The organism is Ferrimonas sp. SCSIO 43195, from assembly GCF_023716685.1.
Lineage (GTDB): Bacteria > Pseudomonadota > Gammaproteobacteria > Enterobacterales > Shewanellaceae > Ferrimonas > Ferrimonas kyonanensis.
The window spans coordinates 4,704,692-4,762,362 of sequence record NZ_CP072679.1; the positions used below are offsets into that span (position 1 = coordinate 4,704,692).

Annotated in this window: 45 protein-coding genes, 3 tRNA genes and 6 rRNA genes (2 of these 54 running past the window's edge); 20 read left to right on the forward strand and 34 right to left on the reverse strand. The window is 55.6% G+C overall.

The window, feature by feature from the left end:
- Positions 1-844: the 5' portion of a MipA/OmpV family protein gene (locus J8Z22_RS21720; RefSeq protein ID WP_028111192.1), read on the reverse strand. Its footprint begins 8 nt before the window's first position; 844 of the gene's 852 nt are visible here — the first part of the coding sequence; it begins with the start codon at positions 842-844; the stop codon falls past the left edge of the window.
- 232 nt (positions 845-1,076) lie between these two features.
- Here J8Z22_RS21720 and ompV point away from each other — a divergent pair, with 232 nt between their 5' ends.
- The 3 genes from ompV (at position 1,077) to J8Z22_RS21735 (ending at position 3,315) form a co-directional block, all read left to right on the forward strand.
- Positions 1,077-1,853 carry an outer membrane protein OmpV gene (gene ompV, locus J8Z22_RS21725; RefSeq protein WP_028111191.1) on the forward strand — a complete coding sequence of 259 codons (777 nt, stop codon included), beginning with the start codon at positions 1,077-1,079 and terminating at the stop codon, positions 1,851-1,853.
- A 22-nt stretch (positions 1,854-1,875) separates the two neighbouring features.
- Positions 1,876-2,334 carry a hypothetical protein gene (locus J8Z22_RS21730; protein ID WP_252008177.1) on the forward strand — a complete coding sequence of 153 codons (459 nt, stop codon included), beginning with the start codon at positions 1,876-1,878 and terminating at the stop codon, positions 2,332-2,334.
- Positions 2,335-2,499: 165 nt separating this feature from the next.
- Positions 2,500-3,315: an SDR family NAD(P)-dependent oxidoreductase gene (locus J8Z22_RS21735; protein ID WP_252008179.1), complete on the forward strand. Its 816-nt coding sequence runs from the start codon at positions 2,500-2,502 to the stop codon at positions 3,313-3,315.
- Between the two features lie 353 nt (positions 3,316-3,668).
- Here the strand turns inward: J8Z22_RS21735 and J8Z22_RS21740 are convergent, their stop codons facing one another.
- Positions 3,669-4,394 (reverse strand): HEAT repeat domain-containing protein, encoded by a 726-nt coding sequence (locus J8Z22_RS21740; protein ID WP_252008181.1) that lies wholly within the window; start codon positions 4,392-4,394, stop codon positions 3,669-3,671.
- Between the two features lie 168 nt (positions 4,395-4,562).
- Between J8Z22_RS21740 and J8Z22_RS21745 the strand changes: the two genes are divergently transcribed.
- A complete protein-coding gene (locus J8Z22_RS21745) occupies positions 4,563-5,543 on the forward strand; it encodes a transposase (protein ID WP_252008182.1) in 981 nt (326 codons plus the stop codon).
- Positions 5,544-6,689: 1,146 nt separating this feature from the next.
- Here J8Z22_RS21745 and J8Z22_RS21750 read toward each other — a convergent pair.
- The 4 genes from J8Z22_RS21750 to J8Z22_RS21765 form a co-directional block, all read right to left on the reverse strand.
- Positions 6,690-7,877, reverse strand: coding sequence for an NAD(P)/FAD-dependent oxidoreductase (locus J8Z22_RS21750; RefSeq protein WP_252008184.1), 1,188 nt, complete (start codon positions 7,875-7,877; stop codon positions 6,690-6,692).
- 74 nt (positions 7,878-7,951) lie between these two features.
- Positions 7,952-8,956: an NAD(P)H-dependent glycerol-3-phosphate dehydrogenase gene (gpsA, locus tag J8Z22_RS21755; RefSeq protein WP_090359828.1), complete on the reverse strand. Its 1,005-nt coding sequence runs from the start codon at positions 8,954-8,956 to the stop codon at positions 7,952-7,954.
- Positions 8,957-8,970: 14 nt separating this feature from the next.
- Positions 8,971-9,459 (reverse strand): protein-export chaperone SecB, encoded by a 489-nt coding sequence (gene secB / locus J8Z22_RS21760; protein ID WP_028111177.1) that lies wholly within the window; start codon positions 9,457-9,459, stop codon positions 8,971-8,973.
- Positions 9,460-9,598: 139 nt separating this feature from the next.
- On the reverse strand, positions 9,599-10,033 hold the full coding sequence (locus J8Z22_RS21765) for a rhodanese-like domain-containing protein (RefSeq protein ID WP_028111176.1): 435 nt from the start codon (positions 10,031-10,033) through the stop codon (positions 9,599-9,601).
- Positions 10,034-10,268: 235 nt separating this feature from the next.
- Between J8Z22_RS21765 and gpmM the strand changes: the two genes are divergently transcribed.
- The 4 genes from gpmM to J8Z22_RS21785 are packed head-to-tail and all read left to right on the forward strand — an operon-like array spanning position 10,269 to position 14,969.
- Positions 10,269-11,804 carry a 2,3-bisphosphoglycerate-independent phosphoglycerate mutase gene (gene gpmM / locus J8Z22_RS21770; protein ID WP_252008186.1) on the forward strand — a complete coding sequence of 512 codons (1,536 nt, stop codon included), beginning with the start codon at positions 10,269-10,271 and terminating at the stop codon, positions 11,802-11,804.
- Positions 11,804-12,949, forward strand: a complete 1,146-nt coding sequence (locus J8Z22_RS21775; protein ID WP_252008187.1) for a murein hydrolase activator EnvC — start codon at positions 11,804-11,806, stop codon at positions 12,947-12,949. Before gpmM ends, J8Z22_RS21775 begins: the two co-directional genes overlap by 1 nt.
- Before the next feature lie 35 nt (positions 12,950-12,984).
- Positions 12,985-14,181, forward strand: a complete 1,197-nt coding sequence (locus tag J8Z22_RS21780) for a S41 family peptidase (RefSeq protein ID WP_051252187.1) — start codon at positions 12,985-12,987, stop codon at positions 14,179-14,181.
- Positions 14,148-14,969, forward strand: a complete 822-nt coding sequence (locus J8Z22_RS21785; protein WP_252008188.1) for a divergent polysaccharide deacetylase family protein — start codon at positions 14,148-14,150, stop codon at positions 14,967-14,969. Before J8Z22_RS21780 ends, J8Z22_RS21785 begins: the two co-directional genes overlap by 34 nt.
- Here J8Z22_RS21785 and J8Z22_RS21790 read toward each other — a convergent pair.
- The 5 genes from J8Z22_RS21790 to ftsY all read right to left on the reverse strand — a co-directional run bounded on the left by J8Z22_RS21790 (position 14,875) and on the right by ftsY (position 19,138).
- Positions 14,875-15,180, reverse strand: coding sequence for a YkgJ family cysteine cluster protein (locus tag J8Z22_RS21790; protein ID WP_084144258.1), 306 nt, complete (start codon positions 15,178-15,180; stop codon positions 14,875-14,877). The two genes, J8Z22_RS21785 and J8Z22_RS21790, sit on opposite strands and share 95 nt — an antisense overlap.
- Before the next feature lie 66 nt (positions 15,181-15,246).
- A complete protein-coding gene (rpoH, locus tag J8Z22_RS21795; RefSeq protein ID WP_028111173.1) occupies positions 15,247-16,110 on the reverse strand; it encodes an RNA polymerase sigma factor RpoH in 864 nt (287 codons plus the stop codon).
- Positions 16,111-16,193: 83 nt separating this feature from the next.
- Entirely contained in the window at positions 16,194-17,147 is a 954-nt protein-coding gene (ftsX, locus tag J8Z22_RS21800) for a permease-like cell division protein FtsX (RefSeq protein WP_028111172.1), read from the reverse strand.
- Entirely contained in the window at positions 17,144-17,821 is a 678-nt protein-coding gene (gene ftsE, locus J8Z22_RS21805; RefSeq protein ID WP_028111171.1) for a cell division ATP-binding protein FtsE, read from the reverse strand. Before ftsE ends, ftsX begins: the two co-directional genes overlap by 4 nt.
- Positions 17,822-17,824: 3 nt before the next feature.
- Positions 17,825-19,138 (reverse strand): signal recognition particle-docking protein FtsY, encoded by a 1,314-nt coding sequence (gene ftsY, locus J8Z22_RS21810; RefSeq protein WP_252008189.1) that lies wholly within the window; start codon positions 19,136-19,138, stop codon positions 17,825-17,827.
- A 122-nt stretch (positions 19,139-19,260) separates the two neighbouring features.
- Between ftsY and rsmD the strand changes: the two genes are divergently transcribed.
- Together rsmD and J8Z22_RS21820 are read left to right on the forward strand one after the other, a co-directional pair.
- Positions 19,261-19,869: a 16S rRNA (guanine(966)-N(2))-methyltransferase RsmD gene (gene rsmD, locus J8Z22_RS21815; protein WP_252008190.1), complete on the forward strand. Its 609-nt coding sequence runs from the start codon at positions 19,261-19,263 to the stop codon at positions 19,867-19,869.
- Positions 19,869-20,120: a DUF1145 domain-containing protein gene (locus J8Z22_RS21820; RefSeq protein WP_028111168.1), complete on the forward strand. Its 252-nt coding sequence runs from the start codon at positions 19,869-19,871 to the stop codon at positions 20,118-20,120. The genes rsmD and J8Z22_RS21820 overlap by 1 nt, the downstream gene beginning before the upstream one ends.
- On the opposite strand, the gene J8Z22_RS21825 is transcribed toward J8Z22_RS21820, so the two are convergent.
- Positions 20,096-21,100, reverse strand: a complete 1,005-nt coding sequence (locus J8Z22_RS21825; protein ID WP_252008191.1) for a sensor domain-containing diguanylate cyclase — start codon at positions 21,098-21,100, stop codon at positions 20,096-20,098. The two genes, J8Z22_RS21820 and J8Z22_RS21825, sit on opposite strands and share 25 nt — an antisense overlap.
- A gap of 359 nt (positions 21,101-21,459) precedes the next feature.
- Here J8Z22_RS21825 and J8Z22_RS21830 point away from each other — a divergent pair, with 359 nt between their 5' ends.
- Together J8Z22_RS21830 and J8Z22_RS21835 are read left to right on the forward strand one after the other, a co-directional pair.
- The gene (locus J8Z22_RS21830) at positions 21,460-22,608 is read left to right on the forward strand and encodes an HD-GYP domain-containing protein (protein ID WP_252008192.1); all 1,149 of its coding nucleotides are present in this window, start codon (positions 21,460-21,462) and stop codon (positions 22,606-22,608) included.
- A 138-nt stretch (positions 22,609-22,746) separates the two neighbouring features.
- On the forward strand, positions 22,747-23,568 hold the full coding sequence (locus tag J8Z22_RS21835) for a hypothetical protein (protein WP_051252185.1): 822 nt from the start codon (positions 22,747-22,749) through the stop codon (positions 23,566-23,568).
- Here the strand turns inward: J8Z22_RS21835 and J8Z22_RS21840 are convergent.
- Complete coding sequence (locus J8Z22_RS21840) at positions 23,565-23,978, reverse strand: DUF4440 domain-containing protein (protein WP_252008193.1); 414 nt, start codon at positions 23,976-23,978, stop codon at positions 23,565-23,567. The two genes, J8Z22_RS21835 and J8Z22_RS21840, sit on opposite strands and share 4 nt — an antisense overlap.
- A gap of 129 nt (positions 23,979-24,107) precedes the next feature.
- Here J8Z22_RS21840 and J8Z22_RS21845 point away from each other — a divergent pair, with 129 nt between their 5' ends.
- On the forward strand, positions 24,108-24,659 hold the full coding sequence (locus tag J8Z22_RS21845) for a lysophospholipid acyltransferase family protein (protein ID WP_028111164.1): 552 nt from the start codon (positions 24,108-24,110) through the stop codon (positions 24,657-24,659).
- Here J8Z22_RS21845 and J8Z22_RS21850 read toward each other — a convergent pair.
- From J8Z22_RS21850 to hutC, 4 genes are all read right to left on the reverse strand, one after another.
- On the reverse strand, positions 24,647-25,924 hold the full coding sequence (locus J8Z22_RS21850; RefSeq protein ID WP_252008194.1) for a mechanosensitive ion channel family protein: 1,278 nt from the start codon (positions 25,922-25,924) through the stop codon (positions 24,647-24,649). The genes J8Z22_RS21845 and J8Z22_RS21850 overlap by 13 nt on opposite strands.
- A gap of 124 nt (positions 25,925-26,048) precedes the next feature.
- The gene (hutH, locus tag J8Z22_RS21855) at positions 26,049-27,581 is read right to left on the reverse strand and encodes a histidine ammonia-lyase (RefSeq protein ID WP_252008196.1); all 1,533 of its coding nucleotides are present in this window, start codon (positions 27,579-27,581) and stop codon (positions 26,049-26,051) included.
- Entirely contained in the window at positions 27,581-29,272 is a 1,692-nt protein-coding gene (hutU, locus tag J8Z22_RS21860) for a urocanate hydratase (protein ID WP_252008198.1), read from the reverse strand. Before hutU ends, hutH begins: the two co-directional genes overlap by 1 nt.
- A gap of 57 nt (positions 29,273-29,329) precedes the next feature.
- The gene (gene hutC, locus J8Z22_RS21865; RefSeq protein WP_252008200.1) at positions 29,330-30,034 is read right to left on the reverse strand and encodes a histidine utilization repressor; all 705 of its coding nucleotides are present in this window, start codon (positions 30,032-30,034) and stop codon (positions 29,330-29,332) included.
- Between the two features lie 109 nt (positions 30,035-30,143).
- On the opposite strand from hutC, the gene hutI reads away from it, so the two are divergent.
- Complete coding sequence (hutI, locus tag J8Z22_RS21870; RefSeq protein ID WP_028111159.1) at positions 30,144-31,373, forward strand: imidazolonepropionase; 1,230 nt, start codon at positions 30,144-30,146, stop codon at positions 31,371-31,373.
- A gap of 70 nt (positions 31,374-31,443) precedes the next feature.
- Positions 31,444-32,130, forward strand: coding sequence for an acireductone synthase (mtnC, locus tag J8Z22_RS21875; RefSeq protein ID WP_028111158.1), 687 nt, complete (start codon positions 31,444-31,446; stop codon positions 32,128-32,130).
- Between the two features lie 40 nt (positions 32,131-32,170).
- On the opposite strand, the gene J8Z22_RS21880 is transcribed toward mtnC, so the two are convergent.
- The 5 genes from J8Z22_RS21880 to J8Z22_RS21900 all read right to left on the reverse strand — a co-directional run bounded on the left by J8Z22_RS21880 (position 32,171) and on the right by J8Z22_RS21900 (position 40,855).
- A complete protein-coding gene (locus J8Z22_RS21880; RefSeq protein ID WP_252008202.1) occupies positions 32,171-32,572 on the reverse strand; it encodes a thioesterase family protein in 402 nt (133 codons plus the stop codon).
- Between the two features lie 67 nt (positions 32,573-32,639).
- Positions 32,640-34,418, reverse strand: coding sequence for a long-chain fatty acid--CoA ligase (locus tag J8Z22_RS21885; RefSeq protein ID WP_051252290.1), 1,779 nt, complete (start codon positions 34,416-34,418; stop codon positions 32,640-32,642).
- Between the two features lie 1,420 nt (positions 34,419-35,838).
- A 5S ribosomal RNA gene (gene rrf, locus J8Z22_RS21890) occupies positions 35,839-35,953 on the reverse strand.
- A gap of 92 nt (positions 35,954-36,045) precedes the next feature.
- A 23S ribosomal RNA gene (locus tag J8Z22_RS21895) occupies positions 36,046-38,938 on the reverse strand.
- Between the two features lie 360 nt (positions 38,939-39,298).
- A 16S ribosomal RNA gene (locus J8Z22_RS21900) occupies positions 39,299-40,855 on the reverse strand.
- Together the 16S, 23S and 5S rRNA genes form the textbook arrangement of a ribosomal RNA operon.
- A 606-nt stretch (positions 40,856-41,461) precedes the next feature.
- Here J8Z22_RS21900 and J8Z22_RS21905 point away from each other — a divergent pair.
- The 3 genes from J8Z22_RS21905 to J8Z22_RS21915 all read left to right on the forward strand — a co-directional run bounded on the left by J8Z22_RS21905 (position 41,462) and on the right by J8Z22_RS21915 (position 46,012).
- Entirely contained in the window at positions 41,462-43,057 is a 1,596-nt protein-coding gene (locus J8Z22_RS21905) for a cation:proton antiporter family protein (RefSeq protein WP_035415916.1), read from the forward strand.
- Positions 43,058-43,293: 236 nt separating this feature from the next.
- Positions 43,294-45,564, forward strand: coding sequence for a nitric-oxide reductase large subunit (locus J8Z22_RS21910; RefSeq protein WP_252008205.1), 2,271 nt, complete (start codon positions 43,294-43,296; stop codon positions 45,562-45,564).
- Between the two features lie 46 nt (positions 45,565-45,610).
- Positions 45,611-46,012 carry a nitrous oxide-stimulated promoter family protein gene (locus J8Z22_RS21915; RefSeq protein ID WP_252008207.1) on the forward strand — a complete coding sequence of 134 codons (402 nt, stop codon included), beginning with the start codon at positions 45,611-45,613 and terminating at the stop codon, positions 46,010-46,012.
- Positions 46,013-46,800: 788 nt separating this feature from the next.
- Here the strand turns inward: J8Z22_RS21915 and J8Z22_RS21920 are convergent.
- The 7 genes from J8Z22_RS21920 to J8Z22_RS21950 all read right to left on the reverse strand — a co-directional run bounded on the left by J8Z22_RS21920 (position 46,801) and on the right by J8Z22_RS21950 (position 53,566).
- Positions 46,801-47,838 (reverse strand): IS110 family transposase, encoded by a 1,038-nt coding sequence (locus tag J8Z22_RS21920; protein WP_252008209.1) that lies wholly within the window; start codon positions 47,836-47,838, stop codon positions 46,801-46,803.
- Positions 47,839-48,172: 334 nt separating this feature from the next.
- Positions 48,173-48,249: transfer RNA gene (locus J8Z22_RS21925), tRNA-Asp, on the reverse strand.
- Between the two features lie 45 nt (positions 48,250-48,294).
- Positions 48,295-48,409: ribosomal RNA gene (gene rrf / locus J8Z22_RS21930) — 5S ribosomal RNA — on the reverse strand.
- A 92-nt stretch (positions 48,410-48,501) separates the two neighbouring features.
- Positions 48,502-51,390: ribosomal RNA gene (locus tag J8Z22_RS21935) — 23S ribosomal RNA — on the reverse strand.
- Positions 51,391-51,757: 367 nt separating this feature from the next.
- Positions 51,758-51,833: transfer RNA gene (locus J8Z22_RS21940), tRNA-Ala, on the reverse strand.
- A 35-nt stretch (positions 51,834-51,868) separates the two neighbouring features.
- Positions 51,869-51,945 (reverse strand) — tRNA-Ile (locus tag J8Z22_RS21945).
- Positions 51,946-52,009: 64 nt separating this feature from the next.
- Positions 52,010-53,566, reverse strand: a 16S ribosomal RNA gene (locus J8Z22_RS21950).
- A 414-nt stretch (positions 53,567-53,980) separates the two neighbouring features.
- Between J8Z22_RS21950 and J8Z22_RS21955 the strand changes: the two genes are divergently transcribed.
- Positions 53,981-54,514 (forward strand): gamma carbonic anhydrase family protein, encoded by a 534-nt coding sequence (locus J8Z22_RS21955; RefSeq protein WP_028113158.1) that lies wholly within the window; start codon positions 53,981-53,983, stop codon positions 54,512-54,514.
- Positions 54,515-54,540: 26 nt separating this feature from the next.
- Here J8Z22_RS21955 and J8Z22_RS21960 read toward each other — a convergent pair whose 3' ends face one another.
- Together J8Z22_RS21960 and aroE are read right to left on the reverse strand one after the other, a co-directional pair.
- Entirely contained in the window at positions 54,541-54,816 is a 276-nt protein-coding gene (locus tag J8Z22_RS21960) for a DUF1488 domain-containing protein (RefSeq protein WP_028113159.1), read from the reverse strand.
- Entirely contained in the window at positions 54,813-55,634 is an 822-nt protein-coding gene (gene aroE, locus J8Z22_RS21965; protein WP_028113160.1) for a shikimate dehydrogenase, read from the reverse strand. The genes J8Z22_RS21960 and aroE overlap by 4 nt, the downstream gene beginning before the upstream one ends.
- Positions 55,635-55,662: 28 nt before the next feature.
- Here aroE and J8Z22_RS21970 point away from each other — a divergent pair, with 28 nt between their 5' ends.
- Positions 55,663-56,097, forward strand: coding sequence for a group II truncated hemoglobin (locus tag J8Z22_RS21970; RefSeq protein WP_028113161.1), 435 nt, complete (start codon positions 55,663-55,665; stop codon positions 56,095-56,097).
- Here J8Z22_RS21970 and hemF read toward each other — a convergent pair.
- The 3 genes in view from hemF to purE are tightly spaced (at most 18 nt apart) and all read right to left on the reverse strand, a layout consistent with a single transcriptional unit that may run on beyond the window.
- Positions 56,094-57,011, reverse strand: a complete 918-nt coding sequence (gene hemF, locus J8Z22_RS21975; protein ID WP_028113162.1) for an oxygen-dependent coproporphyrinogen oxidase — start codon at positions 57,009-57,011, stop codon at positions 56,094-56,096. The genes J8Z22_RS21970 and hemF overlap by 4 nt on opposite strands.
- An 18-nt stretch (positions 57,012-57,029) precedes the next feature.
- Positions 57,030-57,596, reverse strand: coding sequence for an L-threonylcarbamoyladenylate synthase (locus J8Z22_RS21980; protein WP_028113163.1), 567 nt, complete (start codon positions 57,594-57,596; stop codon positions 57,030-57,032).
- Positions 57,597-57,601: 5 nt separating this feature from the next.
- A protein-coding gene (gene purE / locus J8Z22_RS21985) for a 5-(carboxyamino)imidazole ribonucleotide mutase (RefSeq protein WP_028113164.1) crosses the window boundary here: on the reverse strand, positions 57,602-57,671 show its 3' end. The gene runs 437 nt beyond the window's last position; 70 of the gene's 507 nt are visible here — the last part of the coding sequence; its start codon lies beyond the right edge, outside the window — the gene reads right to left on this strand; it ends in the stop codon at positions 57,602-57,604.

Genomic DNA, 57,671 nt, shown 5'->3' on the forward strand with positions numbered 1-57,671 from the left:
CATAGCTGACGGACGCGTTGAAAAACGACACGTGATCCGCCCGGTTAAAGGGGCTGTTGGTCACTTCGTCCGACAGCATATTGAGGCGATACATGGCCCGGAATACGCAGTTTTCGCTCAGCGGGTAGGCCACGCCCAGCTCGACCCCATAGTTAAAAGAGTCGTCCGGCGTGTACTCCGGAAACAGCTCGGTGGCCTCGTTGGCCTTGACCCCAAACAGGTGGCGGTTCAGCTTAGACGAGACATACTCGATGCTGCCGAGCATATGGAAGTTCCAGTTGCGCACCTGCCAGGATTTGCCCAGACGGGCGGTACTGAGCACCCCCTGGTCGTCGTAATAATCGGCCATCAACCGGTACTGAAACACGTAATGATCGCCCCAGTAACGGGTGGCTCGAAAGCCGGCGCCAATGTAGAGCGACTCTTCCGACATCAGGTAGGCATTACGGCCGGCTTCATCCAGTTCAGAAGGGTCAATCCCCTCCGGGCGGGCCCAGGAGCTTTGCAGGTTGGCCACCAACAGATCCAGTGACCAGTTTTCCGAGTTCCAGAAATTGACCCCCAGATTAATGCCATCCTGAGACTGATGGATCATCTCCACAAACAGCCCTTTGTACTGATAGGTGCCGCTGATCAGCAACGATGCCTGCACCGGCTCGTAGTCGGTCTGCCTGACATCCACTTTATTCACCGAGAACACACTGCCGCCCAGCTCAAAATAACCGCCATCGGCGAAGCGATTATCGACACCGGAGGAGACACTGCTGGCAATGTCCGAGGCCGTCGCCATGCCAGGCAGACAGGCCAGCAACCACAGCCAGGGACCGAATTGACGCACCTTCATTGTTTTCACTTTATTCATCATCGCGTTGCGCTACATAGTACCGAAATTTACCGGCAATTCCGTTAGCCACCACCAAACTCCAGTCATTGGCGTAACCGTTGCCTGCCTCTATCCTAATCGCCGCCCGTGCCAAGCCCAACTTCCCCCAGGATACATTCAGATACAGAGTCCCATCCACGAGCGGAATATAGTAGCCCCACAGTCATTCGACAGACGTTAAAGGATCAAAAAGATGAAAAAACTGTGCTTCGTTATCTCCGCCGCCCTGCTGTCCAGCCACGCGTTCGCAGACGCCGGCAACACCTACATTCGTAACGGTAATGTCTACAGCCACCAGGGCCAGTACTTTGCCGGCGCCGGCGTCATCACCGGCAGCAAGTTCTACAAGGGGCAGGATCATCAGACCGGTGCCTACCTCAACGGCGGTTACCACGGTGAAGACTTCAACGCCGACCTGGCCGGCATCAACTACCGTTTTTTCGGCGACAACGACAGCGCAGTCAACTTCAGCGCCTTTTTGGTCGCCAATCCTGGCTTCGATTCGGACGATGCCGACATTCTGTCCGGCATGAAAGATCGCGACATCAGTGGTGACCTGGGCCTGAACGCCGACCTGCACCTGGGTCAGGGCACACTGTCCAGCAAATTCCAACACGACGTCACCGGCGTCTACAAGGGCTACCAGGCCGACCTGACTTACTACCACCCAATGAACCTGGGCTTTGCGGATTTCGTTCCCTACGCCGGAGTGCACTACTTCAGCAAAGACTACGTCAACTACTACACCGGCGTATCCCGCTCAGAAGCCAAGGTGCATCGCCCGGCCTACCAGAGCAGCGGCGCCTTTAGTTACAACGTTGGTTACGCACTGGTGATTCCGGTGACCAAGCACTTGGACATCACCCAGTCCACCGGCTATTCCCGTCTGGGCTCCAACATGGGCGACTCGCCACTGGTAAACAGCAACAACCAGTGGGCCACCAGCCTGGGCGTGAACTACAGCTTCTAATCAACACCACAGGACCTCAACCATGAAATCGATCAGAAATGCGTGCGTGTGTGCGGGACTGGCGCTGATGCTGGCCGCCTGTGCCACCCCTTACGATACCGAGAAGAACTTCTGGTCCTTCGGCGAAGGATTTGAAACCGTGCAGATTGCGCCGGACGGCTGGCAGATCAGCTTTGTTGGCAACACCAACACCGACCGGGCCCTGGCCAGGAAGTACGTAATGCGCAAATCGGCAGAGCTGTGCCAACAAGCGGGCTACCCCTACTTCACCTTTACCAGTGAACAGACGGACCGCGATTCCGTCGGCCAGTTTGGCGTCGGCGTCGATGGCAACCACGATCTGCTGTGGGGCAGTTCCGCCATCAACAAAGAGACCTCGGTCGTGGTTGAGGTAACCGGTTTCACCAGCAAGCCAGAGGCGTCGGCCTCGCGGGTGTACGATACCGACTACATCCTTGCCCACGTCAAGGTCACTGACTGACACCGCAAAGCCGCCTTCGGGCGGCTTTTTGCGTTATCGGCATCGCCGCAGGGCCAAAGCATTATCAAACCAACCGGGAGACTGTTTCAATCTGAGGCCGGTTTTCAAACCCCATCGACCATTGCTACGCTTTTGTTCACATCCCATCCGTTGAAGCGCACAGCCATGACCAAGACCATTCTCATTACCGGCTCCACCGACGGCATTGGCCTGGAGACCGCCAAGCAACTGCTCCAAATGGGGCATCGAGTCATACTCCATGGCCGCAGCTTGCAAAAACTGCAGCGGGTTCAGAAGCAACTGGCACCACTGTGTGGCGGAAACGCGGTCGAAGGCATGATTGCAGATCTGTCCTCCCTGGCGGACGTGGACGCCTTTGCCACTCGGCTGGTTCAGCAATTGGATCACCTGGATGTGCTGATTAACAATGCCGGTGTGTACGACGTTCCCACCCGGCTCACTGCGGACGGCTTCGACATCCGGTTTGCGGTGAATACCTTAGCACCCTATCGGCTGACCCAGCGGCTGCGCCCCTTGCTGGGTAATACCGGCCGGGTGGTGAACCTGTCGTCGGCCGCTCAGGCACCGGTGGACCTGAGCGCCCTGACCCAAGGCACACCGCTGTCTGCCAGCGCCGCCTACGCGCAAAGCAAACTGGCGCTCACCATGTGGAGCCGTCAACTGGGCCAGGCTCTGCAACATCAAGGGCCGATGGTGGTCGCCGTCAATCCGGCGTCGATGCTGGGCAGTAAAATGGTGAAGGACGCCTTCGGCGTTGACGGTGGCGACCTGAGCATCGGTGCCGACATCCTGTGCCGGGCCGCCCTGGCCGATGAGTTCGCCGCGGCCGGTGGCCGCTATTTTGACAACGACATTGGCCGTTTTGCCGATCCCCATGCCGATGCCTTGAACCCGCAAAAGTGCGCCGAGTTGGTTGAAGCCATCGAGCAGGTTCTGGCCAGCGGCAACAGCGCCCACTGAATGCCGGGTGGCCGACTCGATAGCTCTGTGGGCTTCCTGCGCCTCAACCACCTGAGCTTCGGCCTCAAATGAACATCAATCACGCTCAATTACGCTGATTCCATCTCAATAACTCTCTTTAGGTGACAGGCGTAGCCGCCAAGACCTATCCGTTTGGTCACAATCTCATATTTTTAAAACACTCCCACCGGCCAGCCTAAGAGAGACCACAAATGCTTAGTGAACGAACTTTAATTGGGCGTCTACTTTATTCTTATAACGAAGGTTTTATTTACACGATGATGGTGGGGGGAGAATTGCTAGTAATGATGAGAAGAGAGAGCCCGAATCCCGCAGGGATCCGGGAGCCGTGATTAAAATCTGTCTTTGGAGTCTTTGTTGTTTGTGCAGCCACCTTCGGATAACCTAATTGTGCCATCATAATACTCGTTAATTTCAGCTATATATTTCTTCAAACCTTCCCTTTTCACTTGTTTAACAGCAGATTTCAATGCACTGTAGGCACCCTTGTCATGAAGCAAATCCAGTGAGCTTGCAGCATGCTCTGCAAACCCATTTCGTTCCTCTAACACAATACCCAATAGAGCCTCAACATCTTGACCATTACCAACAGCACCTAATGCCCTTATCGCCGAAAGCTGTATGCTTGGGTTAGGGTTATATAAGTTACTCCGTACATAATCACCAATTACAATCGCGTCGAAATCAATAGCGCAAATCTTATTGGCTTGCCCGATAAGTCTGGCAACCTCTAATCTAATTTTGGGGTGATTCAATACATAAGGGTCTATTTTTTTTGTAAAACTCTCATCCATGTCCCATAGCTTAATTAGAAAGGTTGAATAATATTTCGCCGACTCCATACTCCAATTGTTATTAAGTGCATTAATAACAGAACTCAATTTTCTGGAAAAGGCTGACGCTGGTGAGTCGGCAAAGCTCTTATTCACCATTGACTCATATGTCGCTGACGCATCAACTAACGAATTGACAACTTCATCATACTGCTTAGGTGGTACAGAAGCAGAAGAAGAGCAGCTAACCATACAAAGCAATAAAATTGATTTCAAAATATTCATATTATGATCCTGCTATCTGGTTGGAATCTGTACAGGAAGTGGGAACTTCATTGTGCCAACCTTCTGTCCAGTTTTTCCCTTGATCAGCAATTAATCAGACACCCAACACAGATAAGTGCTTCTAGCCATAAGCTATACTGCGGTTTTATCAGTTTCAAGGATGAGACTATGCCCACGGCCAGAAGCCAGCAGGTATCATTGCAAGATACCCCGTTCTATCACTGCGTCAGTCGTTGTGTTCGCCGCAGTTTCCTTTGTGGCATCGATACCTACACCGGCATCAGTTACGAACACCGCCGCGACTGGGTCGAAAAACGGTTACTCGAATTAAGTCAGGCGTTTGCCATCGAAGTCTGTGCCTATGCGGTGATGAGTAATCATACTCATGTGGTATTGCATGTTGATGCCCAACAGGCCAACGACTGGAGCACCCTGGAGGTACTCAACCGCTGGCACCGAGTGTTTGCCGGGACTGAAGTTACTCGCCGTTATTGTGACGACGAGCAGCGTGACAATCTAGCCAGCGTTGAACGCCACCAGGTGGAACGCAAAGCAGCGCTCTACCGCACTCGCCTGGCCGATTTAAGCTGGTTTATGCGCTCTCTGAACGAGTACATAGCTCGCGAAGCCAACAAAGAGGATGAGTGCACCGGGCGGTTCTGGGAGGGTCGTTTCAAATCTCAGGCGTTGCTCGATGAGCAGGCACTGCTGGCGTGTATGGCTTACGTTGACCTCAACCCTATTCGGGCAGGTATTGCCAAGACCCCGGAGCAATCGGACTTTACCAGCATTCAAATGCGCATCCGCGCAGCCCTTCGAGGCAAACAGCCAGAGCCGCTAAAACCGTTTGATGCCAACAATTTGGGCTTGCATGCATTACCCTGTCATCTCAATGATTATCTGGAATTGGTGGAGTTTACCGGTCGCGCCATCAGAGGCGATAAAACCGGGGCCATCCCAACCACCTGCGGCACATTACTGCAACGGCTCGATATTAATTTAGACAGCTGGATGGAGCTCACCGAGGGCTTTGAGTACCAGTTCTGCCACTTGGCAGGGCGACTGCACAGCCTGCAGCACTGCCGGCAAACCGATGGCATGCACCGAATTCGAGGCTCAGGAAACGCTAAGCGCTTGCTTGGTGCTTAATCGGTACGCTTCTTACCTCTTAAATTTAAAACTCTTTCCCTCCAAGAGTCGCTCTGCTGTCCGTTATTCAGTGGGTTGTCTTACAGAACGCGCCAAAACCGATCAGGTTGGTCACAATCTCAGCTTTTTAAACCACTCCCATCGACCAGCCCAAGAGGGACCACAAATGCTTAGTGAACGATTTTTAATTGGGTGTCTACTTTGCTTCTCTACTTTGCTTCCCACTAGTAGCGGCGCTGGCGAGCGCCGACCACTCTGCTGCTAAAAGCTGGACACCTCTACTGGTACTGGACACCCCTAGATTGAGAATAATTGAGTTTCCGCAAACCAAAATGAAGTTTCAGTTACCTTTGTCGCACCTTGTAAAGATATAAGTAACCATCCTCAACTCTAACAAGAGTACCTGGCTTGCTTAGCTCATCAATTATTGACTGACTAACATTCTCAGACAATTTAAACCTCGTGAAAGAGTTTGCCTCACATTTATTCAGCAACTTATTTAGATCATTTCTTGCCTTTAAATAGGGTTCTGGCTCACCCTCTAAGAGAAGAATATTCTCTATCTGGGGCGCATGCTCAACTTTAACCGCCAAAGGCAGAATTCTAGCCACGGAGTTTTGTTTTGCAAACATCTCCAGGGCAGGTTTGCAATTCGAAGTAATTATAACTGCCGACTGAATCACTTCCGCTCGAACTCCTTGGCAAAAGAGCATGGTTATGGCTACAGTGAAAATAGTTTTAGAGCTCATGTCATCCTCAACACATATCGAGTTAATCAGACACCCAACACAGATAAGTGCTTCTAGCCATAAGCTATACTGCGGTTTTATCAGTTTCAAGGGTGAGACTGTGCCCACGGTCAGGAACTAGGAGTCAGAAAAAATTTGAGCGGAATAACTGGACCACGCCTCGTAAACTGAGTTAGCCTGAACGTGCCAAAGAGATAATATATATGTTTTTCAATACCATGAGGCCAGAGAGAAACAACTGCCACGCTGTTTGATGCCGCAAAAAAGACGGCTGCAAGGGAGCCTTCTCAACCTACAGGGAAAAAACAAAACCGCTCCCTAGCACTTAAGCTTCCAGCCTACCCCAGGAGCAAGCCGACACTGCGTTACAGAGGCTGCGGCCTGTCTTTTCAAACATTCAGACGTTCTGCCCCGCCACGTAACCGGAGCTCCAGGCCCACTGGAAGTTAAAGCCACCGAGCCAACCGGTGACGTCCATCACCTCGCCGACAAAGAACAGTCCGGGCACCGTCTTGCACTCCATGGTCTTGGAGCTGAGCTGGTCGGTATCCACCCCGCCCAGGGTGACCTCGGCGGTGCGGTAGCCTTCGTCTCCCCCCGGCTTAAGTTGCCAGCGATTCAGTTGCGCCGGAATCGCCTCCAGTGTCGCCTTGTTGAGCTGTCCCAGCGGCAGGTTTTGCCAGCCATGGTAGGCGATCAGAGTCTCAGCCAGCCGGGCGGGAAAATGCTCCGACAGCCAGGTTTGCAGGTGTCGTTTCGGGTGAGCCTGACGGGCCTGGGCCAGTGCCTCGGCCACGTCCACTGACGGCAGCAGATCGACGCTGACCGCTTCCCCCGGCTGGCGATAGTTGGAGGCCTGCAGTACCGACGGGCCAGACACACCGCGGTGGGTGATCAGCAGCTGTTCGGTAAATGCCGGCCCGCGCTGGGCCGCCACCGTGGTGGTCAGGCTGATGCCCGACAGCGGTTCAAAGTGCTGCTTGTCCTGGGGCTGCAGGGTGAAGGGCACCAGTCCGGCCCGGGTTGGCAGTACCGTCAGGCCAAACTGCTCCGCCAGTCGGTAGCCGTAGGCACTGGCTCCCAATTTGGGCATCGACAGACCGCCGGTGGCCACCACCAGAGACTGGCACTGAATCCGGCCGATGCTGGTGGCAACCGCAAACCCCTGCTCCAGCTTGCTGACCGACTCCACCTCGGTGCGCAGCCGCAGCTGCACGCCGCCGTTGTCGCACTCCGCCAGCAGCATCTTGACGATCTCCTTAGCGCTGTCGTCGCAGAACAGCTGGCCGTGATCCCGTTCGTGATAGGCGATGCCGTGGCGCATCACCATGTCGATAAAATCCCACTGAGTGTACTGGGCCAGTGCCGACTTAACGAAATGACGGTTGCCGCACAGATAGTTGGCGGGCTCCAGGTACAGGTTGGTGAAGTTACACCGCCCACCGCCACTGATGAGGATCTTCTTGCCTGCCTGCTTGGCGTGGTCGATCACCATCACCCGGCGGCCGCGGGCAGCGGCGGTGGCGGCACACATCAGGCCGGCGGCGCCGGCACCAATCACCAGTACGTCTGTCTGTACACTCATCTCGTTTCACTCAGTCAAAAAACAAAAAGGGATGCGCCTGGCATCCCTTTATTCTGGTCATAGCGGGGGCTATTTTACTCGGACTTGGGGTCCCGAGACAGCAATTGTTTCGCCACCTCACGCACCGGCTTATCCTGGTACAACACCTGGTACAGCTGCTCGGTAATGGGCATCTCTACACCCACCCGCTGAGCCAGCATGAACACCTCTTTGGTGTTGCGATAGCCTTCCACCACCTGGCCAATTTCGGCCATGGCGGTATCGACGTCTTTACCCTGGCCCAGGGCCAGACCAAAACGGCGGTTCCGGGACTGGTTGTCGGTGCAGGTCAGCACCAGATCCCCCAGGCCGGCCATGCCCATAAAGGTGTCTTTCTCGGCGCCCAGGGCACAGCCCAGACGACACAGTTCCACCAGGCCCCGAGTGATCAGGGCGGTACGGGCATTGGCACCGAAGCCGATGCCGTCGGACATGCCGGCGCCGATGGCGATGACGTTTTTCACCGCCCCGCCCAGCTGCATGCCGATGAAATCGGAGTTACGGTATACCCGCAACCAGGTGCCGCAGTGCATCAGGCTGGCCATGTCCTCGGCGAACTCGTCGTCGGTGGACGCCAGGGAGATGGCCGTGGGCAGGCCCGCCGCCATCTCTTTAGCAAAGGTGGGGCCAGACATCACCGCCAGCGGAATGCCGTCGCCGAGAATCTCCCGGGCCACATCCTGCAGCAGGCGGCCGCTTTCCGGCTCCAACCCTTTGGTTGCCCACACGACCCGGGCATCATCACGCAACAGCGGCTGGGCTTGCTTAAGCACCACACCAAAGACGTGACTCGGCACCACCACCAGCACATTGCGGCTGGCAGCCAGAGCCTTTTCCAGGTCGGCTTCGACAATCAGCTCATCAGGAAAATCGACGCCGGGGAGAAACTCCTCGTTGCGACGATCCGCCTGCAGCTGGGCCATGTGATCCGGCAAATGTCCCCAGATGATGGTGCGATGACCATTACGCGCCAGGGAAATAGCGAGGGCGGTGCCGTACGACCCCGCCCCCAATACCGTTACTGCGGCTGGTTCAGTCAACTGACAGCTCCCGCTTACGCTTCGGCTTGTTCGCCAGCAGCTTCCTGTTGACGCTTCTGCATGTACTGAGCAAACAGGGCATCAAAGTTCACTGGGGCCAGGTTCAGTGGAGGGAAAGTACCACGGTTAACCTGGCTGGCTACGGCTTCACGAGCGTATGGGAACAGGATGTTCGGGCAGCCGGCACCCAAAGCGTGGGCCAACTGTGGCTCAGGCAGGTTGGCGATGGAGAAGATACCCGCTTGCTGCACTTCACACAGGAAGGCCACTTCGTCTTCAACCTTGGTGGTTACGGTGATGTTCAGAACCACTTCGTAAACGTCATCGGCCAGCTTGTTGCTGCGGGTGTCCAGGTCCAGCTTAACTTCAGGCTTCCACTCTTTCTGGAAGATGGCTGGCGAGTTTGGAGTCTCGAAAGAGATGTCTTTGGTGTAAACGCGCTGAATCTGGAACTGAGGTGCCGCTTGCTCGTTGGTCGCTGCGTTGTTAGCTGCTTCTGCCATGTGTCTAATCCTAAAATTGTTGTAATCGTTCTGGGCGTCCCGTCATGGTCGGCTGCACTCCTGGCGGTCGCGCCGTGCATGCCTGTGACAGGGTCCATTCGCCGTAATTAATAGTGATCGCGCGACCTGAATCCTGGGTTTAGCGCTTTTTGCGCACTACCAGCAAGTTGGCAGACTTCCAATCGGTCATGCCGCCCTGCAGGCTGAAAACCTGTCCAAAGCCCGCGGATACCAACATTTGCGCCGCCTGAACGGAGCTAACGCCAGCGTTACACACAACTATAATGGGTGCGTCCTTGTGCTTTTCAAGGGTTGAGAGCTGATTATTTTTAATTTCTGCCAGTGGCAGATGGATGGCGTTGGCGATGTGGCCCTTGCGGAACTCATCTTCACCGCGCACGTCTACCACCACAGCATCCTCTTTGTTGATCATACGTACCGCTTCCTGAGCGGCGACGTTTTTCACCTTAGAGAAGCTGGATTTGGCCATGGTAAACACCCAGGCGCCCAGCAAACCAACCCAGGCTGCACTCAGCATTGGATGGCGGCTTAGAAAATCGATGTATTCCTGCATGTCGTTGCCTAATTTGGTTATCTTCGGAGGGCTGAAAATCGCCAGTATAACCCGATTACCCCGCTTGTGAAGTGCTGACACCACAAAGGGCACTGCCCGAGATCACGACGGCGACCAAAAACCGCAGCTGTAATAAAATTACAGGATTGTGCGTTGGAAGTGGTGACGACCGCTGGTTACGTTGTACACTGATGGCAGTATTTTTAAATTGCCTACGCGGCAAAAAGGACCGTAGATGACCAAGCGTACTACTCCCCTTGCCCTGCTGATCCTAGACGGCTGGGGCCACCGTCAAGACGCTGATGACAACGCCATCAGCAAGGCGAACACGCCAAACATTGACCGCCTGTTCAATGACTATCCCTCCACGTTGATCTCCGGCTCCGGCATTGACGTCGGCCTGCCCGATGGCCAGATGGGTAACTCCGAAGTGGGTCACATCAACCTCGGTGCCGGTCGCATCGTCTACCAGGATCTGACCCGCATCGGTAAGTCCATCGACGACGGCGAATTCGAGCACAACCCGGTGCTGTGTCAGGCCGTCGACAAGGCACTGGCCAACGACGGCGCCGTCCACATCATGGGGCTGCTGTCTCCCGGTGGTGTCCACAGCCACGAAGACCACCTGGAAGCCGCCGTTCGCATGGCCGCCGGCCGCGGTGCGAAAAAAGTGTATCTGCATGCCTTCCTCGACGGTCGCGACACGCCGCCGCGCAGCGCCCACGATTCCCTGGCCCGCTTCGATGCCCTGTTTACCGAACTGGGCTGTGGCGCCATCGGCTCGATCATCGGTCGCTACTACGCCATGGATCGCGACCAGCGCTGGGAGCGAGTACAGAGCGCCTACGACCTGCTGACTCAGGCTAAGGCCGAGTACCAGTTTGAGTCCGCCACCGACGCCCTGCAGGCCGCTTACGATCGCGATGAAAACGATGAGTTTGTCGCCGCCAGCAGCATCAACGCCGACGCCACCTTTAACGATGGCGATGCGGTGGTGTTCATGAACTTCCGCGCCGACCGCGCCCGTCAACTGACCCGCACCTTCACCGACGCCGACTTCGACGGTTTTGAGCGCAGCAAGCAGCCAAAGCTGGCCGAGTTTGTGATGCTGACCGAATACGCCGCCGACATCGATACCGCCTGCGCCTTCCCGCCGGCATCGCTGAAAAACACCTTCGGCGAACTGATGGCCAACCACGGCAAGCGTCAATTGCGAATCTCAGAGACCGAGAAATACGCCCACGTCACCTTCTTCTTTAACGGCGGCATCGAGCAACCGTTTGAAGGCGAAGAGCGGATTCTGATCAAATCCCCCAACGTCGCCACCTACGACCTGCAGCCAGAGATGAGCAGCGCCGAGTTGACCGACAAGCTGGTTAACGCCATTGAAAACGGCGAATTCGATGCCATCATCTGCAACTACCCCAATGGCGACATGGTTGGCCACACCGGTGACTTCGACGCTGCCGTCAAGGCTTGCGAAGCCGTCGACGCCAGCATTACCCGAGTGGTAGCAGCCCTGCAGAAGGTGGGCGGCGAGTGTCTGATCACCGCCGACCACGGCAACGCCGAACAGATGCAGAACGCCGCCACCGGCCAGGCCCATACCGCCCACACCAGTGAGCCGGTGCCGTTCATCTACGTGGGCCGCGACGCCGACGCCCGTGAAGGTGGCCGCCTGTCGGATGTGGCGCCGACCATGCTGCACCTGATGGGAATGGAGATTCCCGAAGAGATGTCCGGCACGCCGATCATGACCCTGAAAAACTGATGATGAGTGGCCGCACCCGTTTGTGGCCCGCCATTGTAATGGCGGGCCTGCTCAGTGTTTCCGCTGGCGCCAGCCAGGAGGAGATCGATCAACAACAGCAGCAATTGCAGCAACTGCAAAAACAGATCAAGTCCAGCCAATCGGCGCTGATCAAGAGCAAGGCCGGCCGCGATAAGGCCAGCCGGGCCCTGCGTGAGGATGAACTGGCGATCAACAAACAGGCGGCGGCCATTAATGCCAACCAGGGCAAATTGACCCAACTGAACCGACAACTGACGGTCCTTAGTGGCGAACAACGCCAACTGGAGACCCAATATTCCCAACAGCAGCAACAACTGGCCGATCAAATCAAAGCCTCCTGGATCGCCGGGCAAGGCGAAGTCGGGCAACTGCTGCTGAATCAGAACAGCGCCGATAAACAGCGGCTGCTGACCTACTATCACTACCTGAACCAGGCCCGGGTCGAAGCGATGGAAGCCATCGCCAGCACCAAGCAGGCGCTGGAAGACAACCACAGCCAGCAACTGGCTCGTAAACAGCAACTGGAGCAGACTCAGCAACGGCTGGACGACCAGCAGCAACAGCTGAAGAAACAGCAGCAGCGGCGCAAACAGACCCTGGCCAAACTCGACCAGCAACTGAAGAAAGAGAGCAGCCGACTGAACCGGCTCGAAGTGGACAGCGAAGTGCTGGCCCAGGCCATCGAACAAGCCCTGGCGGCTCTGGCGGCCCAACCGGTGTCCCTGGACGGCCTCAGCAAGCTAAAACGCAAACTGCCCTGGCCCATCAGCGGTCGAGTCAAGCAGGGCTTTGGCAACCACCGTCAGGGGCAGCTGCGCTGGAACGGCATGCTCATCGATGCCAAAGAGGGCCGCAACGTCGAAGCGGTGGCGCCCGGTCAGGTGGTGTTTGCCGACTGGCTGCGTGGCTATGGCCTGGTGGTGGTACTGGATCACGGCGACGACTACCTGAGCCTGTACGGCCACGCCCAGAGCCTGCTCAAAGAGGTGGGTGAACGGGTCGAAGGTGGTGAAGTGATCGCCCTGAGCGGAAGATCAGGCGGGCAACTCGATAGCGGACTATACTTTGAAATTCGCCATCGGGGACTTGCAGTTGATCCGGCGCCTTACCTGAAAAGACGCTAAATCCTCCCCAAAATCAGTGACCAGAGGGGTACGCCATGTCGCGTATTGGTGCCTTACTGGTCGGCATCCTGTTTGCGTTTACCGTCAACGCTCAGGAGCACAAGGAGGTGGCACCGCCGACATTAGAGGAAGCTCAGCAACTCCTGATCACGGTGCAGGACATCGTCGATTACTACTACGTGGACTCGGTGGATCGCCAGGCGATGCTCGAGGCCGCGCTCAAGGGCATCTTCGAATCCCTGGATCCTCACTCCACCTACCTGACGCCTCAAACCCTGCAACTGCTGCGGGAGGCCAATAACGGTCACTATTACGGCTATGGCATCGAAGTCAGTATCGAAGAGGATCAGATTCAGGTCATCGCACCACTGGCCCACAGCGCCGCCGACTATGCCGGGGTGAAGCCCGGCGACATTCTGGTCAAGGTCGACGACCTGACCGCCTCCCCCGACACCATCGATACCCTGATCCGTTACATCAAAACCGCCAGCAAAGAAGATCGCTCACTGTCGCTGGTGCTCAGCCGCCGCAACCTGGCCGAGCCGGTGACCGTGCTGCTGCAACCCAGCAACATCAGCATCAACAGCGCCCTGTTTTTCGAGCTGCCTCAACAGGTGGGCTACCTGCAGATCACCAACTTCAACCGCCAGACCGCCGAAGAGGTGGCCACGGTGGCCGACCGCATGCAGCAGCAGGGGTACCAGCAACTGATCCTGGACCTGCGCAACAACCCAGGAGGCATGTTTGATGCGGCGGTACAGGTGGCCGACATGTTCCTGCAAAGTGGCCTCATCGTCTCCACTCACGGCCGCTTCCTCGACGCCAATAACGACTACTACGCCTCGGAGAACAGCCTGTTTCAGCAGATGAAAGTAGGGGTGTTGATCAACGAAGGCAGCGCCTCGGCGGCAGAGATTCTGGCCGGCGCCCTGCAAGACCACCGCCGGGCCACGGTGTTTGGTCAAACCTCGTTTGGCAAAGGCACGGTGCAGAGCCTGATTCCGCTGATGGGCCAGCAAGGCGCCATCAAACTCACCACCGCCCGCTACGCCACCCCCAATGGCACCTTCATCGATAAGCAGGGGATCTCTCCTGACGTCAGTGTGTTACTGGAGAATGAAAAAGAAACTCCTATAATGGAAAACACCGACATCAGCGGTCGCTGGCAACAGGATAGCCAGTTGGCTGCCGCCTATGAATGGGTGTTGCAACCGGATCAGGAGTCACCATAAAACAGATTGTCGCCGCCGTGCTGCTGTGTTGCAGCACCCTGGCAACGGCCGCCGAACTGAGCCTGATCATCGATGATGTGGGCTACCGGCACACCGATCATCGCGTGCTGAACCTGCCCGCAGGCACCACCCTTAGCGTGCTGCCCCATACTCCTTGGGGCCGGCAGTTAGCGGTGTCCGGCTGGCGTCAGGGGCACGAAATCATGCTGCACCTGCCGATGCTGGCCGAGGCTGGCAACGCCTTGGGGCCCAGCGCCCTGCTGCCGGGCATGAGCCAGTGGCAGGTACAGCTGACCATCAAGCGTGCCCTGGCCGACGTCCCCTTTGTCCGGGGCGTCAACAACCACATGGGCAGTGAACTGACTCGGCAACGACCGATGATGGATAAAGTGATGACCGAGCTGGCCGAGCGCAAACTGTTTTTTGTCGACAGCCTGACCACCCCGGAGTCGGTGGCCTACGACAGCGCCGCCGCCCACGGCATTCCGGCCCTGAAACGACACGTGTTTCTCGATAATGAAACCCAGGATGTGGATCTGAATCGCCAGTTTGAACAGGCACTGACCATCGCCCAAAAATACGGTAAGGCGGTGCTTATCGGTCACCCCTACCCGGAAACACTCAGCTACCTGGAGCGCAACCTGTCACGTCTGCCCGAGATGGGAATCCGGCTGGTGCCGACGTCGACACTGCTCAGCGACCGCCAGCGCCAATGGATGCGGCCAGTACAGCCCCCGACCGCATATCTTCATAAGTTGCCTGCTCCAGTACCGTCAGCGTCGCCATAGCCTGTTGATCGGTGCCGCCGCACAGGTCGGCGTCCGGCTTAAACGCGCCACACACCACCGGCCGTGACGGCTGACCAAACAGCTTGCACAGGTTGTCGTCGTTCAACTGCACGCAGCGCACGCCGGCGGGCTTGCCCTCTGGCATCCCCGGTATGGGCGAACTGATGGACGGCGCAATACAACAGGCACCACAGCCTAAACGGCATTCCACGACATACCTCCATAAACGAAACGGGCCGGCAGTGCCGACCCGATAATCAAACCCGCAAACACCCGATCAGTCATCCATCAGGTTCTGCAGTTTCTTGATGGCGTTCTTTTCCAGCTGGCGTATGCGCTCCGCCGACACCTGATAACGGTCTGCCAGCTCCTGCAGGGTCACCTTGTCCTCTTCCAGCCACCGGTTCCGCAGAATCTCCTGGCTGCGCTCGTCCAGGGTGCGCATGGCGGCATACAGGCGCTCTCGAGCCTGGGCCTCATGATCTTCCTGTTCGATGTCATCGGCGTGGTTGGAGCCCTGATCTTCCAGGTAGTAGGCCGGGGCGTAGCTGGTGTCCGGGTCGTCCGGCTCGTTGGGAATGTCGAAGGCCGCATCCTGAGCCGCCAGACGGGACTCCATCTCCAGCACTTCGGACTCGCTGACCCCCAGGGTCTCGGCGACGGTAGACACCTCATCGGCGGTAAACCAGCCCAGACGCTGCTTGGCTTTACGCAGGTTGAAGAACAGCTTGCGCTGCGCCTTGGTGGTGGCCACTTTAACGATGCGCCAGTTTTTCAGCACGTATTCGTGAATCTCGGCCTTAATCCAATGCACCGCAAAGGACACCAGCCGCACCCCGACTTCGGGGTCGAAACGCTTCACCGCCTTCATCAGGCCGATGTTGCCCTCCTGAATCAGGTCGGCCTGAGGCAGGCCGTAGCCGGAATAGCTTTTGGCCACGTGAACAACAAAACGCAGATGAGACATGATCATGGCTTTCGCCGAATCAATATCACCGCTCTGGCGCAGACGCACGGCCAGTTGGTATTCCTCTTCTGCAGAAAGCATGGGGATGCTGTTGACCGCCTGGATGTAAGACTCCAGACTGCCGCCGCCCTGGGGGACGACCATCAAGCCCATGGCATTAGTTTTGTCGCTCATTGATACCTCTGAAAAACGCTTGGCTTGGGAGTCTAGCACGAAACGGGATCCGCTTCACACGCTGTGTTTATGACCCGCAATGGCTACTGAGGTTCAATGGCAGTGAGGTGGCGCTGCACCGACAGCCAGGCGCCGAGCCAACACAGCAGCACCGACGCCAGCATCATGGTGCCGAGCTCGGCCCCGCTGAGGCCCGCCAATTGGAAACCGGACTGATAGCTGCTGATAAACTCACCCAACGCCCGGTCAAACCACACCAGGGTAGCGCTGACCAGGGTCCAGGCGATCACCGCGGCGATGACGCCGTACCAGACCCCGGCATAAAGGAAAGGGCGACGAACAAAGCCGTTGGTGGCACCCACCAACTTCATCACTCGAATCTCATCCTGGCGCTGAGTAATGGCCATGCGAATGGTGTTGGCAGTCACCAGCACCACGGTCCCCACCAGCAACGCAGCCAAACCCCAGGCCATCTTGGCCAGGCTGTTCATCAACGCCTTGAGCTGCATCAACCAATCCAGATCCAGGCGGGCGATGTCCACTTCCGACAACGCCTCCAGCTTCAGCTTAAGTTGTTGCAGTGGTTCCAACTCGCGATGCCGCAGGCTGGGGATCACTCGAATCACCGCTGGCAGCGGGTTATTGTCCAGATACTGCAGGGCATCGCCGTACTGAGACATCGCCTTAAAGTCCTGCAGCGATTGCTCCGCCGACAGGTACTCAAACCGGTCGATCTCCGCCATCCCTTTGAGCCGCGACTGCAGCCCCTGCAATCGAGCATCGCTGAGATCGGCGCGAAGGAACAGGCTGATTTCGGTGGGATCGGTCCACTGCTGCTGCATCTGAGCGCTGTTTTTTACCAGCACCGCCAACACCGTCGGCAGACTGAGGCTGATCCCCAGTACCGCCATGGTCAGCAACGACGTCAGCGGCAGTCGCCATAGCTCGCCGAGGCTGCCCAACGCATGGCGCAGGTGGCCCTGACAGTAGACGCTGATGCGGCGCCCCAGGCTCATCTTACGGCCGGACAGACTCATAACTCGGCTCCCTGATAGGCTTCACTGATCATGGCGCCGTTGCGCAGAGTCAGGGTGCGGTAACGCATCCTGGCAATCAGGCCAAGATCGTGGGTGGCGATCAGCACCGTGGTACCGGCTCGGTTAAAGGTCTCGAACAGGCGCATGATCTCCACCGATAACTTGGGATCCAGGTTACCGGTGGGCTCATCCGCCAGCAGCAGTTTGGGCTTGGTGACGATGGCACGGGCGATGCCGACCCGCTGTTGTTCACCGCCGGACAGATGCATGGGGTAATAATTGAGCTTGTCCCCCAGCCCCACCAGGTCCAGGGCCGCCCCGACCCGCTTATCGATTTCACTGCCACTGAAGCCTTCAATCAGCAGCGGCAGGGCCACGTTGTCCTTTACCGACTTATCCATCAACAGGTTGTGATCCTGAAAGATGATGCCAATCTCGCGACGCAAGAACGGAACTTTCGAGCGGGCCAGCTTGCCGATGTCATGGCCATGAACCCACACCTTGCCGGTGGTGGGTTTCTCAATGGCAGTGATCAGCTTCAGCAGGGTACTTTTGCCGGCGCCGCTGTGGCCGGTCAGAAATGCCATTTCACCGGGGTCAACACTGAAGTTGACCCGGTTCAGGGCCTGGAAACCGCCACTGTAGACCTTACTGACCTGCTCGAAGCGAATCATGAATTATCCTGTTTCCTCGGTAAACAGGGCTTCGATAAAGGCGTCGCTGTCGAACGGCCGCAAATCATCGATACCCTCACCCACACCAATGTAACGTACTGGAATGCTGAATTTATCAGCTAATGCGAAGATAACGCCACCCTTTGCGGTGCCATCCAGTTTGGTCAGGGTCAATCCGGTCAGTGGCACCACTTCATTAAACAGTTGCGCCTGGCTGATGGCGTTCTGACCGGTACTGGCGTCCAGAGTCAGCATCACTTCATGCGGTGCCTTGGGATCCAGCTTCTTCATCACCCGGACGATCTTCTTCAGCTCCTCCATCAGGTGCGCTTTGTTCTGCAACCGGCCGGCAGTATCGGCAATCAACACATCCACCTTACGGGCGGTGGCGGCCTGCAGGGCATCGAAGATCACCGAGGCACTGTCGGCACCGGTATGCTGAGCCACCACCGGAATGGCGTTGCGCTCGCCCCAGACCTGCAACTGCTCCACAGCCGCAGCACGGAAGGTATCGCCGGCAGCCAGCATCACCGATTTGCCCTGAGCCTGGAACTGCTTGGCCAGCTTACCGATGGTGGTGGTCTTACCCACACCGTTGACGCCCACCATCAGGATCACCATGGGGCCGTCCGGGTTGTCGATGCACAGCGGCTCGTTCACCTTGTCCAGCGAGGTTTTTAGCTCGCCCCGAAGGTGAGTAAACAACGCATCGCTGTCTTTGAGTTCACCAAAGCCAGCGCGCTCGGTCAGATTGTCGATGATGCGAGTGGTGGTTTCGATACCCACGTCCGCCAGCAGCAGCTGGGTTTCCAGCTCCTCAAACAGTTCGTCGTCGATCTTCTTGCCACGGAACAGCGCCATAAAGCCGCCGCCGATGTTCTCTCGGGTCTTTTTCAGCCCGGCTTTCAGGCGGGCAAAGAAGCCCCCTTCTGGCTCTGGCTCTGGCTCTGGCTCTGGCTCTGGCTCTGGCTCTGGCTCTGGCTCTGGCTCTGGCTCTGGCTCTGGCTCTGGCTCTGGCTCTGCAGTCTCTGGCGACGGCTCGGCCGCAACCGGTTGTGGATCCACCACGCTATCGGATGCCGCCTCAGCCTGAGACGATTGCGGCTCCACGGCCTCTGGCTTAGGGTCTTGCGCCGCCTCTGCTATCGGGGCAGGCTCGGACTCCGCCTCATCCGTCGGCGTGGGTTGCGGGTCCTGAGCACTGGGCTCAGGTTCAGAGGGAGACTGGGATTCCGCCTGTTCGGGCAGCTCCTGCTCGACCTCTTCGGTCTGCTCATCTTTATTGCGGCTAAACCAGGAAAAAATGCCTTTCGCCATCTTCAAAACCTTTACTGATCATTGGGGCTCGCCCTAGATACTTGGGGCCTAGCCCCTGTTACAATAGCGAGTTTTTCAAGCGCCATAGTCTAACCAGAAACGCAGCAAAAACCGAGGAATCCATGGCCAGAGGCTCACGAAACCCCAAATCCCGCACATCGACGGCCGGCAACGGCGGTCAGGTCCGCATCATTAGCGGCAAATATCGCGGCCGAAAACTGCCGGTTGCGGACCTGCAGGGATTGCGCCCCACTACGGATCGGGTGCGTGAAACGCTGTTCAACTGGCTGCAGGGCGACACCCTCAATGCTCGGGTGCTGGACTGCTTTGCCGGCAGTGGCGCCCTGGGGCTGGAAGCCCTGTCCCGCCATGCGGCCTCCGTGACCCTGTGTGAACTGGATAAAGGCGCCGCCAGCCAATTACAGCGCAACCTCACCACCTTGGGGGCAGACAATGCCACGGTGATCTGCGGAGACAGCCTGCATCGGCTGTCGACCAGCGCCACCGAGACCTACGATCTGGTGTTTATCGATCCTCCCTTCCATAAGGGCCTGGCTCAGCCGGTGATCGATCGTCTCGATCAGCACGGCTGGCTGAATGACAACGCGCTGATCTACTTGGAAACCGAGACCGATCTGGCCCCATTGGCGATACCCGCCAACTGGCAACCCCTGAAGCAGAAGCAGGCCGGCCAGGTCTGCTACCGCCTCTATCAGCGGCAGGAGGTCTGATGGAACAGTTGTGCTATTGGGGCCGTCGTGCCACCGCCATCGCCTGGGTGGCGATGATCATCAACCTGATGTGGCCACTGCCACTCAGCGACTTTATCACCCTGCTGTTGCTGGTCACCGTCACCGCCCACCTGACGTTGGCCATGACCACCCTATTCTACAAGCGCCAGGGGCTGGTGGCCGTCGCTCGAGTATTGCTGTTTGGGGTGTTCGAATTTTTCCGACCTCAGGCAAGCGACGACAGGCCATAACAACGGTTGCGACCCAGCGACTTGGCCTTCAGCATCAGCTGATCCAGTTGCTCCAGTGCATCGCCGGACAGGTGTGCGCAATTGAGGCCGCCGTAGCCGATGGAGACGGTGAAGGGCAAGGGTTGATCCGGCAGCGGCAATGGAGCCGCCATCACCGTCAGGCGAATCTTCTCTGCCAACACCGCCAACTGCCTGGCGCCGATACAGGGAATCAGCAGCATAAACTCCTCCCCACCCCAGCGCACCGCCATGTCCTCGCAGCGGACATTGTCGGTCAGCAGGGCGGAGAAGTGCTGCAATAACTGATCGCCAACGATGTGGCCAAAGGTATCATTGACCCGCTTAAAATGGTCGATGTCCATCATCATCATCCCCAGCACCAGTTTGCCCGGCGACTTGGAAGCCAGACGCCGCCCCAGTGACAACAGCTCATCCAGGCGCGCTTCCATGCCGCGGCGATTGTAGAGGCCGGTGAGGGGGTCGGTCATGCTCTCTGTAGCCAGGGCCTTACCCACCTCCAACAGACTCAGGTCCGACTCGATGATGTTCACCACCGACTGCATCAATGCCAGCCACTGGTGACAATGCTCCCTGGGCTGAGTGTCATAGATGCACAAAGTGCCAAACAGGAAGCCATTGGGCTGGCGAACCGGCAGCCCCAGGTAGCTGATGATCCCGGCACGGGTCTCGCGGCCATGGGCCCATTTGGGATCCCGCCAGGCATCATCCACCGCCAGGTGTTCACCCGAACTCATCACCTGCTCGCAATAAAGATCCAAGATGGGAAACTGTTCTCCGGCCTGGGTGGCCGGTGGGCAACCGTGGTTGGTCGACAAAATCTGCATCTGCTGACTGCTGCAGCGGGACAGGTAGGCTCCGGGCATTCCCGTCACCTGGCTGAGCATCTCCAGCAGGTGCTGCCACTGCTTCTGTGCATGGGACTCCAGCACCGGGAGTATTTTGACGTCCTGCAGTTGCATTCCAACCCCTCCCTGATTGCCGAACCCCCGCCATCACTCTCCCTGATGCACACTGAGGCATGCCATAAACTCGACGCTAACCTTCATTAAAAATACGCCATAACACAACATCTTGCTCAGAATTTAAAATCGATAATTGTTCGGATTTGTCGGCAAAATATGAGCGTCTACCCATTTTTTTCACTGCGGCAATGGATAATAATGAGTCAGGCTTCTGTATCGCTAACTTAGTGGTATTACAAACACATATTAAACAGTCATGTGGGTGTTGATATTCATAAAGAAGTAGTTAAGGTTAGCCGACAGAAGGTGGCGCGGATCACATTCCCGAACAACTAAAGAAGACAACTATCACAACGATGAAAATCATTACGATTGACCAACTTGCGTTAGGGATGTATGTCGAGAGCATTCCCGACCACCCGAAGTTGTCGATGGTTCAAAAGGGCTACATCAAGGATCCCTCCACCCTGGGGATGTTGCGCAACCTTGGCGTCGAGCGAATTGTCATCGACCCGAGCAAATCCAAACGCGCCCCCACCGTCAGCAAGCCCCAACCAGTCGCGGCTAAGACTCCGGCAAAAGACAGCCTGAAAAGCGAACTGCCCAAAGCCAAGAAACTGCTGACCCAAGCCAAACAGCTGCAGTCGCGACTGATGTCCGACGTGAAATTGGGGCAACAGCTGGATCTGCAGCCGGTCAACATCATGGCCGACGAATTCATCGGCAGTGTGTTTCGCAACCAGAGTGCACTGGCCTGTCTGCGACTGATCAAAGACAAAGACGACTACCTGCTGGAACACTCGCTGGGGGTTACCATCCTGATGACCCTGTTTGCTCGAGCACTGGGCATCAGCGGCACCACCCTGCATCAACTGTGCGTCGGCTCGCTGCTGCACGACATCGGCAAAATCCGCATTCCCGAAGCCATCCTCAACAAGCCCGGCAAGTTGACCCCGGAGGAGTTTGAGGTGATGAAAACCCATGCCGAACACAGCCGCCAGATCATCTCGTCCACCCCAGGCATCAGCAAGGTCAGCCTGGATGTGGCCGCCATGCACCACGAGAAACTCGACGGAACCGGCTACCCGCAAGGGTTAAAGGGCGAACAGATCACCATGGCCGGTCGCATGGTGGCGATTTGTGACATTTACGACGCCATGACCGCCGACCGGGTTTACCACAAAGGCATGGCGCCCACCCTGGCACTCAAGCGCCTGCTGGGAATGACCCCCAACGGCCTGGATAAAAACCTGGTGGTGAAATTCATCCAATGCCTGGGCGTCTACCCCAACGGCTGCATGGTGGAACTCAGCAGCGGCCGGGTCGGCATCGTGATGGAAACAGAAAATCGTAAGCCCACCAAGCCATTAGTGAAAGTGGTCTACAACCTCAAGACGCAGACCCACATCATGCCCAATGAGATTGAGCTGGAACGCTACAACGACCACATTCTGAAAGCGATTGATCCCCGTGACCATAAGCTGGAACTAACCAACTACTTGTAGAACTTGCCACTGGCAGACCATGAAAACCACCCGGTCTGCATCTGAAGGCGATTGCGGGTATAATTTTCCGCATTCCCCGCTGGACAGCATTGGGACGACGAGGTAACGTACGCCTCCCAATTGAGAACAATTATCATTATGAACTATTTAATCGCCAGCCTGCTGATCTTGGCAGTCGGCCCCATTCTGCATCACGGCCTGCGTAAACAACGAGGCATCATCACCGCCATCGGCGCCTTCGTGATGGTGTCTCTCGGCGGACTGGTGTTGTTTGATATTTTGCCGCAAGTGGTCCGCCTGGGCGGCGCTGCCGCATTGGGCTTTATTGCCCTGGGATTGTTCGGCCCGACGCTGACAGAAAAACTGTTTAAACGCCACTCGGCCTTTGCCCACAATCTGACGGTAACTCTGGGGATCGGTGGCCTGCTGTTGCACTCGGTCACCGATGGCAGCGCCCTGTTTATGGCCTCCAATGCCCAGGGGCCACTGCTGCTGGCGTTTGGTATCATACTGCATCGCATGCCGGCGGGCCTGGCGGTATGGTGGCTATTGCGCCCGGCCTACGGCCGTCTGATCGCCGCCTCGGTGTTGGGACTGATGATGGTCACCACCATCATTGGCTATGTGATGGGGCCAGAGTTGCTACTGACCATGACCGCCAGCCACGTGGTATACCTGCAGGCGTTTGTCACCGGTTCCATTCTGCACGTGTTGTGGCACCGCCCCCATGAGCACCACGGCCACCACCATGAGCATGAGCACAGCGGTCTGCCCAAACTGCACTCCAGTCACTGGATTGGGGGTGGCCTGGGACTGTTGTTCCTGGTGCTGCTGATGGCGGCCCATCCGGACCACGGCCACAGCGAAGCCGGTGAACACCTGCACGATGCCTCCGAGGTACACCTTGGCCACGACCCACAATCAGAATCGGATCAAGCTGACCACGAGCATGAGCACTAACTGGTGTGGTCGTGGACGATGCGCCAGTTGTCCCCTATCTTTTTGAAGATCAGGGTAAACTCTCCCGCGGGCTGATCTTTCTTTCGCAGTAGCTGCCAGCGGCCCACCACCAGGGCCGCGTCTTCTGACAACATCTGCACCGTTTCCAGCTCAAACAACAGCTTGCCCATGGTCGCGGCATCGGGGTAACGCGCTTGATACCCTTTAAGGGTGTTGTCCCAGCCGTACTTGATCTTGCCACTGGAGACAAAGCGCAACTGCTCACTGTGCCAGTACCCCTGCATGTAGCCCTCGATGTCGGCCCGGTTCCACGCCGCTTGTTGCTGAGCCAGCACCGCCCTAATGTCCGCCTCAGAAGCCAGGGTCAAAGGGCTGATCAGTAACCCGATCAAGACCAAAAGCCACCTCATAATCACCTTCCTTAGTTTTTTGGAGTATTGATTCAGTTTAACTGCTGGCTTTAACAACAGCGATTGCCACTCTGAAACGCCGGGGTTGGTATACTTACTCCATTGCTCGATACACACAGATCAATCACTATGACACACCGCATCTCGGCCTGGCTGCTTAAGCGCCTGGGCTGGTCGATACAAGGCCGAATCCCTGCCACCGGCCGGCACATCATCATTGTTGGCCCCCATACCAGCAACTGGGATTTCCCCATCGGCATCCTGGCCCAGTGGGCGTTGGGAATGAACGCCAACTTCATCGGCAAGCACCAACTGTTCCGCTGGCCACTGGGGTGGTTATTCCGGGCGCTGGGGGGCTTTCCAGTCAACCGGGGTAAGCAGAACAATCTGGTGAATACCGCCGTCGAGCTGTTCGCCACCCAGGAGAACTTCATTCTGGCACTGGCGCCTGAAGGCACCCGCAAGCCGGTCACACGCTGGAAAACCGGCTTCTACCACATCGCCAAACAGGCCCAGGTTCCCATCTACTGCGCCGGACTGGACTTTAAGTCCAAGACGGTGATCATTCGAGAGCCGCTGGTTCCCGGCGACGACATGGCTGCCGACATGAACACCATGCTCGATTTTTTCCGCGCCATCCATGGCAAGTACCCGCAGCCAGTACCGCGCTATTCGGCGTGAGCCGGCGTCAGCGCGGCAAAATCCAGGCCGCTAGGGCGCTGCATCGGCCGCAGCTCAAACTCAGGAAGAATGGCAAACAGGTGGTCAAAGATGTCCGCCTGAATGCCTTCGTACACCGCCCAACGGGTGTCGTTGGTAAAGCAATACAGTTCCAGCGGTAGTCCCAACTCTGAGGGCGCCAGTTGTCGCACCATCATGGTCATCTCCGGCGTCAGCTGGGGGTGGGCATTCAGGTAGGCATCCAGGTACGCGCGCAAACACCCCAGGTTGGTCATGCGGCGGCCATTGACCGTCATATCCATATCCTTGTGACCCAGATTCGCCTGCTTCAACTCAGCCAACTTCTGCTCCAGGTAGGGCTGCAGCAACTCAATGCGTTGCAACTGAGCCAGCAGCGACTCATCCACGAAACGGATCGAATTCACATCCAGGTTCACCGCCCGCTTAATGCGACGCCCACCAGACTCCTGCATGCCACGCCAGTTTCGAAAGGCATCGGTGGTCAGCGCGTACGCGGGGATCATGGTGATGGTTTTGTCCCAATTCTGCACCTTGACCGTGGTCAGCGTTACCTCCACCACTTCGCCATCGGCCCCGTACTTGGACATCTCGATCCAGTCACCAGGGCTGACCATGCGGTTCGCCGCCAGCTGAATGCCAGCCACAAAACCCAAGATAGTGTCGCGAAACACCAACATCACCAAACCGGTGGCAACACCCAAGCCGGACAGCAGATACAGCGGCGATTTATCCAGCATGATGCCGATAAACAGTATCAAGGCGACAATGAACAGGAACAGCTTGGTTAGCTGAACGATACTCTGTACCGGCAGCCGCCGCCCTTCGGGTCGCGTCGATGCCACCATCCTGACCGTATCCAGGCAGGCGTACAGAACCCGAATCGACATCACCAACATGGTCAATTCCAGCAACCTGGAAGCCATGTCTTCCCAGAATGGCCACAGATTCAACATCATGGGAGTGAACAGATCCAGCACCACCAACGGCGCAATCTGAGCCAGCTTCTCCAACACCCGATGCTGCTTCACCGGCAATGCCCAGGTGGTGTTGCTGCGTTCAATCACCCGGCGGGTACCGTGCACCAGAATCCGGATAAAGAGGCTGTACACCACAAAAGCGGTGATCAACGCCACAGTGGCAATGATGCCTACCGTCAACAGGTCATCCCCTTTGGTAGGAATGTCCATCTTGGTCATCCACTCGGCCAGCCAGTGGCGCATCTCGTTCTTAATCTCTTGTTCCACAATAATTCCAGTCTGCGAAAAGGTAGGCGCCGCCCATTATAGGGGTTCAGGATACTGACAAGCCCGCACAGAAAAAAGCCCTGCATGAGCAGGGCTTGATGTATCGCATTGAGCTACTTAGCTATTACAAGCTTGGCAGGATGCCGCCCGGCAATAAGCTATTGTAGCTGGCTCGGTGCAACAGTGCCGTGGCTTCGGTGATGTCCGGAGCGAAATAGCGGTCTTTGTCGTAAAAACTGACCCGCTGACGCAGTTGCTGCTTGGCACTCTCTACCGGCTTGCTGGCCCGCAGCGGCGTGCGGAAGTCCAGCCCCTGGGCCGCCGCCAACAACTCCACGGCCAGTACGCCTCGGCTGTTGTCCGCCATCTCTCGCAACCGCCGCGCCGCGAAGGTGGCCATGGAGACATGATCCTCCTGGTTGGCGGAGGTGGGCAAACTGTCCACCGAGGCCGGGTGAGCCAAAGATTTGTTCTCGCTGGCCAGGGCCGCCGCGGTGACCTGGGCAATCATAAAGCCCGAGTTGACCCCGCCGTTGTCCACCAAAAACGGTGGCAAACCAGACAGGTTGCGGTCGATCAGCAGAGCGATGCGACGCTCCGCCAACGCGCCAATCTCACTGATGGCGAGGGCCAGATTGTCGGCCGCCATGGCCACCGGCTCGGCATGGAAGTTCCCCCCGGAGATGATGTCGCCCTCGGCGGCAAACACCAGCGGATTATCGGTAACCCCGTTAGACTCCACCAACAACACCTCTGCCGCCTGGCGAATCTGGGTCAGACAGGCCCCCATCACCTGGGGCTGACAGCGCAGGGAGTAGGGGTCCTGCACTTTTTCACAGCCGGCATGGCTGTCTCCCAACTCGGAGTTGTCTTCCAACAGGAAGCGGAATACCGCCGCCGAATCGATCTGGCCTTGTTGACCACGCACTTCGTGAATGCGGGCATCGAAAGGACGACGGCTGCCCAGGGCGGCCTCGACGCTCATGGCGCCGACCACACTGGCGCCAGCCCACAGGTCTTCGGCGCGGAACAACCCCTGCAGGGCCAGTGCCGTAGAGGCCTGGGTGCCATTGAGCAACGCCAGCCCCTCTTTCGGCGCCAGTGACATCGGCGCCAGCCCGGCCTTGATCAGGCCGGTCTTGGCATCGATCACTTCGCCGTGATAACGCACCTCGCCCTCACCCAACAGCGGCAGCACCATGTGCGACAACGGCGCCAGGTCCCCGGAGGCACCCACCGAACCCTTTTCCGGAACGATGGGGTACACCTCGGCATTCACCAAGGCAATGAGCGCATCGATCACCTCACGGCGAATGCCGGAGAAGCCCCGCGCCAGGGAGTTAATTTTCAGCACCATCATCAGCCGTACGGCACTGTCGCTCATGGGTTCGCCGGTACCGGCGGCGTGGGACAGCACGATGGAGCGCTGCAACAACGCCAAATCGTCTTTGTCGATACGGGTGTTGGCCAGTAAGCCAAAGCCGGTGTTGATGCCGTACACCACCCGGTCTTCATCAATCACCTGCTGCACCATGGCGGCACTGCGATCGATGGCGGTATAAGCGCCAGCATCCAGGGTCAGTTTTACCCCGTGCAGATCCACATGACGCAGCTGGGTCAGAGTCAGCGTACCGGGCTTAAGAGTCAGCTCAAACATCACTTCTCCTCCAACATCGGCAGATCCAGGCCCTGCTGCTTGGCACACTCACGGGCGATGTCGTAGCCGGCATCGGCATGACGCATCACTCCGGTGGCCGGATCGTTCCACAGCACCCGCCCGATGCGGGCGTCGGCGTCGTCACTGCCATCACACAGAATCACAATGCCAGAGTGTTGGGAGAAGCCCATGCCCACACCACCACCGTGGTGCAGGCTGACCCAGGTAGCACCACCGGCGGTATTCAGCATGGCGTTGAGCAGCGGCCAATCGGAGACCGCATCGGAGCCGTCCATCATCCCTTCGGTTTCCCGGTTGGGCGAGGCCACTGAACCGGAGTCCAGGTGATCACGACCAATCACAATGGGCGCCTTCAGCTCGCCATTCTTGACCATCTCGTTAAACGCCTTACCCAGACGAGCCCGATCTTTCAGGCCGACCCAGCAGATGCGCGCCGGTAGCCCCTGGAATTGAATCCGTTCACGGGCCATGTCCAGCCAATTGTGCAGGTGCTTGTCATCCGGAATCAGCTCTTTGACTTTCTGATCGGTCTTGTAGATGTCTTCCGGATCGCCGGACAGGGCCACCCAACGGAACGGCCCGATGCCTTCGCAGAACAGCGGCCGAATGTAGGCCGGAACGAAACCAGGAAAATCAAAGGCATTGCTGACGCCCTCTTCCAAAGCCATCTGGCGAATGTTGTTGCCGTAATCGAGAGTGGCAGCACCGCGACTCTGCAGAGTCAGCATCGCCTGCACCTGAACCGCCATCGACGCCTTGGCGGCTTTCACCACTGCGGCTTCATCCTTAAGCCGCATCTCGGCGGCGTGGGCCATGCTCCACCCCTGAGGCAGGTAGCCATTGAGCGGATCGTGGGCCGAGGTCTGATCGGTGACCACGTCCGGGGTAATGCCCTTGTCCACCAGCTCGGAAAACAGATCGGCGGCATTAGCCAGCAGCCCGACAGATACCGGCTTGCCTTCGGCCTTGGCCTGATCCAGCATGGTCATGGCTTCATCCAGAGAAGTGGCTTTCTTATCCACGTAACCGGTGCGCAAACGGAAGTCGATGCGGGTCTCATCGCATTCCACCGCAATCATCGAGAAACCGGCCATGGTGGCCGCCAGTGGCTGCGCCCCGCCCATGCCACCCAAGCCTCCGGTCAGGATCCAGCGGCCGCTTGCTTCGCCGCCAAAGTGCTTCTTGGCAACGGACACAAAGGTCTCGTAAGTCCCCTGGACAATGCCCTGGGTACCGATATAAATCCAGGAACCGGCAGTCATCTGGCCATACATGGCCAGGCCCTTTTTATCCAGTTCATTGAAGTGTTCCCAGTTGGCCCAGTGAGGCACCAGGTTGGAGTTGGCGATCAGCACTCGGGGCGCGTTTTCGTGGGTCTTAAACACGCCCACCGGCTTACCGGACTGAACCAGAAGGGTCTCGTCGGTTTCCAGACGCTTGAGGGTCGACACGATCTGATCGAAACACTCCCAGTTTCGGGCCGCGCGACCGATGCCGCCATACACCACCAACCCTTGCGGATGCTCGGCCACTTCCGGGTCCAGGTTATTCATCAACATTCGCAGCGGCGCTTCCGTCTGCCAGCTCTTGGCATTTAACTCGGTGCCCCGTGGAGCGCGAATGACGCGACTCTCATCGATGCGCGTTGCAGTGTCCTTCTTAATGCTCATCGTGATTTCCTCACTGTTGTCGTTGGCTGGCTTATCGCTCCCGCAGAAGCACCAGCATCAGTCCATAACCAGATGACCGCCCAGACGATATCGGCTGCCTGGGTGGGTCAATCGTGCAAAACTCACCGTACCGGAACGACTCCAGGTACGACGATGAATCCGTAAACAGGGCTCGCCCTGATCGATCTCCAGCAACGAGGCGGTCTTAGCGTCCACCACCACCGCCTCCACTTCATGGTGGGCTTCCGTTAGCGGCGCCACCTGACTCAAATACTCGTGGGGCGTCTGGCGATAAAAATCCTGCTCCAGGTAATCCGGTACCAGCGCCAGGTTAACGAAGCGCAACTCCAACTGCACCGGCTGCCCATCTTCACTGTGCAGCAGCCGGGTCTGCCCCACTTCCGCCCCCACCGCCACACCGAGGGCGATCGCCACCGACGCGTCGGCCGGTAGCCTGAGCTGCTCCAGTACCTGTACCTGATAATCATGGCCCCGATCCCGCACCTCGTCGGCAATGTTGCGAATGTTAAGCATCGAGCCCTGGGACTTCAGTGACGCCACAAAGGTGCCCTGCCCCTGGCTGCGCACCAATACCCCTTGCTCAACCAGTTCGGTCAATGCCCGCCGGGCCGTCATTCTGCTGCAACCAAACTCGCCGGCCAGCGCGTTTTCCGACGGCACCTTGGCATGCTCACGCCACACTCCTCGCTCAATATTGGCGATCAAATGCTGCTTAATTTCGACAAACTTTGGTGCGGCCAAGGGTCCACTCTCCTGAAGATAACTGGCCACAAAATGACACAGACAACTTGTATATACAAGCAAAGATTGCCAGAATGAGCTCAGACAATCAGCGCCGAAGGAGCGAACAATGGACTGGGACCAACTGTGGATTGAGGTCAATCTGGCCACCATGGATCCTGAACAGCCGGGCAGTTACGGTGAGATCGAAGACGCCGCCTTGGCGGTGAAAGACGGCAAAATCGCCTGGCTGGGGCGCCGCGCCGACCTGCCTGAGTTCGACCCCTTTTCGGTACCGGTAATCAAGGGCAATGGCCAGTGGCTGACCCCGGGGTTAATCGACTGCCACACCCACCTGATTTTCGCTGGCAACCGCGCCAACGAGTTCGAAGCCCGGTTAAATGGCGCCACCTATGAAGAGATCGCCCGCCAGGGCGGCGGCATTCAATCGACGGTCAATGCCACCCGCGCCGCCGACACCGAGTCCCTGTTCCACGACGCCCGACTTCGACTCAACAGCCTGCTCAGAGAAGGGGTGACCCGAGTCGAGATCAAATCCGGTTACGGCCTCGATCTGGACACCGAGCGCAAGATGCTGGAGCTGGCTCGCCACCTGGGGCAACTGCACCCCATCGACATTCACACCACCTTCCTGGGGGCGCACGCCATTCCCAAGGAATTTCAGGGGCGCGACAACGACTACGTCGACCACGTCTGCAACGACATGATGCCGGCACTGGCCGCCGACGGATTGATGGACGCCGTGGATGTGTTCTGCGAGAACATCGCCTTCGATCTCCACCAGACCGAGGCGGTATTCAAGGCTGCCAAGGCCCACAATCTGCCGGTCAAATTGCATGCCGAGCAGCTGTCCAACATGGGCGGCAGTCGCCTGGCGGCACAGCATCAGGCACTGTCGGTCGACCACATCGAGTGCCTGGATGAGGACGGCGTTAAGGCCATTGCCCAGTCCGGCACCGTTGCGGTGCTGCTGCCGGGGGCCTTCTACTTCCTGAAAGAAACCCGCAAGCCACCGGTGGATCTGCTCAGAAAGCACCAGGTTCCTATGGCATTGGCCTCTGACTTTAACCCCGGCAGTTCACCGCTGTGCTCCACGCTGCTGATGCTCAATATGGGCTGCACTTTGTTCAGCCTGACGCCGGCAGAGGCCCTGGCCGGCGTCACCCGTCACGCCGCGCGGGCTCTGGGGGTTCAAGCCCGCTGTGGCCAGTTGAGAGTTGGCTTTGACGCCGACATCAGCCAATGGCGAATCGGCCACCCCGCCGAGTTGGCATGGCAATATGGATCCAACCCCTGCTCAGCGGTTTATAAACAGGGACAACCGGTGCGAATGCCGTAGTAAATGCTGGCAATGAACCCGGCTCGGCGCTACTATTTGCCCAGAAGCGAGATTAATAATTGTAGGGATTATGGGAATTCAAGCCGTTATCGTAGATACCGCAGGTACCACCACGGATTACGACTTCATTCAGACCGTGTTGTTCTCTTACTCAGCCAAAGAGATGGCTAAGTTTATTGAGGCCAATCAGGATCAAGTGGTCGTATCCCACTGTATCGATGACGTTAAGGAGATGGCTGCAGAGCCAGAGGCAGACCTTAACCGTGTTGTTGCCATTCTGCTGGAGTGGATCGAACAGGATAAGAAGGCCACCCCACTGAAAACCCTGCAAGGGATGATCTGGCGTCAAGGCTACCAAAACGGTGAGCTGGAAGGACACATCTACCCGGATGCCGCCGAAGGCCTGAAATCTCTGAAGCAGGACGGTAGACGGATCTACAGCTACTCCTCAAGCTCGACCGAAGCCCAGGAATTGCTGTTCCAACACAGCCAGTTTGGTGATTTACGCGACCTGTTCCATGGCCACTTCGACACCCATGTGGGCCAGAAAGTGGATCCGCAGGCGTATCGCAACATCATCAACACCATCAGCATGTGGCCTAACCTCATCCTGTTTGTCTCCGACAACCTGGATGAGCTGAATGCGGCCAAAGCCGCCGGTCTGAAGACCTGCCAAGTAGTGCGTTCTAAGGACGTGCGTCAGGGCAAACACCACGTCATCGACGACTTCAGCCAGCTGAAACTCAGCCAGTTCTGAAAAAAGCGGCCAATGGCCGCTTTTTTATTGCTGTTGTTGCCTACCAGGGGCGGGGATCCTGCAGTTCCGCCAACAGCAACCGTACCTCTTCACCAATGGCGGTAGAGCTTTCCGCCTCGTAATCGTAATGCACCATCGCCACTTCGGCTTGGGCCACCACCTTGCCCCCTTGCAGGGCCTGATGCCAGATCTTCAGTGAGCTGTTGCCGATGTGATGAATGCCGGAGCGAATCTCAACGTCTTCGCCGTAATAGGTGGGCAGCAGATAGTCCACGTTGAATCCCGCCAGAATCAAATTCCACTGACGATGGTCCAAGGTCGGAATGAAACAGCGGAAGATCGGCGTGCGAGCCTTTTCAAACCACACGGGTACCACGGTGTTATTGATGTGCCCCAAAGCATCGGTTTCTGAGAACCGAGGTGTAATTAACGTTCTGTACATCACAAATCCTTTTTTAGTATGAACAAAAAAAGGGTGCCTTTCGGCACCCTTCTCGTCAACCCTAAGCTTACTTTGCCGAGGCTTTCTTGCGCCCCACCAGCTTCTTGGCTTTGGCGTACATGGCATCAATTTCAGCTTCAAAACGCTCGTTGATTACCTTACGGCGCAGTTTCAGCGTCGGCGTCAGCTCGCCCCGCTTCATGCAGAACTCCCGCGGCAGCAAAGTGAATTTTTTCACCTGCTCAAATTTCGCCAGCTCGCCCTGCACCTCTTTCAGACGCTGTTCGAAATGTTCGACAACCGCAGAGTGTTGAATCAGCTCCAGCTGATCCTTGTACTTGATGCCTTTCTCTTTGGCCCAGGCTTCCAGCGACTCAAACGCCGGCACAATCAGGGCCGATACATAGTTCCGTGCTTCAGCGATGATGGCAACCTGCTCAATCAGCGGGTCACGACCGACCATGCCCTCAACGCGCTGAGGAGCAATGTACTTACCGTTAGAAGTCTTCATCAACTCCTTGATGCGGTCGGTGATGTGCAGCATCCCCTGCTCATCCAGGTAACCGGCGTCACCGGTCTTAAACCAACCATCTTCAAACACCGCCTCGGTGTCTTCTGGCCGGTTGTAATAGCCCCGCATCACGGTATCGCCCTTCACCAGAATCTCATTCTCGGCACCAATCTTCACCTGCGCTTCGGGCAGGGGACGGCCATTGCCATTCAGCTTGATGCTCCCGGGCAACCCACAGGTCACCGTGGCCGTGGTTTCTGTCAGGCCATAGCCACACAGCAACGTAATACCGATGGACTGGAAGAATTCATGCACGACCTCATCCAGCTTGGCACCACCACAGGGCATGAACCGCATCTCACCCCCGAGCACCGCCCGCAGCTTTGACAGTACCAACTTGTCGGCCAGTCCATACAAGGCCTGAGACACCTTACCCAGGGGTTGACCGCCGTTGTCGGCCTGGAAACGCTTCTGCCCTTGACGCAGGGCCCAGTAAAACAGGGCTCGACGATGTGCCGGCGCCTTGGAAACTTTATCGGCGACGGCGCTGTAGACCTTCTCATAGAAACGGGGAACGGCGCACATCACGTTCGGCTTGAACTCCACCATCGCCTGTTGAACGTCGGCGGGGTTTTCTAGCAGGCCTACATGCGCACCCAGACCGAGCGAATACAGAGTCCAGCCGCGTTCAAACACGTGAGACAGGGGCAGGAAGGCCAGGCTGCGATCGCCCTTACCATAGTCCAGTACTCTCGAATGCTGACGGGTAGTACTGGCGAAGTTGCGGTAATCCAGCATCACCCCTTTGGGCTCGCCTGTGGTGCCAGAGGTGTAAATCAGCGTCAACAGGTCGTCGAGGTTACACTCGTCGATACGCTGCTCCAACGCCTGTCGGCAGTATTCGACGTTGTATCTCAGCAATTCATCGTAACTGTGCTGAATCACAGCAGCATCACGCTTGGCAATGGCATCGTTCATCAACACCAGGTGAGCCACGCTAGGGCACTGGGCTAGGGCCTCCAGCGCCTTGTCGTACTGCTCCTGATCACCCACAAACACCACCTTGGCAGCAGCGTCGTTGAGGATGTAGCCAGCCTGTTCGGCAGTATTGGTCGGGTAGATCGGCACCACCACCGCCCTGGCCTGCATACAGGCCAGATCCGCCATGGTCCATTTTTCCGAGTTTTGACCAAACAGCGCCACCTTGTCCTGGGGTTCCAAGCCGAGGTGCAACAGCACCCGCGCCAACTGAGTCACGGTAGTGCCCAACTGTTTCCAGCTGATGTCGTGCCACTGTCCTTTCTCACGATAGGACAACGCTGCCTTTTCCGGCATCTCATCGATACGTGCACGAACCAGATCAACCAGATGCAGATCTTCTAATAGTTGGGTCACTACTTACTCCCACCACAACAGGAAAGTTAGCGTACATATGTACACTGATTGCCACGAATCTTACCCAACTAACGCCTCCCAGTTAAGGTCAATTCCACTTAATTTGTGCGTTACCGCACAATAAGCACCAACTGATCCGAGCAGTTAAGAAGGCATTCAGCTTTCCAAAGGATTACATTTACGCTTTTCAGCGAACACAAGTAAGGCTAAATGGTTTTACCTTTGCTGTCTCTAGCAAGAATAGTCCAGCAAACGAGCTGCCAGAGAAGCTCTCCTCCCTGCCCTCCAGTTCGCAATGAGCGATAAAACCTCCTACGTCGTACCCGCGAACGCCGGTACCCAGTGGCTTTGCCCTTCGTCATTCTTGCGCAGGCGAGAATCAAGTGGCTTTAACACAATAGAACCAAAGACACTGGACCCTCGCGTTCGCAAGGGCGACACGGTTGAAGAGTTGTGCGGGCGGCAGGGTTAGTGGTCGCCATCTGCATCAAGTTCGCAAAGCGTCAACTACGACCCTCCGTCGTGCCCGCGAACGCGGGTACCCAGTGGCTTTCATTCACCGTACTCAAAACCAAGACGCTGGACCCTCGCATTCGCAAGGGCGACGGTGCTAATGAGGAGGAGTGGTGCTAACTGAGCAGTTATTGAGGTATCGGTAGAGCTCGATGCTGATCGTTACCACACCAACCTCAATCATCCCTCCGTCGTGCCCGTGGACGCGGGTACCCAGTGGCTTTGTTGCACCCAACCAAAACCCAAGGACACTGGGCCCTCGCGTTCGCAAGGGCGACGGTGGTTGTTGGTGGGGTTAGCAGTAAACGAGCCGTTATTTGGGGTTCGGCAAGGCTCGGGGTGCTGATCGTTTATTCACATAGCCGCAAACACCCTTCCGTCGTGCCCGCGCACGCGGGTACCCAGCGGCTTTGCCTTTCGTCATTCTGCGCAGGCGAGAATCCAGTGGCTTTTCATTGCACCCAACCAAACCAAAGACACTGGACCCTCGCGTTCGCAAGGGCGACACGGTTGAAGAGTTGTGCGGGCGGCAGGGTTAGTGGTCGCCATCTGCATCAAGTTCGCAAAGCGTCAACTACGACCCTCCGTCGTGCCCGCGCACGCGGGTACCCAGTGGCTTTCATTCACCGTACTCAAAACCAAGACACTGGACCCTCGCGTTCGCAAGGGCGACACGGTTGAAGAGTTGTGCGGGCGGCAGGGTTAGTGGTCGCCATCTGCATCAAGTTCGCAAAGCGTCAACTACGACCCTCCGTCGTGCCCGCGAACGCGGGTACCCAGCGGCTTTTAAAACCATAAAAACGAAAAAAGCCCGTTCCTTTCGGAACGGGCTTTTCTCTTAATGGGAGTCTGACGATGACCTACTCTCACATGGGAACTCCCACACTACCATCGGCGCTACTGTGTTTCACTTCTGAGTTCGGCATGGGATCAGGTGGGGCCACAGCGCTATTGTCGTCAGACAAAAACTGTATCAATTCGCACAAGCTGTTTTCTCGTTTGCATTCTTGCAAGCGCTTAACTATCTGGGATATCAAAACCCATTGGGTGTTGTATGGTTAAGCCTCACGGGTCATTAGTACAAGTTAGCTCAACGCCTCACAACGCTTACACACCTTGCCTATCAACGTGGTAGTCTTCCACGGCCCTTCAGGGGACTTAAAGTCCCAGTGAGAACTCATCTTGAGGCTCGCTTCCCGCTTAGATGCTTTCAGCGGTTATCGATTCCGAACTTAGCTACCCGGCAATGCCACTGGCGTGACAACCGGAACACCAGAGGTTCGTCCACTCCGGTCCTCTCGTACTAGGAGCAGCTCCTCTCAATTCTCAAACGCCCACGGCAGATAGGGACCGAACTGTCTCACGACGTTCTGAACCCAGCTCGCGTACCACTTTAAATGGCGAACAGCCATACCCTTGGGACCGACTTCAGCCCCAGGATGTGATGAGCCGACATCGAGGTGCCAAACACCGCCGTCGATATGAACTCTTGGGCGGTATCAGCCTGTTATCCCCGGAGTACCTTTTATCCGTTGAGCGATGGCCCTTCCATGCAGAACCACCGGATCACTATGACCTACTTTCGTACCTGCTCGACGTGTCTGTCTCGCAGTTAAGCTGGCTTATGCCATTGCACTAACCGTATGATGTCCGACCATACTTAGCCAACCTTCGTGCTCCTCCGTTACTCTTTGGGAGGAGACCGCCCCAGTCAAACTACCCACCAGGCACTGTCCTCAACCCCGATTCAGGGGCCTAAGTTAGAACATCAACACTACAAGGGTGGTATTTCAAGGTCGGCTCCACCACATCTAGCGACATGGTTTCAAAGCCTCCCACCTATCCTACACATGTAGGGTCAATGTTCAGTGCCAAGCTGTAGTAAAGGTTCACGGGGTCTTTCCGTCTAGCCGCGGGTATACGGCATCTTCACCGCAATTTCAATTTCACTGAGTCTCGGGTGGAGACAGCGTGGCCATCATTACGCCATTCGTGCAGGTCGGAACTTACCCGACAAGGAATTTCGCTACCTTAGGACCGTTATAGTTACGGCCGCCGTTTACCGGGGCTTCGATCAAGAGCTTCTTCCGAAGAATAACCCCATCAATTAACCTTCCGGCACCGGGCAGGCGTCACACCGTATACGTCCTCTTACGAGTTTGCACAGTGCTGTGTTTTTGATAAACAGTTGCAGCCACCTGGTATCTGCGACCGCCAACAGCTTAGGAAGCAAGTTCCATCACCGTCAGCGGCGTACCTTCTCCCGAAGTTACGGTACCATTTTGCCTAGTTCCTTCACCCGAGTTCTCTCAAGCGCCTTGGTATTCTCTACCTGACCACCAGTGTTGGTTTGGGGTACGATTCCTTCTTACCTGAAGCTTAGAAGTTTTTCCTGGAAGCATGGCATCAACCACTTCAGTGCCGTAGCACCTCGTCATCAGCTCTCAGCCTAATGTGTGTCCGGATTTGCCTAAACACACAGCCTACAACCTTAAACGCACATCCGATAGTGCGCTGGCCTAGCCTTCTCCGTCACTCCATCGCAGTAAGAAGAAGTACGGGAATATTAACCCGTTTCCCATCGACTACGCCTTTCGGCCTCGCCTTAGGGGTCGACTCACCCTGCCCCGATTAACGTTGGACAGGAACCCTTGGTCTTCCGGCGAGCGGGTTTTTCACCCGCTTTAACGTTACTCATGTCAGCATTCGCACTTCTACGCATATACCCAGCATGCCTCTCGACACACCTTCAACCGCTTACAGAACGCTCCTCTACCATGCACAACTAGTGTGCATCCGCAGCTTCGGTGTCTAGTTTAGCCCCGTTACATCTTCCGCGCAGACCGACTCGACCAGTGAGCTATTACGCTTTCTTTAAATGATGGCTGCTTCTAAGCCAACATCCTGGCTGTCTGAGCCTTTCCACATCGTTTCCCACTTAACTAGAACTTTGGGACCTTAGCTGGCGGTCTGGGTTGTTTCCCTCTCCACGACGGACGTTAGCACCCGCCGTGTGTCTCCCGTAATTGCACTCATTGGTATTCGGAGTTTGCAAAGGGTTGGTAAGTCGGGATGACCCCCTAGCCTTAACAGTGCTCTACCCCCAATGGTGAGATACGAGGCGCTACCTAAATAGCTTTCGAGGAGAACCAGCTATCTCCCGGTTTGATTGGCCTTTCACCCCTATCCACAAGTCATCCCCTAATTTTGCAACATTAGTGGGTTCGGTCCTCCAGTTGGTGTTACCCAACCTTCAACCTGCTCATGGATAGATCACCGGGTTTCGGGTCTACACCTTGCAACTCATTCGCCCAGTTAAGACTCGGTTTCCCTACGGCTCCCCTATGCGGTTAACCTCGCTACAAAATGTAAGTCGCTGACCCATTATACAAAAGGTACGCAGTCACCGAACAAGTCGGCTCCCACTGCTTGTACGTACACGGTTTCAGGTTCTATTTCACTCCCCTCACAGGGGTTCTTTTCGCCTTTCCCTCACGGTACTGGTTCACTATCGGTCAGTCAGGAGTATTTAGCCTTGGAGGATGGTCCCCCCATGTTCAGACAAGATATCACGTGTCCCGTCCTACTCGATTTCACGCAAAGTTAGTTTTCGTGTACGGGGCTATCACCCTGTATCGCCGGACTTTCCAGACCGTTCCACTAACACCCTCTACGCTTAAGGGCTAATCCCCGTTCGCTCGCCGCTACTTAGGGAATCTCAATTGATTTCTTTTCCTCAGGGTACTTAGATGTTTCAGTTCCCCTGGTTCGCTCCATACACCTATGTATTCAGTGCACAGTGACCACTTACGTGGCCGGGTTTCCCCATTCGGAAATCGATGACTCAAGTGGCTGTTACTGCCTAATCATCGCTTATCGCAAGTTACTACGTCCTTCATCGCCTCTGACTGCCTAGGCATCCACCGTGTACGCTTAGTCACTTAACCATACAACCCCAATAAGTCTTTCTGCTGGGTCTTTGCTACTTATGCGTCGTTGAAACTCTCGCTCGCTCAATCATTAACTACAGTTAACTCAATCGCTCGCTCGACTTCCGCCTCGCCTAAGCCGCAAATTCCTGCGCAGAACCTACTGACATTGTTTAATACGATTAAACAACCAATACGTTAATTTATCGCCAGATATTCAAGGCACTTGCAAAAATTGCAAATATCTCGAGAAATTTATCAGCTTGTCCAAATTGTTAAAGAGCAAGTTTTTGCCATAAGCAAAAACGCCAAAATCATCCGTTAGGATGATTTCAGACAATCTGTGTGAACACTCAACGCAAAACCGTATCTATTTCGTAAGGAGGTGATCCAGCCCCAGGTTCCCCTAGGGCTACCTTGTTACGACTTCACCCCAGTCATGAACCACAAAGTGGTGAGCGTCCTCCGCGAACGGTTAAACTACCCACTTCTTTTGCAGCCCACTCCCATGGTGTGACGGGCGGTGTGTACAAGGCCCGGGAACGTATTCACCGTAGCATTCTGATCTACGATTACTAGCGATTCCGACTTCATGGAGTCGAGTTGCAGACTCCAATCCGGACTACGACCGGCTTTATGGGATTGGCTCACTATCGCTAGCTGGCAACCCTTTGTACCGACCATTGTAGCACGTGTGTAGCCCATCTCGTAAGGGCCATGATGACTTGACGTCGTCCCCACCTTCCTCCGGTTTATCACCGGCAGTCTCCCTAGAGTTCCCACCATTACGTGCTGGCAACTAAGGACAAGGGTTGCGCTCGTTGCGGGACTTAACCCAACATTTCACAACACGAGCTGACGACAGCCATGCAGCACCTGTCTCACGGTTCCCGAAGGCACACTCGGGTCTCCCCAAGCTTCCGTGGATGTCAAGAGATGGTAAGGTTCTTCGCGTTGCATCGAATTAAACCACATGCTCCACCGCTTGTGCGGGCCCCCGTCAATTCATTTGAGTTTTAACCTTGCGGCCGTACTCCCCAGGCGGTCTATTTAATGCGTTAGCTTTGGAACCCACGCCTCAAGGGCACAGACTCCTAATAGACATCGTTTACGGCGTGGACTACCAGGGTATCTAATCCTGTTTGCTCCCCACGCTTTCGCATCTGAGCGTCAGTCTTTGTCCAGGAGGCCGCCTTCGCCACTGGTATTCCTTCAGATCTCTACGCATTTCACCGCTACACCTGAAATTCTACCTCCCTCTACAAGACTCTAGTTGACCAGTTCGAAATGCAGTTCCCAGGTTAAGCCCGGGGCTTTCACATCTCGCTTAATCAACCGCCTGCATGCGCTTTACGCCCAGTAATTCCGATTAACGCTCGCACCCTCCGTATTACCGCGGCTGCTGGCACGGAGTTAGCCGGTGCTTCTTCTGCGAGTAACGTCACAGCTAGCAGGTATTAACTACTAACCTTTCCTCCTCGCTGAAAGTACTTTACAACCCGAAGGCCTTCTTCATACACGCGGCATGGCTGCATCAGGCTTGCGCCCATTGTGCAATATTCCCCACTGCTGCCTCCCGTAGGAGTCTGGACCGTGTCTCAGTTCCAGTGTGGCTGATCATCCTCTCAAACCAGCTAGAGATCGTCGCCTTGGTGAGCCTTTACCCCACCAACTAGCTAATCTCACTTAGGCTTATCCAATCGCGAAAGGTGCAAAAGCATCCCCCTCTTTCCCCCGTAGGGCGTATGCGGTATTAGCCATCGTTTCCAATGGTTATCCCCCTCGACTGGGCAAATTCCTAAGCATTACTCACCCGTCCGCCGCTCGACGCCCATCAAATCCACCGAAGCTTCAATGATGTCGTTTCCGCTCGACTTGCATGTGTTAGGCCTGCCGCCAGCGTTCAATCTGAGCCATGATCAAACTCTTCAATTAAAAAGTTTTTTGAAGTCCGAAAACTTCGACTCAATGAATTACTGAATTAACTTGTTATAGTCACTCAGTGCAACATTGATATATGAGATATCAATCCTGCGCGAGTGCCCACACAGATTGTCTGACTAATTGTTAAAGAGCGTTGCAACCGAACCGTGGTTCCCGTTGCTGAGGCTGCGTATCTTACGCTTTCCTCAATCCCCGTCAAGCGTTATTTTCAAAGGCTTTTCCGAGTGTCGAATTGTTGCTCAGCGCTTAACGAAGTAAGCCGCTGTGCCCCGTCGACAGGAAGCGCATTATAGGGAGGCCCCGCCGGAACGCAAGGCCAAGACAGCAATAAATCACGATATTATTGCCAAGCGCCGAAACCCACCGCAACACCACAGCTTAAACACAGAGTTATCCACAATTCGACGGCTTCTCGTCGAGAACTGAACGAGCGCATTGAATGAAACCCATCGAGGCTGGCAACGAAGACAACCTATATAAAAGAGGAAAGTTACCTTTATTTTCGATATTTACGACGGCATCAAAGACAGAGCTGGCAGGTTTTATTAGCAGAACACGGTACAATACGATTCTCTAACCAACCCACGGAAGGCATTGATGGACCCTCTACTTCTTATCATCCCCTTGATTCTCGCCATTGCTGCCACTCGAATCGGACTGCCGCCTCTCATCGGTTACCTCGCTGCAGGCTTTGCTCTGTATGCCGCTGGCGTCGAAGAGCTAACGTTCCTTACACCGATTGCCGACCTCGGTGTGTTGCTACTGCTGTTTGCCATCGGCCTTAAACTGGATCTGTCCAGCCTGACTAAGTCTGAAGTCTGGGGCGGAGCCAGCATTCATATGGTGTCCACCATAGGTCTGGCCGCTATCCTTATCAAGCTTCTGGCGCTAACCGGCATCGGCATGTTCGACCAACTGGGCAACCAGCAAGTGGTCATTCTCGGCTTCGCCCTGAGCTTCTCCAGTACCGTTTTCGCCATTAAGTCTCTGGAAGAGAGTGGCGACAGCCAATCACTGTATGGACGCACCGCCATCGGCATCCTGATTATGCAGGACATCTTTGCGGTGATTTACCTCACGGTCAGCAAGGGAGTATGGCCCTCGGCCTGGGCTCTGTTGCTTCTCGGGCTACCGCTGTTACGTCCACTGCTGTTCAAACTGATGGAACGCTGTGGTCACGGTGAGTTGCTGGTGCTGTTTGGCCTATCGATGGCCCTGGTTCCTGGGGCAGCATTGTTTGAAGCGGTAGGGCTAAAGCCGGATCTCGGCGCACTGATACTCGGGGTCCTGCTGGCCGGGCATCGAAAATCCTCGGAGCTGTCTAAGTCCCTTTTCTTGTTTAAAGAGCTGTTTCTGGTCGCCTTTTTCCTAACCATCGGCCAACAGGGAATTCCAAATAAGGAAGAGGTCGTAACAGCTCTGGCATTAATGCTGTTGCTGCCGGTAAAGATGGCGCTGTTCCTTTTGCTGCTTTCTCACTATCGTTTTCGTTTAAGAAGCTCGGTGATGGCCACCATCACACTGGGCAATTTCAGCGAATTCGGACTGATTGTCATGACAGCCGCCATAGCGACGGGGTCACTCGACGCAAGTTGGTTGAGGATCATTGCCTTACTGGTGGCGTTCAGTTTCGTACTGGCGGCCCCGCTCAGCCGCCTGGCTCTAAAAATCTACGACCTGCTGCTTCCCAGGTTATCGGGCCTGCAGCGCGAACCACTGCACCCGGAAGATCAACCCATCGACCTGGGCAACCCCAGCGTACTGATCTTTGGTATGGGCCGTATCGGCTCTGGTGCCTACGATTCACTGAAAAGCAGCTACGGCGACGTGATCCTTGGTATCGACCACAAGCAAGAGATCATCGAACGTCACCATCGCGACGGCCGCAAAGCCGTACTGGGCGATGGTACCGACTCGGATTTCTGGGACAAGCTGGTACCAAGCGGTTCGATTGAGTTGATTGTGCTGGCGATGCCGTCCCACCAGGGTAACCTGCATACCGCCGAGTTGCTGGCTGCCAGTGCCTACTCCGGCAAGGTAACCGCCATCGTCCGTTACGCCGATGAAGAGGAAGCTCTGAAGGAGATGGGCGTACACAGCGTGTACAACATCTACCAAGCCGCAGGTACCGGTCTGGCTGATCAGGTTATTGACTCTCTGCCAGTAAACATCAAAAGCAACCCGTCTCTGTAATTTTCAAGTACCGGGCGCCGTCGTGGTGCCCGGCATCTCCCCCTCCTCTATTCCTTATTGAGTACGCCGCCACCTCGGAAAAGTGATCTTGATCCCAAGCCGATACACAGCCCGATCCAGCGATTGATAATACCCGAGCATTTTACTAAGGTTTAAAACCATAAAGATGCATTTGGATTGCAACTTAAAGGGTTGCAGTTTTCAATCACCACAATACAAACGCAATGGGTACGGCTATGAGTCGACAAAAAATCATCCTTTGGGCCTTGGTATTATCCTGCCTCGCCTCCTTTACTGTGTTACTTTCCATGGGCAGCAGCACCTACCGTGAAATGCCGCCCATTCCTGCACAGGTAGTCAGTGACACTGGCACCCCCCTATTCACCGAGCAACAAATCCAGGACGGTCAGATGGCATGGCGGTCTATGGGCGGACACCAACTCGGCTCCATCTGGGGGCACGGCTCCTACGTGGCACCGGACTGGAGTGCCGACTGGCTGCACCGTGAATTAGTGGCTTGGCTCTCCATACGCGCCAAAAAGCAGTTTGGCCAGGAATACGAACAGTTGAGCATCGACCAACAAGCCGGACTGCAGGCGTTGCTCAAACGAGACATTCGCACCAATCGCTATGACGCCAACACCGGAACCCTGACGATCTCCGAAACCCGCATGGCCGCCATACAGCAGGTACAGCAACACTACGTAGCCCTGTTTGGCGACGATCCAAAGATGCAGCCTCTGCGTGAGCAGTACGCAATGAAAGAGGGCACCCTGCCGGACTTGACCCGACGCCAAAACCTCACCAGCTTTATTTTCTGGAGCGCATGGGCAACGGCCACCGATCGCCCTGACCAGTCCGGTGTCTCCTACACCAACAACTGGCCCCATGAGCCACTGGTAGACAACACCCCCACCTCCTCCATCACGGTTTGGTCCATCCTGTCAGTCGTTGTACTGATCTTTGGTGTTGCCGCACTGGCCTGGTATCACTCGACACTGAAACACGATCCTCTGCCGACGCCAGCAAAAGAAGATCCCATTTTCAGTCACCAGCCAACCCCATCACAAAAGGCGGTCGGCAAGTATTTCCTCACTGCGATTGGTCTGTTTATGCTGCAAATCGTGCTGGGGGGCATCACCGCTCACTACGCGGTTGAGGGCCAGCAGTTCTATGGCATTCCGCTGTCTGAGATCCTGCCTTATTCACTGACTCGTACCTGGCATACCCAGCTGGCCGTATTCTGGATCGCCACCCTGTGGCTGGCGACTGGCCTGTATATCGCCCCGGCTTTATCCGGCGGACGCGAGCCCAAATGGCAAAAGCTGGGCGTTAACCTACTATGGGTTGCACTGCTGATTGTGGTGCTGGGTTCCATGGCCGGTGAGTGGTTCGCCGTACAACAGGTCCTGGATATTGATATCAGCTACTGGTTCGGACATCAGGGGCACGAGTACGTCGATCTTGGCCGTTTCTGGCAAATGTTACTGATGGTCGGTCTGCTGATCTGGCTGGTGCTGGTCACCGCTGCCATCCGCCCGGCATTGAAACAAGAAAACGACCACAAGCCCGTTATCTGGTTGCTGTACATCTCCGTGGTCGCCATCGGTCTGTTCTACGGTGCCGGTCTGATGATGGGCAAGCACACTAACTTGGCCATGGCTGAATACTGGCGCTGGTGGGTTGTTCACCTATGGGTTGAAGGTTTCTTCGAGACCTTCGCTACCGCCGTTATCGCCTTGATGTTCGTTCGTCTTGGATTGATCCGCGCCCGCAGCGCCAACAGCGCCGTACTGTTTGCGACCCTTATTTTCCTGTCCGGCGGCATCATCGGCACAGCCCACCACTGGTATTTCACCGGTACTCCGACGTCGGTACTGGCCTGGGGTTCGATTTTCTCCGCTCTGGAAGTGGTACCACTGGCACTGATTGGCTTTGAAGCTTATGAACAATATCGACTGCGCAACGCCAGCAGTTGGATGAGCAACTATAAATGGGCCATCATGTTCTTCGTTGCCACCGCCTTCTGGAATATGTTTGGCGCCGGCATGCTGGGCTTCTTGATCAACCCCCCCATTTCTCTGTATTACGTACAAGGCCTGAACACCACCGCCGCCCACGGTCATGGCGCCTTCATGGGAGTCTATGGCATGCTGGGAATTGGACTGATGCTGTTCTGCCTAATGGGGCTGAGCAAAGGGCGAGGCTGGAATCACAACTTACTGAAGTGGGCTTTCTGGTCAATGAACATCGGATTGATGGCAATGCTGGTGATGTCACTGCTGCCAGTGGGTATCATCCAGTTCTTTGCCGCCATTGACAGCGGATACTGGTTTGCCCGCTCTCCAGAAGTACTGCAAAGCGAACTGGTGAGACAGTTTGTCTGGTTGCGCGTCCCCGGTGACATTTTGTTTGCCATCGGCGGCATGTTTATCGCCATGTTCCTATTCGGTATGGTAAAAGCCAGTTGGTCAGCAAAACGCGCCAAGAAGTTGGCCACCGCATAATCGATTATTAGTGAGGGCACTGAGTGCCCTCTTTGGAGCTGTTTCAATGAGCCACTCTTTGTTGACCGGCCGACTCGCCAAAGAGCATAAGACCATCAAGCACATGCTGCAGATATACTGCAGCAGCCATTGCCAGTCGGATCTGAAAACCAATGGTTTGTGCCAGGATTGCCTGTCATTGCTGAATTACGCCGAGCAAAAGTTAGATCGCTGCCCTTACGGTGAAAGCAAACCGGATTGTGCTCGATGCCCAATCCACTGCTACAAACCCGAGCCCAGGCAGCAGGCTAGGCAAGCAATGATCTACTCAGGGCCAAGGATGCTGTACCGGCACCCCATTGAAGCAATTCAACACCTGCTAGATAAGCGGCGGCCAATACCTGAAAAGCCGCCTGCCGGCGCCAGCCAATGCGCTCGCCGTAAAGCCGCCGAAAAGCAAAAACAATGACCAAGGGAGCCTCAAGGCTCCCTTTTCTATTGTCCCGCTCTCGACAAAGCTCGCTGCAGATCGTTACCACAGCAACTGCAACCACCCTCCGTCGTGCCCGCGCACGCGGGTACCCAGTGGCTGTGCCTTTCGTCATTCTTGCGCAGGCGAGAATCCAGCGGCTTACGTTTTAGAGCCAAAGACACTGGCCCCTCGCGTTCGCAAGGACGACGGTGCTAGTAGTTGAGTTTGTGGTAGTCGGGCCGTTAAAGTGGTTCGGCAAAGCTCATGGCTATTCGCTTTCACACCAACCTCAACCATCCCTCGGTCGTGCCCGCGCACGCGGGTACCCAGTGGCTTTCATTCACCATACTCAAAACCAAAGACACTGAGCCCTCGCGTTCGCAAGGGCGACACGTTTTGGGTGTTGTGGAACACTTGCTACCGAGCCCGCCTCAACGTTCGGAGCTAACCGTTACAACCCACCTTCAAATAACCTCCGTCGTGCCCGCGCACGCGAGTACCCAGTGGCTTTTCTTCACCTTACTCAAAACCAAGACATATATGGACGCCCCTGCAACTGCAAGACTTTGATGAGGTCGGTTTGCGGACGTATATCCGGCGTCTGTTTTACCTTCTCGAGGTAGCGCCATAATGTGGTCCGAACCTGGCAGCCTACACGCTGGGACGACATTTACTGTCGGTCTTATTTCAGGCTCTTGCCAGGCCGGATTACCGTTTGTTCATCAAGGTTTGCAAACTCAGGTTACGCGGCACTCACTGCACCTCCCTAGCTTCAGGGAGCTTAACTACTTGGTTACTGCAAACGCATGGGTCAGTTCAAACTTGTTGCCACTGACCGTCATGCTCCAGGCTATACGCGCCAGCTTGTTCGCTAACGCCACTATCGCTTTACGCTTACCTCGGCGCACTATTAGCTTGTTCAGCCATCGCCCCAGTCTGTCATTTCGTTTCGCCACATGAGCAAATACCGCTCTCGCTCCGTGTATCAGCAACACCCTCAACTGCTTATTCCCGGCCTTGGTGATGCTGCCTAACCGGGTCTTGCCTCCGGTACTCCGCTGCTTGGGAACCAGGCCGCACCAAGCCGACAACTGCCGGCCATTAGAGAACTGAAGACCATCACCCACTTCACTGACGAAAGCCGCCGCAACTATAGGACCGAATCCGGGGATGCCCTGCAGCAATTGATATCGAGGCTGCTGTTTACACAACTGATGAATATCCTGCTCTAGGGCTTTGATTTCCTCATCCAGAGCCTTTAGTTCGCTCTGCATTCTCAACAATAACCCCCGCATGACAACACTCAGGTCGTTATCACCGTCCTCTATCGTGTCTGGGAGCTCTTTCCTCAGCACCTTTATCCCTGTGCCGAAGTTCACCCCATACTCCCCTGCTAAGCCGCGCATCTGACAAGCAAGGGCGGTTCGGTATTCAACCATCCTCTGCCGAACGCAGCGCAAAGCCTTTATGTCTTGCTGCTCGACGGTCTTTATGGGAACCGAGTGCAGCTTCGGCCGGAACGCCGCTTCGCAGATAGCTAACGCATCGTTGGCATCATTCTTCTGCGCTGACACCATCGGCTTAACGTGTTGCGCGGGGATGAGCTTCACCTGATAGCCAGCCTGCTCAAGCCGCCTTCCCCAATAGTGGGAGCGGGCACAAGACTCCATGGCCACCAACGTTTTAGCAGGAAAGTTGCGCAGGGTATGAAGCAACTTCTCCCTTTTGACCTTGCGGTTCCATAGGATTGAACCATCCTCCTGCAGAACACATACCTGAAAAACACTCTTGGCTAAATCGATTCCAATGGCTTTAATAGACATGATGGACGCTCCTCTGGGAATTATGTTTCGCAACTTAATTCTGGCGCATTTGACGCCGTATCGTAGGGGGGCGTCCATCACATCACTGGGCCCTCGCGTTCACAAGGGCGACGGTGCTATTGGGTCAGATTGGTGACGACTGATCGGCGCGGTGCATTTTTTCAAACCGCAGAAACGAAAAAAGCCCCGACCGTTAGGTCAGGGCTTCTTCAAAGTGTTGGCGGAGTGGATGGACTCGATGGTCCGACACTCGGCACGCGACCAAACTGCGCAGCAGTTTTTGGGAGCGGTAGATAGCAAAAAACCCAGCTATTAAGCTGGGTTTCTTAAGTGTTGGCGGAGTGGACGGGACTCGAACCCGCGACCCCCGGCGTGACAGGCCGGTATTCTAACCAACTGAACTACCACTCCGCACAATCTGTGTAGACAACCGACGTATCGATTCTCTAAAAGGGAGTCTGACGATGACCTACTCTCACATGGGAACTCCCACACTACCATCGGCGCTACTGTGTTTCACTTCTGAGTTCGGCATGGGATCAGGTGGGGCCACAGCGCTATTGTCGTCAGACAAAAACTGTTCAATTCGCACAAGCTGACTTTCTCGTTTGCATTCTTGCAAGCGCTTAACTATCTGGGATATCAAAACCCATTGGGTGTTGTATGGTTAAGCCTCACGGGTCATTAGTACAAGTTAGCTCAACGCCTCACAACGCTTACACACCTTGCCTATCAACGTGGTAGTCTTCCACGGCCCTTCAGGGGACTTAAAGTCCCAGTGAGAACTCATCTTGAGGCTCGCTTCCCGCTTAGATGCTTTCAGCGGTTATCGATTCCGAACTTAGCTACCCGGCAATGCCACTGGCGTGACAACCGGAACACCAGAGGTTCGTCCACTCCGGTCCTCTCGTACTAGGAGCAGCTCCTCTCAATTCTCAAACGCCCACGGCAGATAGGGACCGAACTGTCTCACGACGTTCTGAACCCAGCTCGCGTACCACTTTAAATGGCGAACAGCCATACCCTTGGGACCGACTTCAGCCCCAGGATGTGATGAGCCGACATCGAGGTGCCAAACACCGCCGTCGATATGAACTCTTGGGCGGTATCAGCCTGTTATCCCCGGAGTACCTTTTATCCGTTGAGCGATGGCCCTTCCATGCAGAACCACCGGATCACTATGACCTACTTTCGTACCTGCTCGACGTGTCTGTCTCGCAGTTAAGCTGGCTTATGCCATTGCACTAACCGTATGATGTCCGACCATACTTAGCCAACCTTCGTGCTCCTCCGTTACTCTTTGGGAGGAGACCGCCCCAGTCAAACTACCCACCAGGCACTGTCCTCAACCCCGATTCAGGGGCCTAAGTTAGAACATCAACACTACAAGGGTGGTATTTCAAGGTCGGCTCCACCACATCTAGCGACATGGTTTCAAAGCCTCCCACCTATCCTACACATGTAGGGTCAATGTTCAGTGCCAAGCTGTAGTAAAGGTTCACGGGGTCTTTCCGTCTAGCCGCGGGTATACGGCATCTTCACCGCAATTTCAATTTCACTGAGTCTCGGGTGGAGACAGCGTGGCCATCATTACGCCATTCGTGCAGGTCGGAACTTACCCGACAAGGAATTTCGCTACCTTAGGACCGTTATAGTTACGGCCGCCGTTTACCGGGGCTTCGATCAAGAGCTTCCTCCGAAGAGTAACCCCATCAATTAACCTTCCGGCACCGGGCAGGCGTCACACCGTATACGTCCTCTTACGAGTTTGCACAGTGCTGTGTTTTTGATAAACAGTTGCAGCCACCTGGTATCTGCGACCGCCAACAGCTTAGGGAGCAAGTCCCATCACCGTCAGCGGCGTACCTTCTCCCGAAGTTACGGTACCATTTTGCCTAGTTCCTTCACCCGAGTTCTCTCAAGCGCCTTGGTATTCTCTACCTGACCACCAGTGTTGGTTTGGGGTACGATTCCTTCTTACCTGAAGCTTAGAAGTTTTTCCTGGAAGCATGGCATCAACCACTTCAGTGCCGTAGCACCTCGTCATCAGCTCTCAGCCTAATGTGTGTCCGGATTTGCCTAAACACACAGCCTACAACCTTAAACGCACATCCGATAGTGCGCTGGCCTAGCCTTCTCCGTCACTCCATCGCAGTAAGAAGAAGTACGGGAATATTAACCCGTTTCCCATCGACTACGCCTTTCGGCCTCGCCTTAGGGGTCGACTCACCCTGCCCCGATTAACGTTGGACAGGAACCCTTGGTCTTCCGGCGAGCGGGTTTTTCACCCGCTTTAACGTTACTCATGTCAGCATTCGCACTTCTGATACGTCCAGCATGCCTCTCGACACACCTTCAACCGCTTACAGAACGCTCCTCTACCATGCACACAAGTGTGCATCCGCAGCTTCGGTGTCTAGTTTAGCCCCGTTACATCTTCCGCGCAGACCGACTCGACCAGTGAGCTATTACGCTTTCTTTAAATGATGGCTGCTTCTAAGCCAACATCCTGGCTGTCTGAGCCTTTCCACATCGTTTCCCACTTAACTAGAACTTTGGGACCTTAGCTGGCGGTCTGGGTTGTTTCCCTCTCCACGACGGACGTTAGCACCCGCCGTGTGTCTCCCGTAATTGCACTCATTGGTATTCGGAGTTTGCAAAGGGTTGGTAAGTCGGGATGACCCCCTAGCCTTAACAGTGCTCTACCCCCAATGGTGAGATACGAGGCGCTACCTAAATAGCTTTCGAGGAGAACCAGCTATCTCCCGGTTTGATTGGCCTTTCACCCCTATCCACAAGTCATCCCCTAATTTTGCAACATTAGTGGGTTCGGTCCTCCAGTTGGTGTTACCCAACCTTCAACCTGCTCATGGATAGATCACCGGGTTTCGGGTCTACACCTTGCAACTCATTCGCCCAGTTAAGACTCGGTTTCCCTACGGCTCCCCTATGCGGTTAACCTCGCTACAAAATGTAAGTCGCTGACCCATTATACAAAAGGTACGCAGTCACCGAACAAGTCGGCTCCCACTGCTTGTACGTACACGGTTTCAGGTTCTATTTCACTCCCCTCACAGGGGTTCTTTTCGCCTTTCCCTCACGGTACTGGTTCACTATCGGTCAGTCAGGAGTATTTAGCCTTGGAGGATGGTCCCCCCATGTTCAGACAAGATATCACGTGTCCCGTCCTACTCGATTTCACGCAAAGTTAGTTTTCGTGTACGGGGCTATCACCCTGTATCGCCGGACTTTCCAGACCGTTCCACTAACACCCTCTACGCTTAAGGGCTAATCCCCGTTCGCTCGCCGCTACTTAGGGAATCTCAATTGATTTCTTTTCCTCAGGGTACTTAGATGTTTCAGTTCCCCTGGTTCGCTCCATACACCTATGTATTCAGTGCACAGTGACCACTTACGTGGCCGGGTTTCCCCATTCGGAAATCGATGACTCAAGTGGCTGTTACTGCCTAATCATCGCTTATCGCAAGTTACTACGTCCTTCATCGCCTCTGACTGCCTAGGCATCCACCGTGTACGCTTAGTCACTTAACCATACAACCCCAATGGGTCTTGCTTGATCTTTGCTTCCCATTTTTCGTCGAACCTTTCGCTCGCGGCGGTCATTAACGGACGTTAACTCCCTTGCTCGCTCAAGCTTCTTCTCAACTGGAAACCAAATCTCGGCGCAATACCGGATTTTGAGTTTGTATTAATCGATTAAACAACCAATACGTTAATTTATCGCCAGATATTCAAGGCACTTGCAAAAATTGCAAATATCTCGAGAAATTTATCAGCTTGTCCAAATTGTTAAAGAGCATGGTTTTAGTGAGCCGAGGCTCAAAAAAAGCCAAAGATAAATTCTTCAATTTAGCTTTGGCCTCTTGCCATTCTTTGATTCGATTTCTAACTAAGAGAGTGGTGGAGCTATGCGGGGTCGAACCGCAGACCTCCTGCGTGCAAAGCAGGCGCTCTCCCAACTGAGCTATAGCCCCAAATCTTGGTCTCGATGCCAATTCCAAAAAGGAATTGGTGGGTCTGAGTAGATTTGAACTACCGACCTCACCCTTATCAGGGGTGCGCTCTAACCAACTGAGCTACAGACCCATCGAATCTTTACTTTCGTCAGACAATCTGTGTGAACACTCAACGCAAAACCGTATCTATTTCGTAAGGAGGTGATCCAGCCCCAGGTTCCCCTAGGGCTACCTTGTTACGACTTCACCCCAGTCATGAACCACAAAGTGGTGAGCGTCCTCCGCGAACGGTTAAACTACCCACTTCTTTTGCAGCCCACTCCCATGGTGTGACGGGCGGTGTGTACAAGGCCCGGGAACGTATTCACCGTAGCATTCTGATCTACGATTACTAGCGATTCCGACTTCATGGAGTCGAGTTGCAGACTCCAATCCGGACTACGACCGGCTTTATGGGATTGGCTCACTATCGCTAGCTGGCAACCCTTTGTACCGACCATTGTAGCACGTGTGTAGCCCATCTCGTAAGGGCCATGATGACTTGACGTCGTCCCCACCTTCCTCCGGTTTATCACCGGCAGTCTCCCTAGAGTTCCCACCATTACGTGCTGGCAACTAAGGACAAGGGTTGCGCTCGTTGCGGGACTTAACCCAACATTTCACAACACGAGCTGACGACAGCCATGCAGCACCTGTCTCACGGTTCCCGAAGGCACACTCGGGTCTCCCCAAGCTTCCGTGGATGTCAAGAGATGGTAAGGTTCTTCGCGTTGCATCGAATTAAACCACATGCTCCACCGCTTGTGCGGGCCCCCGTCAATTCATTTGAGTTTTAACCTTGCGGCCGTACTCCCCAGGCGGTCTATTTAATGCGTTAGCTTTGGAACCCACGCCTCAAGGGCACAGACTCCTAATAGACATCGTTTACGGCGTGGACTACCAGGGTATCTAATCCTGTTTGCTCCCCACGCTTTCGCATCTGAGCGTCAGTCTTTGTCCAGGAGGCCGCCTTCGCCACTGGTATTCCTTCAGATCTCTACGCATTTCACCGCTACACCTGAAATTCTACCTCCCTCTACAAGACTCTAGTTGACCAGTTCGAAATGCAGTTCCCAGGTTAAGCCCGGGGCTTTCACATCTCGCTTAATCAACCGCCTGCATGCGCTTTACGCCCAGTAATTCCGATTAACGCTCGCACCCTCCGTATTACCGCGGCTGCTGGCACGGAGTTAGCCGGTGCTTCTTCTGCGAGTAACGTCACAGCTAGCAGGTATTAACTACTAACCTTTCCTCCTCGCTGAAAGTACTTTACAACCCGAAGGCCTTCTTCATACACGCGGCATGGCTGCATCAGGCTTGCGCCCATTGTGCAATATTCCCCACTGCTGCCTCCCGTAGGAGTCTGGACCGTGTCTCAGTTCCAGTGTGGCTGATCATCCTCTCAAACCAGCTAGAGATCGTCGCCTTGGTGAGCCTTTACCCCACCAACTAGCTAATCTCACTTAGGCTTATCCAATCGCGAAAGGTGCAAAAGCATCCCCCTCTTTCCCCCGTAGGGCGTATGCGGTATTAGCCATCGTTTCCAATGGTTATCCCCCTCGACTGGGCAAATTCCTAAGCATTACTCACCCGTCCGCCGCTCGACGCCCAACAAATCATCCGAAGAATCTTTGTTGTCGTTTCCGCTCGACTTGCATGTGTTAGGCCTGCCGCCAGCGTTCAATCTGAGCCATGATCAAACTCTTCAATTAAAAAGTTTTTTGAAGTCCGAAAACTTCGACTCAATGAATTACTGAATTAACTTGTTATAGTCACTCAGTGCAACATTGATATATGAGATATCAATCCTGCGCGAGTGCCCACACAGATTGTCTGACTAATTGTTAAAGAACAGCCACGAATTTTCGTCCGTAGCGGGATGCGAATGATACGCTTCCCAGCGTTCAAGTCAAGTGATTTTTTCAAAACTAATTTGAGAAACTCGTTTCTGACTCGAACTCTTCGACCAAGCAAGCGTTTTACGCCGTTTGCCGTGTCGATGGAGGCGCATTATAGGGGGTTAATTTGCGCTGGCAAGGGCTAATATGGTGCTTTACATCTGTTTGTTCAGAAAACCGACTCGCACAGTGATAAAGTAATCAATTTGGGCATTTAGGGAGCTAGCCATGGCCATAAAACCGTTTTCAGGAATCACCCCCACCCTGGCCGATACCGCCTTTGTGGATCCCAGCGCCATTCTCTACGGCGACATCACCCTCTATGACGACGCCAGCATCTGGCCTCTAGTGGCCGCCCGGGGCGATGTTAACCAAATCACCATTGGCGCTCGCAGCAACGTTCAGGATGGCAGCGTTCTCCATGTTACCCGTCGCAGCGATGCCAACCCCGACGGCTACCCATTGATCATTGGGGAAGACGTCACTGTGGGACACAAAGCCATGCTGCACGGCTGCACCATTCGCAACCGGGTATTGGTGGGTATGGGCGCCATCGTCCTCGATGGCGCGGTCATAGAGGACGATGTGATTCTGGGGGCTGGCAGTTTGGTACCACCAGGGAAAACCCTGCAATCCGGCTACCTGTATGTCGGCAGTCCGGCCAAGCAGGCTCGCCCTCTTAATGACAAAGAACTGGCGTTTCTGGCCGTTTCCGCTGCCAACTATGTAAAACTAAAAAACGAATACCTGAGTCAGGCCTAGCGCAAAGGTCGAGATTTAAAACCTGCTCAGATGGCCGGGTGGTGCAACCAGATGCGCCCCTGGGCATCGAAGTTCTCCTCCTCGATCAAAGTCTCGGCCTCCTCTTCCAGATCAAACCTGAGCCGTTCAAACGCCTGAATCGCCTGTTCCTCATTACCGATTTCGGTATCACTCAAATGCGCCAGAGTTGGCAAAGCGATGAAACAGCCAACCCGCTGGCCTGCAACCATCGCCGTAAACTCTAACCACTGTTGCTGCCAGTCTACCGACAACTGGTCATTAAACAGGATTTGTTGATTCATGATGTTTGCCTCAATTGCTGCAACAACAACTCATGCACCGATGCCGGATCCGGCGCTTTCCCGGTCCAGAGTTCGAAACTGACCGCGGCCTGATTCACCAGCATTCCCAGACCGGCCAGCTGCCCTTCGGCTCCCGCTCGCTCGGCCCACTGCTGGAAAATGGTGGGTTTATCACCGTAAGCCATGTCGTAACACCAACTTGTCGGTTTCACGACCTTGGGATCGACCGGGGGCATGGCCGCAGCCAGCGATGCCGAGGTGCCATTGATGATCACATCAAACTGCCCCTCTATGTCAGCATAGCCGCCGCCCTCTATCTGGCCCAGGGAATGAAATGCCTTCGCCAGGGACTCAGCTTTGGACGCAGTGCGATTGGCGACCACAATCTTTCGAGGAGCCATCGCCAACAGTTCCGGCAAGACGCCTCTGACCGCACCACCAGCCCCCAGTACCAAAATATCCCGCCCCGCCAACTCAATGCCATGATGACGCAGATCCCGCACCAACCCCTCGCCATCGGTATTGTCCCCGCAGAGCGTGCCGTCCTGCCAATACAGGGTATTGACCGCCCCGGCCAGTCGGGCCCGTTCGCTCAACCGGTCACACAGCTCCGCCGCCTGCTGCTTGAACGGTAGGGTCACATTCGCCCCCCTCCCCCCTTGCTGATGAAATTGAGCCAGGGTCTGAGGAAATTGATCCAGGGGTGCTAGAATCGCTTCGTAGCTGAGCGTCTGCTGAGTCTGACGGGCAAACTCCCGATGGATCAGCGGCGACTTACTGTGATTGATGGGATGGCCGAATACGGCGTATCTGTCCATTGATGCTGTCATTGTAAAAGGAGGTTCGATGCTATCTGTTATACGCCGCAAACTGGGCGCCAAGCAAGGAAATGCTCAAGATTCTAATGCCTATGATGCTGTCGGTGGCGAAGCGGTGATCCGTGCGCTGTCGACCCGTTTCTATCAACTGATGGATGAGGATCCTAAGTACCAGGCGCTACGCCAGCAGCACCCTCAGGATTTAAGTGACAGCGCCGAGAAGTTGAGAATGTTTTTATCAGGCTGGCTAGGGGGGCCGCCGTTGTTTGAGCAGGCCTATGGCCACCCAAGATTACGAGCGAGGCATCTGAGCTTTAGGGTCGACCGCCAGCAACGTGATCAATGGCTGGATTGCATGCGGCGAGCCCTGAATGACACGGTGTCACACAAGCAGGGCCGCCAGGCCATACTGAAGGCCCTGATCTCTCTGGCCGACCACATGCGCAATGTGGAAGAGGATTAGCCGAGCTCCGCCAGCCAATCCCGGGGCCGCAGGTAATCACGGTACAACCGCGCTTCTTCAGTCCCATCCTCAGGTGCATATTGATACTGCCACCGTACCAACGGTGGCATCGACATCAGAATCGACTCCGTTCTGCCGCCGGATTGCAGCCCAAACAGGGTGCCTCGGTCATACACCAGATTAAACTCAACGTAACGGCCACGTCGATACAGCTGAAACTGACGCTGCGCCTCGGTATAAGGGGTGGCCTTGCGACGTTCGACAATGGGGACGTAAGCGGGAATGAAACCCTCGCCCACCGCTCGCATAAAGGCAAAGCTGTCCTCAAACCCGGGCTGATTCAGATCATCGAAAAACAATCCGCCCACACCACGGGTTTCATCGCGGTGTTTGAGGAAGAAATAGCTATCGCACCATGCTTTGTATCGCGGATACACGTCATCACCAAATGGTTGGCACAGCGTATTAGCCACCCGGTGCCAGTGCAGCACGTCGTCGTCGTAGCCGTAATAGGGAGTCAGATCGAAGCCGCCACCGAACCACCAGATGGGGTCTGCCCCCTCTTTCTGAGCGATAAAGAAGCGAACATTGGCATGGGAGGTGGGAATATGCGGGTTCTTGGGGTGAATCACCAACGACACCCCCATGGCCTGAAAATGGCAGCCCTCAAGCTCCGGTCGCTGGGCCGTCGCCGAGGCCGGCATCTTGTCGCCAAAGACGTGGGAGAAATTAACCCCGGCCTGCTCAAACACGGCTCCGTCTGTCAGCACCCGGCTGCGGCCTCCGCCGCCCTGAGCACGTTGCCACTGATCCTGCTGAAAATGAGCATCACCATCGGCGGTTTCCAGACTCTGACAAATGCTGTCTTGCAGTGACAGCAAAAACTGTTTTACCTGTTCAATCCGTTGATCCATGGATCCCTCTTTGGGGCATCAATTGCCGCGCAGTATGTCGCCACTGATGGCGTCTCGAATGGTAGAGGGCGACAATGCCGCTCCTGTTGTGCTGTCAACAACCCCGTCCAACAAGCCCGTTAAACACGATTGTACCTCCGACACACTGCGCCCTGGCGCCTGACCGCTTAGGTTCGCACTGGTAGAGATGAGAGGTTTTCCAGATAAGCGCGCCAGTTCGGCCGCTTCGGGATGGGCGGTCACTCGTACCGCAATGGAATCAAATTTGCCGGAAATCCAATTCGGAACTCCGGCTTTCGCTGGCACCACCCAGGTAAACGGGCCGGGCCAGCTATCAAACATTCGGCTCAGTTGCTCGGCAGACAGCGCCGACTCATCCACATAGGGGCGCAACTGATCAAAATCTGCGGCCAGCAGAATTAAGCCTTTCTCTACCGGCCGCTGTTTGATGGCCAGCAAACGCATTACCGCGTCTCGATTATCGGGATCGCACCCCAGGCCAAACACCGCTTCGGTGGCATACGCAATCACGCCGCCGTTACGCACCAATTCAGCCCCCTGGGCAAGGGTAACGCGTTCACTCATACTGCTTAGCGCCCCAGCTTTTCCTGCAGCGCCGCGTCTTTGGCCATCACCGCTTCGGCGTTCTTCTGACGATCT

Excerpts from the sequence above, each read along its gene's own strand:
- ompV (WP_028111191.1), top strand. The coding sequence starts at position 1,077 with ATGAAAAAACTGTGCTTCGTTATCTCCGCCGCCCTGCTGTCCAGCCAC.
- J8Z22_RS21730 (WP_252008177.1), top strand. The coding sequence starts at position 1,876 with ATGAAATCGATCAGAAATGCGTGCGTGTGTGCGGGACTGGCGCTGATG.
- J8Z22_RS21735 (WP_252008179.1), top strand. The coding sequence starts at position 2,500 with ATGACCAAGACCATTCTCATTACCGGCTCCACCGACGGCATTGGCCTG.
- J8Z22_RS21740 (WP_252008181.1), bottom strand. The coding sequence starts at position 4,394 with ATGAATATTTTGAAATCAATTTTATTGCTTTGTATGGTTAGCTGCTCT.
- J8Z22_RS21745 (WP_252008182.1), top strand. The coding sequence starts at position 4,563 with ATGCCCACGGCCAGAAGCCAGCAGGTATCATTGCAAGATACCCCGTTC.
- J8Z22_RS21750 (WP_252008184.1), bottom strand. The coding sequence starts at position 7,877 with ATGAGTGTACAGACAGACGTACTGGTGATTGGTGCCGGCGCCGCCGGC.
- secB (WP_028111177.1), bottom strand. The coding sequence starts at position 9,459 with ATGGCAGAAGCAGCTAACAACGCAGCGACCAACGAGCAAGCGGCACCT.
- J8Z22_RS21765 (WP_028111176.1), bottom strand. The coding sequence starts at position 10,033 with ATGCAGGAATACATCGATTTTCTAAGCCGCCATCCAATGCTGAGTGCA.
- gpmM (WP_252008186.1), top strand. The coding sequence starts at position 10,269 with ATGACCAAGCGTACTACTCCCCTTGCCCTGCTGATCCTAGACGGCTGG.
- J8Z22_RS21775 (WP_252008187.1), top strand. The coding sequence starts at position 11,804 with ATGATGAGTGGCCGCACCCGTTTGTGGCCCGCCATTGTAATGGCGGGC.
- J8Z22_RS21780 (WP_051252187.1), top strand. The coding sequence starts at position 12,985 with ATGTCGCGTATTGGTGCCTTACTGGTCGGCATCCTGTTTGCGTTTACC.
- J8Z22_RS21785 (WP_252008188.1), top strand. The coding sequence starts at position 14,148 with ATGGGTGTTGCAACCGGATCAGGAGTCACCATAAAACAGATTGTCGCC.
- rpoH (WP_028111173.1), bottom strand. The coding sequence starts at position 16,110 with ATGAGCGACAAAACTAATGCCATGGGCTTGATGGTCGTCCCCCAGGGC.
- ftsX (WP_028111172.1), bottom strand. The coding sequence starts at position 17,147 with ATGAGTCTGTCCGGCCGTAAGATGAGCCTGGGGCGCCGCATCAGCGTC.
- ftsE (WP_028111171.1), bottom strand. The coding sequence starts at position 17,821 with ATGATTCGCTTCGAGCAGGTCAGTAAGGTCTACAGTGGCGGTTTCCAG.
- ftsY (WP_252008189.1), bottom strand. The coding sequence starts at position 19,138 with ATGGCGAAAGGCATTTTTTCCTGGTTTAGCCGCAATAAAGATGAGCAG.
- rsmD (WP_252008190.1), top strand. The coding sequence starts at position 19,261 with ATGGCCAGAGGCTCACGAAACCCCAAATCCCGCACATCGACGGCCGGC.
- J8Z22_RS21820 (WP_028111168.1), top strand. The coding sequence starts at position 19,869 with ATGGAACAGTTGTGCTATTGGGGCCGTCGTGCCACCGCCATCGCCTGG.
- J8Z22_RS21825 (WP_252008191.1), bottom strand. The coding sequence starts at position 21,100 with ATGCAACTGCAGGACGTCAAAATACTCCCGGTGCTGGAGTCCCATGCA.
- J8Z22_RS21830 (WP_252008192.1), top strand. The coding sequence starts at position 21,460 with ATGAAAATCATTACGATTGACCAACTTGCGTTAGGGATGTATGTCGAG.
- J8Z22_RS21835 (WP_051252185.1), top strand. The coding sequence starts at position 22,747 with ATGAACTATTTAATCGCCAGCCTGCTGATCTTGGCAGTCGGCCCCATT.
- J8Z22_RS21840 (WP_252008193.1), bottom strand. The coding sequence starts at position 23,978 with ATGAGGTGGCTTTTGGTCTTGATCGGGTTACTGATCAGCCCTTTGACC.
- J8Z22_RS21845 (WP_028111164.1), top strand. The coding sequence starts at position 24,108 with ATGACACACCGCATCTCGGCCTGGCTGCTTAAGCGCCTGGGCTGGTCG.
- hutH (WP_252008196.1), bottom strand. The coding sequence starts at position 27,581 with ATGTTTGAGCTGACTCTTAAGCCCGGTACGCTGACTCTGACCCAGCTG.
- hutU (WP_252008198.1), bottom strand. The coding sequence starts at position 29,272 with ATGAGCATTAAGAAGGACACTGCAACGCGCATCGATGAGAGTCGCGTC.
- hutI (WP_028111159.1), top strand. The coding sequence starts at position 30,144 with ATGGACTGGGACCAACTGTGGATTGAGGTCAATCTGGCCACCATGGAT.
- mtnC (WP_028111158.1), top strand. The coding sequence starts at position 31,444 with ATGGGAATTCAAGCCGTTATCGTAGATACCGCAGGTACCACCACGGAT.
- J8Z22_RS21880 (WP_252008202.1), bottom strand. The coding sequence starts at position 32,572 with ATGTACAGAACGTTAATTACACCTCGGTTCTCAGAAACCGATGCTTTG.
- J8Z22_RS21885 (WP_051252290.1), bottom strand. The coding sequence starts at position 34,418 with ATGCCGGAAAAGGCAGCGTTGTCCTATCGTGAGAAAGGACAGTGGCAC.
- J8Z22_RS21905 (WP_035415916.1), top strand. The coding sequence starts at position 41,462 with ATGGACCCTCTACTTCTTATCATCCCCTTGATTCTCGCCATTGCTGCC.
- J8Z22_RS21910 (WP_252008205.1), top strand. The coding sequence starts at position 43,294 with ATGAGTCGACAAAAAATCATCCTTTGGGCCTTGGTATTATCCTGCCTC.
- J8Z22_RS21915 (WP_252008207.1), top strand. The coding sequence starts at position 45,611 with ATGAGCCACTCTTTGTTGACCGGCCGACTCGCCAAAGAGCATAAGACC.
- J8Z22_RS21920 (WP_252008209.1), bottom strand. The coding sequence starts at position 47,838 with ATGTCTATTAAAGCCATTGGAATCGATTTAGCCAAGAGTGTTTTTCAG.
- J8Z22_RS21955 (WP_028113158.1), top strand. The coding sequence starts at position 53,981 with ATGGCCATAAAACCGTTTTCAGGAATCACCCCCACCCTGGCCGATACC.
- J8Z22_RS21960 (WP_028113159.1), bottom strand. The coding sequence starts at position 54,816 with ATGAATCAACAAATCCTGTTTAATGACCAGTTGTCGGTAGACTGGCAG.
- aroE (WP_028113160.1), bottom strand. The coding sequence starts at position 55,634 with ATGGACAGATACGCCGTATTCGGCCATCCCATCAATCACAGTAAGTCG.
- J8Z22_RS21970 (WP_028113161.1), top strand. The coding sequence starts at position 55,663 with ATGCTATCTGTTATACGCCGCAAACTGGGCGCCAAGCAAGGAAATGCT.
- hemF (WP_028113162.1), bottom strand. The coding sequence starts at position 57,011 with ATGGATCAACGGATTGAACAGGTAAAACAGTTTTTGCTGTCACTGCAA.
- J8Z22_RS21980 (WP_028113163.1), bottom strand. The coding sequence starts at position 57,596 with ATGAGTGAACGCGTTACCCTTGCCCAGGGGGCTGAATTGGTGCGTAAC.